Below are 57671 nucleotides of genomic sequence, written 5' to 3'. Positions count from 1 at the left end.
GTATTAGGATTTTTACCGCAATTGATCGTATTGTTTTTATGCTTGAGCTTTCTAGAAGACTGCGGATATATGGCGAGGATCGCTTTTGTCATGGATCGACTTTTCCGGAAATTCGGGCTTTCAGGAAAATCCTTTATTCCTATGCTGATTGCCACGGGATGTGGCGTACCAGGGGTCATGGCTACTCGCACGATTGAAAACGAGCAAGATCGTCGTTTGACGATCATGGTCACGACATTCATGCCTTGTTCTGCAAAGTTGCCGATTATTGCCTTAGTAGCAGGGGCCTTTTTTCCTCACCAATCTTGGGTAGCCCCTTCTGCCTATTTTCTTGGGATGACTGCAATTATTTTCTCTGGAATCAGCTTGAAAAAAACGCGTTTGTTTGCTGGAGAAACAGCTCCGTTTATCATGGAATTACCCACATATCATTTTCCTCAATGGTCAACGATCCTAAGACAAACCTATGACCGCAGCAAGTCTTTTGTTAAAAAAGCAGGAACGATTATCTTTGTTTCTAGTATCGTGATCTGGTTTAGCTCTTCTTATAATTTTTATGCTCAACCTGTTCCTGAAGACCAAAGTATCCTAGCCTTTTTCGGACGAATCCTGGCTGTTGTTTTTCAGCCGCTTGGTTGGGGGAATTGGCAAGGAACTGTCGCAGCGATTACAGGATTAGTTGCTAAAGAAAATATTATTGGCACATTTGGTATTTTGCTTGGACATGCGGAAGTATCCGAAAATGGTAGAGAAATCTGGCAAGTGCTACAACACACATATACTCCCGCAGCAGCTTATTCATTGTTAGCCTTCAATTTACTTTGTGCGCCTTGTTTTGCGGCAATTGGGGCTATCCATCGGGAAATGAATGCCAAGAAATGGACTTGGATCGCCATAGGCTATCAATGCGGTTTAGCTTATTTAGTTAGTTTTGTGATCTATCAGTTGGGACACTTATTGGAGGGTGGACAGGTAGCGTCAGGGACGTATCTTGCTATTTTACTGATGATAGGACTCGTTTATGTTTTGTTCCGCCAGCCAAAATCCAAGAACCAGTTTTATACTATATTGTCATTAGAAGGAGAGGAATAGGATGGCGACATTCTTATTAAGTGTATTAATCTTTGGAAGTGCAGGAGCGATTGTCTATACTCGTTTAAAATCCGGAAAGAATTGTGATGACTGTCAAACAGCCTGCCCAGTAAAAAAGGAACAGATCAAGCGATGATCAGTCGTTGCAAGAGGCTGTTCTCCCCTTTTTTGCTTATTTTGCTAGAGCATAGTAAGATGAGGGAAAGTAAAAAAAGAAAGAGGAAAGAAAATGTCTGGAAAGAAAAAAATCGTCCGCCCGCGCTATCAGCAGATTGCTGTTGATTTAGCCGAACGTATCGTTGAAAACCGATATAAAGTGGGTGAGAAGATCCATGCTCGCTCAACGCTTGCCAGTACGTACAATGCTTCTCCTGAGACCACCCGAAAGGCTATCAATGTGCTGGTAGATCTTGGGATCATGGAAGTACGGCATGGGAGTGGGGCATTTGTTGCCTCGAAAGAAAAAGCAAAAGATTTCCTATTGCAGTATCAAGATGTACAATCTATCCAAGATACAAAAGCAGAAATCATGGCGAGTGTGGAGAAGCAACAAGATGAGCTGAATCATTTTTCTCAATTATTGGATCAGCTGGTCAATCAAACGAAGCGAATACATAAGATGAACCCTTTACTTCCGTTTGAATTGTCTTTATCAGAAAAAGCAATGCATCTGGACCGTTCGATTAGCGAGTTGAATATCTGGCAGGCGACTGGTGCTACAGTTATCGCAATTTCTCATAACGAAGAACTACTTGTTTCACCTGGACCTTATGCTAAATTTACGGCAGGGGATATCGTTCATTTTATTGGAAATGAGTATACGCTACAGCGTATGACAAACTTTTTTTACCCGGAACATCAGCTTGCAGAATGATTGTGTGAAATATTATAAAAATATTAACTTGGCTAAACCTTTTATTTATAAAGATTTAACCAAGTTTTTTTCTGTTTAGACAAGCAAATTTCTTTCATTTTTGACAAAGTGACTACATGATGTTAACATAGTGTGGTCACTTTTTTCAGAAAGAAAAATGAATTTACATAAAAAAGGAGAATTTGTTTGGTAAAAGTAGAAGTAAAACATTTAACAAAGATATTTGGTAAAAAGACACAAGCCGCTTTAGATATGATGAATGATCACCAGCCGAAAACGGAGATTTTAAAGAAAACCGGTGCGACGGTTGGTGTGTATGACGTGAATTTTGACGTAAAAGAAGGAGAAATCTTCGTGATCATGGGGCTTTCCGGGAGTGGGAAATCCACATTGATCCGTCTATTGAATCGTCTGATCGAACCAACTTCGGGCAGTATCTATATTGATGGAGAAGATGTATCGAAGTTAAGTAAAGAAGAATTGCGAGAAGTCCGTCGTCATAAAATCAATATGGTTTTCCAAAACTTCGGTCTGTTTCCACACCGAACGATCTTGGAAAATACAGAATACGGGTTAGAAGTCCGTGGTATACCTAAAGAAGAACGACAAGAAAAAGCAGAAAAAGCATTAGAAAATTCTAGTCTGCTTTCATTTAAAGACCAATATCCTAATCAGTTATCTGGTGGGATGCAGCAACGGGTCGGCTTAGCCAGAGCTTTAGCGAACGATCCTGAGATCTTGCTGATGGACGAAGCGTTCTCGGCTCTTGATCCGCTGATCCGACGAGAAATGCAAGACGAATTACTGGACTTGCAAGCCAATGTTCAAAAAACGATTATTTTCATTACCCATGATTTGAATGAAGCTTTACGGATCGGGGACAGAATCGCGTTAATGAAAGACGGCGAAATCATGCAGATCGGAACAGGTGAAGAAATATTGACCAATCCAGCAAATGATTACGTACGTGAATTTGTGGAAGAAGTCGATCGTTCCAAAGTGCTTACTGCTCAAAACATCATGGTACCTGCATTGACGACGAATATCGAATCTGATGGACCAAATGTCGCATTGACAAGGATGCGTAATGAAGAAGTCAGCATGCTGATGGCTGTTGACCGAAAGAGACACCTGAAAGGAATCATTACTGCAGATCAGGCGTTAGAAGCTAGGAAGCAAAAACGTCCATTGATCGACTTCTTAGATGAAAATGTGACGGTGATCGGAAAAGACATGGTTGTAAGTGATATTTTCAATATTATTTATGATTCACCGACTCCGCTTGCAGTTGTAGAGGATGGAAAATTAAAAGGTGTCGTCATCCGAGGTAGTGTGATTGAAGCATTAGCAGAAACAAGCGAGGTGAGTGAACATGAATAATCTATTAAACTATCAATTACCAGTGGCAAACTGGGTAGAAAATATCACAGAATGGTTTACGACAACTTTTTCTGGCCTATTTTCATTTTTACAAACGATCGGACAGGCAGTGATGACGGGGATTACAAATTTACTGTTAGTGATTCCAGCGCCTTTGTTTATCTTGTTATTGACGATAGCAGCTTTCTTTATCTCTAAGAAACGTCCAGGACTTACGTTGTTCACGTTGATTGGTCTATGGTTTATTTATAACCAAGGTCTATGGAATGACTTGATGAATACTGTCACACTTGTTCTTTTATCTAGTGTGATCTCAATCATCATAGGTGTACCGTTAGGGATTTTGATGGCAAAAAGCAGTAAAGCTCAAAGCATCATCAAGCCGATCCTTGACTTTATGCAGACGATGCCAGGATTCGTTTATTTGATTCCAGCAGTTGCATTTTTCGGTATCGGGATGGTGCCAGGGGTATTTGCCTCAGTCATCTTTGCTTTGCCACCAACCGTTCGCTTTACGAATTTAGGGATTCGACAAGTACCGAAAGAGTTGGTAGAAGCTTCTGATTCATTCGGGAGCACAAGTCGTCAAAAACTATTCAAACTAGAATTGCCTTTAGCTAAAAGTACGATCATGGCAGGGATCAATCAAACAACGATGCTGTCACTTTCAATGGTCGTTATTGCCTCTATGATCGGTGCACCCGGCTTAGGACGGGGAGTATTGTCCGCTTTACAAAGAGCACAAGTCGGGAATGGATTTGTCAACGGGGTTGCATTAGTTATCTTAGCAATCATCATTGACCGTTTTACGCAGCATTTGAATCAGCCAAACAATAAGAAAGTTGCAGGAGCTGCAACACAAAAAAGTAAAAAACGTCAAGGATTGATCATTGGTGCTGTAGTAGTAGTGATCTTAGGTGCGATTGGTATAGGAAGTTTTTCTTCTGCCAAAGAAACAAAACGTATCAACTTGTCTTATGTCGAATGGGATACAGAAGTTGCTTCAACAAATGTAGTCGGTGAAGTATTGAAACAAATGGGCTATGATGTAACGATGACACCGCTAGATAATTCAATCATGTGGAAATCTGTTTCAAATGGCGAGTCAGATGCCATGGTTTCAGCTTGGCTACCTAAAACTCACGGTTCACAGTATGCACAATATAAAGATCAAGTCGAAGACCTAGGTGCCAATTTGACAGGAGCAAAAGTCGGTTTAGCAGTACCAGCCTACATGGATGTAAATTCGATCGATGAGTTAACCGATCAGGCAGGTAAGAAAATTATAGGAATTGAGCCAGGAGCTGGGGTAGTTACGGCTGCTGAAAACACAATCAAAAAATATGACAACTTGAAAGACTGGAAAGTCGAGACATCTTCTTCAGGAGCAATGACCGTTGCACTAGGACAAGCAATCAAAAAACACGAACCAATTGTAGTTACAGGATGGACACCTCATTGGATGTTTGCCAAATATGATCTGAAATACTTGGAAGATCCTGAAAACGGAATGGGAAGCGAAGAGCAGATCCATACGATGGTTCGAAAAGGATTGAAAGAAGACCAGCCAGAAGCTTATAAAGTATTAGACAATTTCCATTGGTCAGAAAAAGATATGGAAAAAGTCATGTTGGAAATCAACAATGGAAAAGATCCACAGCAAGCAGCAAAAGACTGGATCAAAGAGAACCAAGAATTAGTCGAAAGCTGGAAAAAATAAAAAAGGCGGAAACAAAATAAATGGAGCTTCCAAAATTGGATCAAAAATCCAGTTTTGGAAGCTCCATATTCGTCTGTCTCTTTTTTTGTCTATAAAAAAGAGAATGCGCAGTTCATCTTCGAAACGTCCGAAGACGCCGACAAACTACCATTCTCGTGGGTTTGGCACCCAATGGGCCGTGAGGGGCTCGAACCCGCGACCCGCTGATTAAGAGTCAGCTGCTCTACCAACTGAGCTAACGGCCCATACAAAAAGTACTTAATAATAGTAGCACTAAGAATTTTAAAATGCAAGACTACATTTAAAGAAAATCAGAAAAATCTTTACTTCCTTATAGGAAATCATTCATAGATTATTCACATTTGCTCGTTACTATATAAGCATACCAACAAACAAAGTTCTTGCAAGAGAACAAACCCTAACACTTTTTTCATTTTTTACTCCTTTCCCGCCGTCTCCCCGGCGGGTCTCCTGTTCTTAACGATAAAAGACAAGAAGGCTTGGCCTTCTTGTTTTTTTGCTTTTATAAAATTCCATTAATTAAATCATCTAGTTAAAACAACTAGATTGAATGTTTATGATAACTCTGGTATCATGTTAATGAAATGAAAAAGGAGCGGTTACGATGGAAAAAATGCGTCAGCAATTAATGGAGTGGGGAAAAGAACTGGAAACATTCCGTCTGCCTCACTGGGAAGAGCTCCCCGACCTAGAACTTTATATGGATCAAGTCAGAACGTTAGTTGATCGTTATCTTTCACCTGTGATACAAGGAGAAAAGCATCCATTGCTGACCTCCTCTATGGTAAACAACTACGTTAAACTGGGATTGATACCAGCACCAGTTAAAAAAAGATACAACAAAGAACATGTAGCATTTTTACTTGCAATCACTACATTGAAACAAGTATTGACTATTCCTGAAATCAAAGAAGGAATATTGTTCCAAGGAAAAACAGTGGGGATTCGTGAAGCTTATAATCTATTCTGTGATGAACAAGAAGCAGCTGTATGGATGGTCAGCCAATTAGCACAAGGCAAATCCCATCCCAAAAAATTCGACCAAGCGACCCCTGTAGAATATATTGCTGTAAGAGCAGCAACTTTATCGTTTGCAATGAAACTTCTTGCGGAAAAAACGATTGTTCTAGAATCCGAATACTTAAAAGAGGAGAAAACAAATGAAAAATGATAAAATCGCGATTTTAGTAGATTCTGGTACGGACGTGCCAGAAGAATTGATAAAAAAATATGAGATGTACATGATTCCTTTGAAAATTATATATAAAGATCAGGTATATACAGATAAAATAGATATTACACCTGAAGAAATCTATCAACGTTTGCCAGAGGAAATTCCAGGTACATCTTTGCCTGACGGCGAGTCGATCGCAGAAATCTTTGAGCAAATCAAAAAAGATGGTTATGAAAAAGTACTTGCGGTAACGATTTCCAGCGGATTGAGCGGGACGTATAACGTAGTTCGTTTGATTGCAGAACAGCAAGAAGAATTGGAAGCGTATGTACTAGATACGAAAAATATCGGTATTGGTGCGGGTTTTTCTGCAATACAAGCAGCGAAATGGTTAGAAGAAGGTGTCGAGTGGAATCAGCTGATCAGTAATTTGAATGAATTAGTCGAAAGAACAAAAGTTTTCTTTAATGTTGCGACATTGGAATATCTCCAAAAAGGTGGACGGATTGGTTTGGTTGCTTCTATTTTAGGAACCGCTTTAAAGCTTAACCCAATCATCTCCTGTAATGATGAAGGAATCTATTACACAGTAGGAAAAGCTAGAGGACGTAAAAAAAGTTTGGATAAGACGGTTGCTTACGTCAAAGAAAAAATCGGCAATGCCAAGGTTTTTAACTTAGCCGTTGCCCACGGTGATGCGAAAGAAGAAGCGATTGAAATGGAAGCGAGGCTCAAAAGAGAGTTCCCGCAAGCAAACCAAATCTACTTTGGTCAAATTTCTCCGGCATTAGTAGTCCATACTGGTCCGGGATTATTAGGTGTCGGCGTACAAGTTTTAGAAGGATAAATCAAAAAAGGAAAACAGTGAGGTGAAAATCAGTGTTTTCCTTTTTTTATTGAAGTTAGAACAAAAAAAGAAAGTATTTTGCACGCCCATGTTAATTTTCTCTTTTGTTTTATAGGCAAAGATGAAACAAAACCAGAAATACGGTATAATGAAAAGGTGTGACAATAATATATAAGAGGTGGCTCTTTATGAAAAAAGTTTTAGTTGTCGATGATGAGAAGCCGATTTCGGATATCGTCAAATTCAATTTAGCCAAAGAAGGCTATGATGTTTATACTGCATATGATGGGGAAGAAGCCTTGGAAAAAGTTGCTGAGGTAGAACCTGATTTGATTTTACTTGATTTGATGCTACCTAAAATGGACGGCTTAGAAGTGGCTCGTGAGGTACGCAAAACTTATGATATGCCGATCATTATGGTAACAGCCAAAGATTCTGAAATTGATAAAGTCCTAGGCTTAGAGTTAGGCGCCGATGATTACGTGACCAAGCCATTTTCCAACCGAGAATTAGTTGCACGTGTCAAAGCAAATCTTCGTCGTGGTGCCACGGCTGCGAAGGAACCAGAAGAGGCAGCACCTGCTGAATTGACGATTGGTGATTTGACGATCCATCCAGAAGCTTACATGGTGACGAAACGAGGAGAAACAATCGAGTTAACACATCGCGAATTCGAACTACTCTTTTACTTGGCGAAGCACCTTGGACAAGTGATGACAAGAGAACATTTATTACAAACGGTTTGGGGTTATGATTATTTTGGAGATGTACGAACAGTGGATGTAACTGTACGTCGTTTACGTGAAAAGATCGAAGATAATCCAAGCCATCCAAATTATTTAGTGACACGTCGTGGTGTCGGTTACTATTTGCGTAACCCAGAACAGGAGTAATTGGATGAAAAGAAAAGTCCGCTTTTTTCGATCAGTCAATTTTAAGATCGCTATTACCTTTATTCTGATTTTATTGATCTCGATCGAAATTATTGGTGCCTACTTTATACGTGGTTTAGAACGTTCCACGATCAATACATTTATTAAAGATATGAATCAAACGGTGGAATCATTAGCAACAACAATCAGTCCGGAATTGAATCGAAAAGATAATGCAGATGATGAAGAGGTAAATGCGAATATCAAGAGATTTATTGAAAACAGTGCGACTAGCGATATCATCGAAATACGGGTCGTTGACGAAAAAGGGATCATCCGAGGAACAACCGATGTCAATGAACAAAGCGCTGTGGGAAAGAAAAATGATTATGTCGATATCAATGATTTCACAACTAAACGGTATGTTGCTTTAGATAACGACGATAAACGGGTGAATATCAATGTTCAACCGATCCTGTCCCCGACCGGCGATGCCGTTATCGGGGCTCTTTACGTCAAAAGTAATATCGAACAAAAATATTCAGAAATCAATAATACAGCAGTCATTTTCTTTACTGCCTCACTGATTGCTGCGTTTATTTCAATGATCGTCTCCGTTTTAGTGGCTCGTTCGATTACTCAGCCAATCGGTGAAATGAGAGAACAAGCCATTCGAATCGCTAGAGGAGACTACAGCCGGAAAGTCAAAGTGCATGGACAAGATGAACTAGGGCAGTTGGCTGATACCTTCAATCAGTTAGCTGAACGTATCGAAGAAGCTCAAGATACAATGGAGGCTGAACGCAATCGGTTGGATAGTGTGCTGTCTCATATGACAGACGGCGTCATCGCGACAGATCGCAGGGGGAAAGTCATTACAATTAATGATATGGCTGTTTCCTTGCTAGATGTCAAAAATGAGGAAGCAATTGGACAATCGATTTTGACACTTTTGGATATCGAAGAAGAATATACCTTGCGTAAATTATTAGAAGATCCAAACGAAATGGTACTTGACCGTTCAACCAGTACATTGGAGAGCGATCAGATGATCTTACGAGTAGACTTTTCCATGATCCGTCGTGAATCAGGTTTTATCAGCGGATTAGTAGCTGTCTTGCATGATGTGACAGAACAAGAAAAAACAGAACGGGAACGCCGTGAATTCGTTTCTAATGTTTCCCATGAGCTTCGTACACCACTGACAAGCATGCGCAGTTATATCGAAGCATTGAGCGAAGGTGCATGGAAAGATGAAGAAGTAGCGCCAAATTTTTTGAAAGTAACATTGGATGAAACAGATCGGATGATTCGAATGATCAATGATCTCCTGAATCTATCTCGCATGGATACAGGAAATACCCAGCTTCAATTAGAGTATGTCAATTTTAACGAGTTAGTGAATTTTGTTCTTGACCGTTTTGATATGATGGTGGGAAACCAAGAAAAAAATTATAAGATCCGTCGTGAATTCACGCAAAGAGATCTTTGGGTCGAAGTAGATACAGATAAAATCATCCAAGTAGTCGATAATATCATGAATAACGCGATCAAGTATTCACCAGATGGGGGAACAATCACTTGTCGCTTATTAGAAACGCATAATAACGTGATTTTAAGTATTACCGACCAAGGATTGGGGATTCCTAAAAAAGATCTGAACCGTGTGTTCGAACGATTTTATCGAGTAGATAAAGCACGTGCAAGAGCACAAGGTGGGACAGGACTTGGATTAGCTATTTCTAGAGAAGTAATCAAGGCGCACCGAGGCGCTATTTGGGCAGAGAGCAAGGAAGGAAAAGGATCGACTTTTTATATCTCGCTGCCATACGAACCTTATGAGGAGGAATGGTGGGAATGAGAATTTCTGAAAAAGTCGTTCGCGTAGGACTTATTTTGATGGTTGCATTAAGTTTATATTTCTCTTATGCCATCTGGCTGAGTCCAGCAGGGAAAAGTTCGATCAGCGTCGATGAGACAAACACTCAAATGATCGAGTCTCAAAGCAATCGGAAAACTTCTGAAGTTTTTCTTCCGCTTCATGTCACATGGCACCATTCGGGAATGATTCAAGAAACCAACAGTGAAAATCTCGTGTACCGATTGCAATTGATCATCGATAAAGCAAGATTCGGGAAGCTTTCTGAAGTCGTTTCGGGAGATGAATCACAATTCGAACAAGTGAAAAATCTGTCATCTGGTTTCGAGTTGGCCTATAATGCGCCTTTTTTGCTAAGAGAATATAAGGAAGCATTTGATTTAGATGTAGACGTCTCGAATTTGGCAAAAGAAAGCGAAAATATGTATTTTACTAGAATACAATTCGATCAAGGAAACAAAAAAATCCGATTTTTGAATTATTCGAACCACCTTGTATATGAAGCGAATATTTCATTGAATTGGGAGGATATCAACAAAGAATTAACAGCAAACGACACGAAATGGACAGAAATGTCAACAGAACCGTCGACGATCGACACCCAATATGCTACGAAACATTCAATCAAGTTGAAAAAGTATAGCTATATCCTTTCGCAGCAACCCTATACACTTTTTAGAAATGCTTTTTTCCAGAAACCAGATAGCGTGAAGAATAATGATGAAAGCAATGAATTGATTTTTTACGGTGGGAATGAAACGATGTCTATCCATTCGGAAACGCAAGTAGTTGATTTTCGAGGAGAGCTGCCAGAGAAAAAAGAAAATGCTAGTGTATTTTCTGAAAGTTTTCCCTATATTAGCAAATTAGGCAGTTCTTTAGGGAATCTCAGATATTTTGACCGCAGTGACAATACCATCGATTACCGGATCTTCGTGGAAGGCTTCCCGGTTTTTGGGACGGACAGCAGAGGACAAATTGGTGTGGAAGTTGGCGGTGAAACGAACGGTTCGGTGCAAGTGAATATCCAAACCAGTTTGAATACGATTCAAGTACCGATACCTTCAGATGAAGAAGTAGAACTTGCAAGTACGAATGAAATCATCCAGCAGCTGGAAGCTAAGGGAGCAGATAGCAACAAGATTGGTTCAGTAATCGTTGGCTATACATGGCAAAATGTTAAAGAAACGAATCGCGTCGTTGATCTCTTACCTGAATGGTATGTGAAGTATAAAGATAACTGGTATTCAGCTAACGACCTTCTGGAAAAATTACCTGGATTGGAGGCGAATTAATTGGATTTTAAAAAAATCGAATGGATATTTTTCGTCGCTTTTTTAGGGTTGAATGTGTTTTTATTCAGCAGTTATCATGATGCGGTATACCAAGAAAACAATGTTATTCGTTCTGATCAGACTGAATCAATCCAAAAACGTCTGGCTAGTGACGATATCACTTATACGGGGAAGATTTCTTCTGAGAGCAAGCGAGGCTATTATCTTAGCGCGGAACAGACCAATCTTAGCACTTCATTAGCAAATTATCGCAAGGCTGGTAAAAGCGGATTGTTGGAAAGTGGCGTGTTTTTAGACGGCGATGTTTTGACAAAATCCTTATCCAGCTCAGAAGCTGAAAAGAACGTGATTGATCCAGATAAGATCCGCAGTTCTTTGGAAGATTTTTTAGCTAACAAAGACAATATTTTGTTCGGTAATGAGTATGTGTATACGAAAAACTTTTCTCATTTAGAAGAAGAACCACTAGAAATCCAAGCAAGCCAAGAGTATGAAGGTATTCCGTTCAATGATGATACAGCAAAAATCGTTCTTTCTTTAGAAAAAAACGATAACGATTATAGTATCACGAAATACATGCAGACGCATTTATCTGATATCGAACAGCTGCGTGAAAAGACGGAACTGTATACAGAAGAGGAAGCAATCAATACATTGTACATCAATAATAAAATACCAAGAGGATCAAAAATCTTATGGCGTCAACTAGCTTATTCCTGTATTCTGAAAGTCCGGGAAAAAAATGTGTATGTTCCTGTTTGGCATGTAGCGATTGAAACAAGTGATAAAGTGGTTCAAATCGAGAGCGTCAACGCTTTCAGCAATACGATAGTGACAAACAACACTGTACCAAAAGTGGAAGATCAATAAAAAAGCGAGTATAATGAAAAAAGTTTACAAAGTAAGAAGGGAAGTAGGAGTCAAATGGCTGAAGAAAAACCAGCTTTTAAAATCAGTATCCTAGCAAGTGGAAGTTCGGGTAATTCACTTTATATCGAAAGTGAAAAAAAACGGCTTTTGGTCGATGCAGGACTTAGCGGTAAAAAAATCACTTCCTTGATGGCTCAAATTGATCGGACACCGGACCAATTAGATGGAATACTTGTGACGCATGAACATCGAGACCATATACATGGTGTAGGTGTCTTAGCTCGTAAGTATCATTTGGATGTTTTTGCCAATCAGCAGACTTGGGAAGCGATGGAGCCACTGATTGGGAATGTACCAGTGGAACAAAAACATCTATTTGAGATGGGAAAAGTAAGAACATTCGGCGATATCGATATTGAGAGTTTCGGCGTCTCCCATGACGCAGCAGCTCCGCAATTTTATCGTTTCCATAAAGAAAACCATTCATTCGTCATGTTGACGGATACCGGATACTGCAGTGATTACATGCGAGGTGTCATTGAAAATGCCGATGGTTATTTGATGGAAAGTAACCATGATCTTGAGATGTTACGCATGGGACCTTATCCGTGGAATCTAAAACAGCGTATTTTAGGAGATAGAGGGCATCTTTCCAACGAAGATGGTGCACTTGTCATGACTGATGTGATCGGTAATCGGACCAAACGAATCTATCTTGGTCATCTTAGCAAGGAAAACAATATGAAAGAACTTGCTCATTTAACGATGGAAACTGTTTTGAAAGAAAAAGATTTTGGTGTTGGACATGATTTTGAAATCTATGATACAGATCCAGATGAAGCAACTGAGCTATTTTCGATTTAAACAGTGTAGTCAATAAAAAATAAAAACAGAAGATAAAATCAATCAGTGTTGGTTTTATCTTCTGTTTTTATTTTTTCAGATCATTGACAAAACAATCGTATTATCGGCTGACTACACTGATGTGCTGTTTTTCATGTTGTTTATCCAGTATCTCATCTACTAATGCAATCGCGTAATCTGCCATGCTGATCGTACTGTCGCCAGCAGCGTTTCTTTTTAAATAATCATCACTTAATAAATAAGTGCCTGTACGCTTGCCGTGTGGATCAAATAAAGAAGCTGGACTGATATAAGTCCACTGTAGATTTTTAGATTGTTTCAATTTTAACAATCCTTCGTACATATTGAAAGCTGTTGGATAGAAGGGTGCATTTTTAGGTACTTGGTCAATCATACGAGTCGTCTTTTCTGTATCTAAGAATAACGAAGAGGCACCCCCAACGACAATTAAGCGTGTATCGGTTCCTTCAAGTATCTCAATCAAATGGGACAAAGAAGTTTGATGCATTTCTTCTTTTCCTTTAGGAGCGTTGAAAGCATCAACGACAACATCAAAAGATGCAAGGTCAGTAGCTGTCAACTCAAATAAATCCTTTTGTATAAACGGAACATCTGATGGTAATTTTTCTGGATGACGCACAATTGCCGTCACATCTAAATCTCTGGATAATGCTTCGTCTAAAATAAATGAACCTGCATGACCAGTAGCGCCAATGATTGCGATTTTTATAAAAAAACCTCCTTTTTTATTCCTGTCCATTGTAAGAGGTTACTGGATATTCGTCAAAGCGTCCGTTTTTTGAAAAGCTTAGTGCGCATTCCTTTCATGGTTCGTGATCATTGGGTATAGTTAAATTAAGAAAACTAGTTGATCAAATAGAAGATGAAGGAGATAAGAAATGAAAGAGTGGTTAGATCGTGCCTTTTTACCAATGGTAACATCTGTTGTGAATCTTAGACCCTTAACTGCTTTACGTAATGGAATGACTTATACGATCCCGATAATTATAGTTGGCTCACTGTTTTTCTTATTTGCTCATTTTCCTGTAGATTACATCGCTCGGTGGATAGATAAAACAGGATTTTCTATGTATTTTACACAAGTATACCAGGCTACATTTGACGTGATAGCCTTTTGGATCGTTTTTGCTATTGCGTATGCTTATGCAAAAGAAGAAAACATCGATCGCTTGCCAGTCGGGATGACAGCCTTGTCTGCTTACCTACTACTTATTCAGCCACTTAATGTTCAGGTAGAGATAGATAATATTTGGACAGGCGGTGAAGGGATACTAGGAGCAGTTGCTACTGGGCTCCTCATTGGATGGGGCTATGCACGTTTAGCAAGATTTGCGAAAGGGTGGAGGCAAAATGGGAAGATTCCTGAAAATGTTTGGCAGTCTTTTACTTCATTGATTCCAATACTTGCTATAGTCACTTTTACGCTTATAGGTTCAGCGGTTTTTCAACAGTTGTTCGGGATGACTGTCATTCAAGGAATATGGACGTACGTCCAACTTCCGATCCAATCGTTGATAGACACGTTAGTCGGTGTGCTTTTATTAGGTTTTTTTGTCCCGTTTTTATGGCTATTTGGTCTTCATGGATCTGCGATGGTCAATGGGTTGGTTAGTCCGATCTTACAAGCAAACTCATTAGCAAATGCAGAAATCTTAGCCTCTGGAAAAGAATTGACTGTGGCAAATGGCGGGCATATCGTTACTCAGCAATTTCTTGATCAATTCATGACTGTTACCGGAGCAGGTTTGACGTTAGGGGCTGTATTTTTTATGACGTTTTTTGCGAAATCCAGGAAATACCGAGAATTAGGAAAACTTTCACTTTTACCAGCCTTTTTCAATATCAATGAATCGATTATTTTTTCCACACCGATCGTGATGAACCCGATGATGGCTGCTCCTTTTATTTTCGCGCCGATCCTCTCAGGATTGATTACCTATTCCGCTTTATATTTTGGATTCGTTCCTTTATTTACAGCGGTCCAAGTTCCTTGGACAACACCGCCGATCCTCTCGGGTTTTTTAGTAGGCGGAGTGCCTGCAGCGATTTTACAAGGTATCGTGCTGGCAATTAGTTTTTTCATTTATTTCCCATTTTTGAAAAAAATAGATTCTGCAAACTTCAAAAAGGAAAGACAGACAAAAAATGATGGAACAGCAGAAAAGATTATCGACTAAAAAAACAAAAATACTCCTGTCGCTTTAGATTGGAAAAATCACCAATCTAGGATGACAGGAGTATTTCTAATCATGTTTATACCAGTCCTTTTTGGACAGCTAATTGAACAAGAACAACTAATGTGTTCATTCCTACGTGTGTGATCATCGATGTCCAGATCCGACCAGTCGCTTTGTACTCTAGGCTGAAGAAGAAACCTAAGAAAAAGTAAATTAGCAAATGACCGTCATTATGAGCAAACGCAAACAGCAAAGAGCTGACCACTGCCCCAACCCAAAAATTTGAATACCGACTGATGATCCCTAGTATGCTGCGGCGGAATACGAATTCTTCCATGATTGGTCCGGCAACAGTTGTCGCCAAAATAAAAGTAGGTGCTTCCATGATCATCTGGATGATATTTTGTGTATTCTCAGAAGGGGTTGCTTCGCCAAACAATATAGATTCCAACATGACAGCGATGCTTTGCAGAATCAATGCGACAAAGATTCCAACTAATCCATAAATAACGATCTTTGGAACAGAAGCTTTTTTTACTGCTGATTCGATTGCTAACGGTTCACGTTGCTTAAAATAAAAAATAGCTAGGATAACTGCGCCCAGTATATACATGACTGCAGTTGCTGTGATCAATTCAGACGTAGATTTTACAAGTCCTATCGAAGCTAAGATCAAGGGTGAGATAAAAATTAGACCATAGCAAAAAATGCTGAGGAAACTATATTTTTTTAAAGACATGTAATTCCTCCTTTAAGGGATAACAAGCATGCAAGGCAAGCTTTTATCGGTTGATTTTAATTATATCATAATTTCAATAAACAACTGTCAGAATAAAATTTCTTTTCTTTGATTTAAAAGCTTGCAAAAAAGAGGGAGAATGAGTATTATTAAAAATGTAGGTTAGCACTCGAAGGTTAAGAGTGCTAACGGATTAAAAAAAGAGTTATCGGAGGGATTTATCGTGTTAAAACCATTAGGTGATCGCGTCATTATCGAAGTCGCAAAAGAAGAAGAAAAAACTGTCGGAGGAATCGTTTTAGCTTCTGCAGCTAAAGAGAAACCCCAAACTGGGACAGTTGTTGCAGTCGGTGAGGGCCGTTTGTTGGAAAACGGTGAAAAAGTTCCTGCCGCTGTGAAAGCAGGCGACCAAGTTATGTTCGAAAAATACGCCGGTACAGAAGTAAAATACGAAGGAAAAGAATATCTGATCGTCGCAGGAAAAGATATCATGGCGATTGTTGAGTAAATTTTGAAGATAGAAAAAATAATCAAAAATAATCGATGAGGTGAATCAATCATGGCAAAAGAATTAAAATTTGCAGAAGACGCACGCGCAGCTATGTTACGCGGTGTAGATAAATTAGCAGATACAGTGAAAGTAACATTAGGACCTAAAGGCCGAAATGTCGTACTAGAAAAATCTTACGGCTCTCCATTGATCACAAATGATGGTGTGACGATCGCAAAAGAAATCGAGTTAGAAGATCATTTTGAAAACATGGGTGCAAAACTTGTATCAGAAGTAGCATCAAAAACAAATGATATTGCCGGTGACGGAACAACGACAGCAACTGTTTTGACACAAGCAATCGTTCGCGAAGGTTTAAAAAATGTAACTGCAGGTGCTAATCCTCTAGGCATTCGCCGCGGGATCGAATTGGCAACAAAAGCCGCAGTGGAAGAGTTGCATAATATCTCAACTGTTGTTGATTCAAAAGAAGCCATTGCACAAGTAGCAGCTGTTTCTTCAGGTTCTGATAAAGTTGGACATTTGATTGCTGATGCAATGGAAAAAGTTGGAAACGACGGTGTCATCACAATTGAAGAATCAAAAGGAATCGAAACAGAACTAGATGTTGTAGAAGGTATGCAATTTGATCGTGGTTACTTATCACAATATATGGTAACAGATAACGACAAAATGGAAGCTGTTCTAGAAAACCCATATATCTTGATTACAGACAAAAAAATCTCTAACATCCAAGACATTCTGCCATTGTTAGAACAAATCTTGCAACAATCACGTCCATTATTGATCATTGCTGACGATGTAGATGGCGAAGCATTACCAACGCTTGTTTTGAACAAGATCCGCGGAACATTCAATGTAGTAGCTGTAAAAGCTCCTGGCTTCGGTGATCGTCGTAAAGCAATGCTTGAAGATATCGCTATTTTGACAGGTGGTACAGTAATTACTGACGATCTAGGTCTAGAATTAAAAGATGCAACAATCGAAAACTTAGGAAATGCGTCTAAAGTTGTTGTAGATAAAGACAATACAACGATCGTAGAAGGTTCAGGAGAAAAAGAAGCCATCGAAGCGCGTGTGCAATTAATCAAAAACCAAATTGCTGAAACAACTTCTGATTTTGATCGCGAAAAATTACAAGAACGCTTAGCTAAATTAGCAGGCGGTGTAGCTGTTGTTAAAGTCGGTGCAGCTACTGAAACAGAATTAAAAGAATTGAAATTACGTATTGAAGATGCATTGAATGCTACACGTGCCGCAGTAGAAGAAGGAATGGTCTCAGGCGGTGGTACAGCTCTAGTGAATGTTATCAGCAAAGTTTCTGCTGTAGAAGCAGAAGGAGACGTGGCAACAGGTATCAAGATTGTTGTTCGTGCCTTGGAAGAACCAATTCGTCAAATCGCTGAAAACGCTGGTTATGAAGGATCAGTGATTGTTGATAAATTGAAGAACGTAGAACTAGGTACTGGATTCAACGCTGCTACTGGAGAATGGGTAAACATGGTTGAAGCAGGTATCGTAGACCCAACTAAAGTAACACGTTCTGCCTTGCAAAATGCCGCTTCCGTTTCTGCCTTGTTATTAACAACAGAAGCAGTCGTTGCAGATAAACCAGAACCAGCAGCACCAGCAGCTCCTGCAATGGATCCATCAATGATGGGCGGTATGATGTAAGAAAAGCACCTTGCTTATCTAGCGTAGCCCATTATTTGAGGAAGATAGATAAAAAAGTAGAAAAGGAAGCAAAATATTTCCTTTTCTACTTTTTTTGTATATCCATTCATAATAATCGTTATTTAAAGGGTATCATTTGCTTTTGCGAGTAGTTGGAAACTATACTATTTATAAAGGATTATGCATATTTTTTGAATTTGCATAGTTATTTATTTTATCTGCTAAAAACAGATAGCCAGATAGGAATAACTATGCTATATTTATAATATCATTATAATGTATGCGTATTCAAAACGGGGCTTCGGTAACAATAAAAACAGGAGGAGAAAAAATGAATGGATTAATGAGTTGGATGGAGAAGTATATTTTGCCAGTTGCAACGAAAATCGGGTCGGAGAAACACTTGGTTGCATTGAGGGATGCTTTTATTGGTACGATGCCAGCTACGATGGCAGGAGCAATTGCTGTTTTACTGAACGCATTTATGCGGGATTTTCCGAATACGTATCTAGGTGAAGGGAATGCGATCACGACATTTTTTACCCCAGTCATTGGCGTAAATGGATTGATCTGGAATGGTACTTTAGCTATTATGGCAGTGGTCTTTGCCTTATCACTAGGAGCGAATCTAGCGAAAGCCTATGAGGTCGATCCTGTCTCAGGAAGTATTGTTTCTCTGGTTGCTTTTATTATTGGCTTACCCGATGCAGCAACAGCGGTGTTGACATTGCCCGAGAAGCTTTCGCAAGACGCAGCAGATTTGATTACTTCTGCAGGTGGTGTGATTGCTGGAACGCCAGACGGAGGACAAACGTTATCAGTAGGCGCATGGGGCTATTTTAATTTTGGTAAATATATGGGCGGGTCTGGTTTGTTCACTGCTATGATCTTTGGATTTATTTCTGTCATTATTTTTGCGATTCTGATCAAGAAAAAGATCATCATACGGATGCCGGATTCTGTGCCACCTGCTGTAGCAAGAGCTTTTGCGGCGATTATTCCTGCATTAGTTTCTTTATACGTCGTTGGTGTGATTAATTATATCTTTAGACAAACAGCTGGTGAGCCGCTGATTGACTGGATTTCTGAAGCCATACAATCTCCTTTGATGAACTTGTCACAAGGTTATGGAGCGGTCTTTATCATTGTTCTTCTTGTGCATGTTCTTTGGTTTTTTGGTCTTCACGGCACAAATATCATGTCACCTGTTTTGCAGACCTTATATGGTACCGCGATGGTCGAAAACACGAATGCCTTTCAAAATAATGAGCCCATCCCTTTCAAATGGGTGGCAGGTTCTTTTGAAGCTTTTGTCTGGCCGGGAGGAGCTGGAGTCACGCTGGTGTTGATAGTTATGATTTTATTTTTATCTAAACGGGCAGATTATAAAACGGTAGGAAAGTTAGGGATTGCACCAGGAATCTTCAATATCAATGAACCAGTGATGTTTGGTCTTCCTGTTGTGTTGAATCCGCTGTTGATGATTCCGTTCATCTTGGCACCTCTTGCGACTGCAACGATCGCCTATTTTGCCACGATGGCCGGGCTTGTTCGTCCGGTTGTAGTAAATGTGATTTGGGTCATGCCAACGATTATCAGTGGATTTTTAGCTACTGCGGGAGATTGGCGAGCCATCGTTTTAACAATCGTTAATTTAATAGTAGCTGCTTTAATCTGGGCGCCATTTATTTTAGCAGCAAACCGCTTAGATCCAAATTTAGGTGAACCAGAGGAATAGAATTTTTCTATTGCAAAACAAACTCCTTGATATGAGACGCGTTTCATACACTATACTCAAAGTATCAAAAGGAGGGCTTGCAATGAATACCTATGTAGAGATAACAGATGGCACAACGAACAAATATTTTTATGCGTTTGTCGAGTTTAAGGGATCCATATTAACGTTGTACAGTTTTCAAGGGCTGAATAAGAATATAGTAAAAGAAATACCGATGAATGAAATCGAAACGTTGACAAAAGATATATATTGGGGTGGACAGCGGATCAGTTTTTCTCATGATGGAAAAATGTATCAGTTTTTTGAATGCGGTCCAGCTGTGGTAGACTATTTACAAGAAAATCTTTTTGTATAGGTGGCGAAGCAGCAGTGGCAAATATTCGAGATATCGCAAAGCTCACAGGTTATTCAGTTTCTACTATTTCACGTGTGATCAATGGACATCCATATGTAGATGAGGAAAAAAGGAAAGAAATACTTGCGGTCATGAAAGAAGTCGATTATATCCCTAATGCAAAAGCCAGACAGTTGAGTTATGGAAAAACGAAAAGTATCGGAGTAATCTTGCCTTATACCAACCATCCGTACTTTGATCAGCTGATCAGTGGGATCATTGAAGAGGCGTTTGACTATGATTACAAAGTGACGCTTTTACCGACGGGTTATCAGAAAGAAAAAGAGCGAAGCTATCTTGAAGAATTTGCAGCTAAAGCGTTTGATGGATTGATCATCACATCTCGTGCCAATACACTAGAAGATTTGCTAGATTATCAAAAATATGGTCCTCTAGTTTTTTGTGAAGAAATCAAGGAAAAACAGGCAAGTTGCGTCTTTATTGATCGAGAACAATCGATTACAGAAGGTCTTTCTTATTTGAAGCAGCAAGGGGTAAAACGATTGGGCATCACATTGGGGCGAAGTGGCAGGCTGAGTTATAATTCAAAGATTACTTTGCAACTATGTCGTCGACTTTTTCCGTTTTTTGATGAGTCACTTGTTTTTTGGGATTGCATAGATGCAGAGAAAGGAAAACAAGCAGGTATCTTTTTTAAAGACCATAGAGTTGATGGGGTCTTTACAAATTCGGATATGGTCGCAGCAGGCATCTTGCAAAGCTATCTGCAAGATAAGGTACCAGTGGTGATTGGACGCGATAATTTGCTGATCAGCGAGCTTCTTGGCTTTCCAACGATTGATCACCATCTGGAAGCTTGCGGAGAAATGGCTTTTCAATTGTTTCTTACAGAAAAAAAGGATAAAGTGAAAATACCTTACACGTTTATTCAGCGCTGAATTTTGGCAAAACACTTGTAAAAAATGAATCAGACACCAAATGTTAGTATAAAAAATCTAACTTTGGTGTCTGATGTTTTGTTGTTCGGTCGTTTTTGTCGGATCATGTAAACTGTTATGCCTTTTTTTGGATGATTTCATTTAATGCTTTTGCTGCACCATGACCACTTCGTTCGTCATAATATGCAGTGAATCGTTCATCGGCTTCGTACATCATCCCTAATCCTTTATGCGCTTCCGGCTGATATTCAGACCAGCTGTAAGATAACCACTTCTTATGAGCTTGAAAGATGCGATCTGCTAAGTTTTCATCTGTAGGAGCTTGTAAATAAAGAGTGAGATCAGCTAACATCTGCTTTTCAACAGTTTGCATTTCTTCATACGTTTCTTTATCCATATTCATCCATTTTTCGTTGGATGCTGTAACCTTTTCTTCCCCGTATTTTTGTCGAATCTCTTGTCCATAAGTTTCTTCATTTTCTTTCAATTTTTGTTGTTTGAACCCTTCAAATTTTTCTTTATCACTCATTTTTCTTCCTCCTTCGTATCTATCAAGTGTTTGTTGGACAGTTGCCAAGAGGATGTCGATTTGTGCCCGTTTTTCTAGAAGCATCTGCTGATGTTCGATTAAAGCTTTCTGGTGGTCAAAATGCGGATTATCTAAGATTTCTTGAATATCCTCCAACTTGAATGCCAACATTCGATAAAATAAGATATGTTGCAGACGATCGACTTCTTTTTTGCCATAAATCCGATAACCTGAGGAATTGATCCTAGCTGGCTTTAGCAGTCCAATCTCATCATAAAAGCGCAAGGTTCTCGGACTGACTCCTGATATCTCTGACATTTTCTTTATCGTGTATTCCATTATTTTTCCTCCTGACAAATGTAAGCATAATCCTTTACGTAACGAGAAGGTCAAGAAAAAAGTGTATTTTTTTCTCATAAAATTATGTTATACTATTAAGTGATAAAAGGTAAATCCTTTTGTTTTTAAAGGTTCAATTGTAACCGATTCCTTAATGTTGGGAACAACGGGGAATATATGGGATTGAATCTAAATCGACTATATAGAAAAGAGGAATGAGATGAAGCTAATCGAAACACCTGTGAATAGTAATTTAAATATTAAGACATTTTATCCTAAAGTAGTAGAATTCTTTTTTGGGAATACGGCCATTAATTATTACAAATTATTTTCGTTAGATCGGACACAGTTGCTGCTAGTGGACACATATGACAAAAAGCAAGTTGTGATGATCAATACGAAGAAAAAAATCACAAGGCAAGAAATCGACTATGCGATTCATCACGTTTTAAAAATGACACGGGAAGATGTCAAAGTCCATATAGGAGTGAAACAGGAGCTGGAACGTGCCGGAATACAATTCAAACGTCCAAATAAAGATATTGTAGTTGTTGAACAAAAAAATACGATGGATTGATGTCCTAACGACTAATCATCTTTATGCTAAATCGCTCCATCTTTATGATGTATACAGTAAAAAAGAGGTTGCGAAAAAGCTGTTCTGCATCAAGTAATAAGAACAGCCAAACAAAAATAGTTCGTCATATTTTTTGTTTGGTTGGGCTTATTACCACAGATGCAAGCTTTTGAGCACCGTTTAAGGAAGAGGTTGTGAAAACAGCGTTTTGACCTGTGTATTAGAGAAACAAACGGAAAAATAGTTCCTCATATTGTGCCGTTTGTTGAGCTAATACCCAGGAGTTGGCAGGAGAACACCGTTTATTTGGGAAAAGGGACTGTGACAGACTTTTGTCGCAGCCCTTTTTTGCAATCCAATTATACGAACAATTGTGGTTTAATTGACGGCAGCTTTTTTCTTTCAGTTTTTTTTAAAAGCAAGTGAAACTTCTTATTTTCATGAGCTTTTTTCAATTCAAGGTACAACTTGACATAATCTGTCTTTCCCTCCAAAAAATTCACTACATAATAACTTCTATCCGTTTCTTTGGGCATAAGATGTACAGAAGAGACAATCAGAAAATCAATGGGTTGTATTTCTTCATAGGATAATTCCTTCAGTTCGATAAAGGACAAGTCTTTTAAAAAATTCTTGATATCTTGGGTAAAAAAATAATTCGTTTCCATCACTAAAGAAACTTGTAACTTAGTTGAATTTTCATTGTCCTCGCAACATTGCAAAGTCAGCCATGCAAATATTTCAGCTAAATCGTTGCAGCAAATAGAAAGCCATTGATAATTATGTCGCCGCCCCATCTTATTCAAGAAGAAGGTAAAATGCTCTTTTAAATAGTAATAACTTGATGACTTCTTTTTATGAAAATAATTCATTAGAAAGAAGAGTGTCGGAACACGCTTTGGAAAAAGATAATAACAAAAAAGAATATTAAATAAATGAAGGTGAACAATTTGATTGTGTTGAAAAACACGGTCATCAGGAAAAATCTCAGTTTGCCAATAATTGTCAAGTTCTTTCAATAATGAAGAAAGCAACTGTCCTTTTTTGTCGAATATGTCTAAAGCTTCATTAAGAGTAGGATTCTCATATTGAAAGGTCGGTGCATAAAACACCATAAATTGTGCAAAACGAAATTCACTATCTTGATGAGAGGAGGGAATAGAAAAATGTTCACCAAAAAGGCATTTTATTCGATGATCATTACTAAAAACTGCTTCGCTATAGCGAGGGTCATCCTCTACATAGTGACCTTGTGCAATCCGCTGAGTGGTAATCCCAGCAAAAAGACAAACTTCTTTTTTTCCTACGAAACTCCAATTTAAAGATGTATGCTTAGTAAGTTCAGCCAATTTTTTTAATAACTCAGATTTTGAGACGTAAAAAGCATAATCTTCATTTCCACGAGAAGCTGCCCAAAGAATATTGAATAATATCAAGCGAATCAAGCGTTCGTCTCCTTTGAAAGATAATTGACTGCGATTAAAAATGACATCGAATTCCTGTACATAATCGGCTAATGACTGCAGATGCCGCATAGCAGAAGCACGACTAATGAAATTTTCTTGGCAGAATTTCATCAGATTTTTCTCTGGATAGAAAAGAGAAGATTTGATTGCGCGATAAGGGAGGCTCTGCTGGATAAGATAGGAATAATAATAATCATAGTTTAAATCAGTTGGCAGGTTCTGGTTGATCTTGTTTTTTGACAATAATTTGAATCCAGAAAAGCAAAAGTCATCAAATTCATTCTCCATTTCATTCAATATATTTTTTACGACACTAGAAGATAAATCAAGTTTTTTACTGATTTCTTTGATAGTTAATTCATGTTGCTCCTCCAATAGATGAAAAATTGCTAACTTGCGGCGTTCTTTCTGGGTAAACACAATATTGAAAAACATAGGACCTCCTTTTTGATTGCTTATTTCTTTAATTAATTAAAAATACAAATATTTTATAAACTATTATTCAACTCCAGATCATTTCTAGATACCTCTTCATTTTTCTTTATATCCGCTTAAATTATATTTTTCTCATTTTTTTGGTTTTATTTCCTTTTTATTGTCTCAAATTTGAACGATAAATACAATTTATTTGAGAAAACACTTCCATTGTTTATAGATTAATGTTTTTTTATTAAGTTGATTGCTACCTTTTATTATGTATTTAATGGATGTTTACGGTATTTTTTTTGTTATTATATTTTTTAGCACCCTCTTTCTAATGTGTTTGCAATCTTATTTTAATTAAGTTAAATTTTAGTTATCGGATAAAAGATGAGAACGACTATATCGGAGCTTTTTGAAAAAATCTCACTAATATTCAAGAAGGGGAAGAGAGGAAATGAAAAAAACGAAAACTGTCTCGCATTATGGCAGTGTAGTTTTTATGGTTGCTGTCCTATTTTTATCGCAACTTGCGGGACTGTCGCAGATCACTTTTGCCAAGACTGAGTCTGAAAAAGTAGTAGCTGATGAACATGCGAATATTGTGATCGATTACGAAATGGATGAGGAACTGAAGCAGATACAATGGAGTATGACATATGAGAAGCATGCAAAAGATGAAGCTGAATATCAAATGCAATTTAAGCTGGAAATAGTTGAACACGAAGGATTATTACTTAGAGAAAGCATTCAGGAAATCGAACGTACCTTTGGAAAAGTAGGACCAGTTGATGAGGAATGGTACTACGCAGGTGATTTTTCTTCGGAGAATGAGAGAATTGAAATCATTTTTAAAAGCCACATAGTAGAAGAGTATAATCAATATCATCTAAAAATCACGCCAAGGCTAATGAAACAAACAGAGGATGAATTAGTAGAAGTCTTGATCGGAGACCAAGAAGAATATACTGTCGTGGTAACTTTACCAGAAAATATCACAGCATCTGAAACACAAGAAACAAGTGAGCCTTCTCCAGAGATTTCTAAAGAAGTAGAATCAGCAGAAATCCCAATAGACGATTCAATAGAAGAATCAAAAGCAGAAGCGGAAGAAGTCGGAGTCTATGCAGCTCCTAATATGTCAGATCCTACTCTAAATGGGGCCTACGATGATGCGATTCCGCTAAATAGTTTGTTTACGATCCCTGACTATTTAACGATTGTACGAAATGTTCCAAATTTTGTGGACAATAACAAAAGTATCCAGATGACGCCAAATCATATTTTAACTGCACTTTATAATCGAGGACATATGGTTTCAAAGAGTCAAAATACGATCAGATTTTCAAACTTGATAAGAGATATCCGGTTCACTAGCTATATGTATTTTGATACGGACACAGAAGGGATCTCCTTTTTCTTACATGATGGGAATCCTACGAGTTTGTTATACAGCCGACGAGGAATCCACAACAAATATGATCCCACTGTGGTTATGAACCATGACGCAAAAGCACTGGGTGCCTATAAACATAAAGATCCTATTGGTCTATTTGACATTGATCGGCACATGGCAAATGCAATGGTCCTTGAGTTCGATAATCAAGTATCTACAGGTCCATTAGGAAATCGAGATAAATTTGGAGATCAAGGTCTTTCTGGTGCACATATTGCAGTGGCTCCTTCCGATAGTCCTGCTACCAAAACTCTTATAAAAGATTTTGAAACAAATAATGCCTTTGTGACAGGTAGTTGGTGGCAATTGGATGTCAACATTACTCCAACAGGGATCCTTCGCTTTTTGATGACAGATTTACGAGACGGCGGATATGGAACAACAACAGGCGAGATCAATATCAATGACTATTTTTCCAATCTCCAATCAAAAAATCTTTATTGGGGATTTGCTGCGACGGCAACTTATACTAAAGATAATTACACGACATTGTTTATGACAGAGCCAAATTTTGATATTCAAGGTGAACTAGTCCATGAGATAACGATGCAAGGACAAGGGGGAGCAGAAAATGTGAGTGGTCAGACAGTTGCTGCGGATACAGAGTTGGAACATACGGTTACTTTTTACAACGAAGAGGGAGACGGTAGTATATTCCTTACTCCTAGTAATGATAATGGTCTCTCGATTTTAACTTCTGATCTGGAAGAAAGTAAATCGAACCCTTTCAAATTTACGGATATGGTCCCGATAAGTGAGTATCAGCCTTATTTTACTTATCAAACTATAAGTAATAATGACGAGATCATAGAGCATCGAGTAAATGCGATGTATGATGACTCTCTACAACGCTTTTATCCAATAGAAACTATCGAGATAGAAGTAGGTACAGTATTGAAGTTGAATTATAAAACAAAAGTAAAAGCAGAATTCCCTGGGTATGAGGATCATGATGTCTATGAACGAGTATCCTTCAGGGGAAGAAGTCTTTCTCCAACAGGCAGTTACTATGATACACAGGTGGAACAAGCCGTTCAATATGCGATCCAGCGTGAGCCCAATACCCCACCGGAATTAGCGAATCTAAGAACGGTAGATGGACAAATGGCTGAGAAAACTACGTTTACTGATTTCAAAGAGCGATTTCGTTTTGCTTTTGATTATGGTGACGGTGATTTGGACCGTTTGTATTATAGTGTGTGGATCAATGGAGAAGTTCTTACCGAAAATCAAATGCTCCTCAATGCACGAGAAGAACTTCAAACACTTAGATCAGCAGCATTCACGATCGACATAAAAGATCTAGAGGGGGTCTTTCAACGAGATGAAAATACGATTACTGTAACGCTCACTGATAATCGTATTGATGAACCGCTTATTTTGGAAGAGAGTTTTCAGGTGGAAGGTTATCTGGGATTTGAATTCGTGACAGAAGAATACAGCTGGAAGTATGCTCGATCACAATTGCCAATGAACAGACAAGCACAAGCACGTGAAGAAAGGATGCGTGTTGTTACTAGAAACACATTGAATACATCGGATTCATATAAAGTAACCGTATCTGCTGAAGAACTAAATCATGTGGATATGCAACATGCGATTAGTGAAGGGTATCTTGTGTTCAAAAATGAAATGGGAGAAATCGCACTTTCTGCTTTAACACTGGAAATTGATAAGGTTTATGAATTTTCACAAGAAGAAGGCTTGTTACTGCGCCTAAACAGTCAAGATAGAACAGGAGTATATTCTGGAACGATCACGTGGAAAATTGAAGATGTGTTATAGCAAGAAGCTAGCTTTGAAAGGGGGGGATCGTATGGCTGGCTAGATACTAGAAAAAAAGTGGAAAGGAGAAAACAATGAAATCAAAAAACCGATACTGGATGATTTCTGTTCTTCTTCTACTCCTGTTCTCGTTATCGATGCCAGTGGTGAATGCTGCTACCCAAGCTGGTGAAACGCATGCAGTCATAGAAATCAATGAACGGGAGATAGGAAAGCAGACTGAAAAGGGAGAAGAAAAACAGAAAAGCAGTTTTCCAGAGGCAAATGAAGCAAAGGCAGGATTGATTTCATTTGTTGGGACGCTGTTGATTATCGGCGTTATTTTAGTCTATCGTCATCAAATACGTGGAGGCGAAAAACATGAAAAATAGATTTTCGCTAGCGTTATGGAGTGCATTATTCATAGGAATGTTTAGCTGTTCTTCTGCTGTTCACGGACAGACCGAGGGTGCGACTTCTCTGAAAATCGTTCCTTTGAATGAACAATTTCCACGGATGTTATACATTGATGATTTACTGTTCGTATCGCGCTATACAGATGAACACAATCAAATCCATCGAGAGAGCAACGATTTATCGATTACCTTTCTTGATTCTCGAAAAGAGAGCACAGAATGGCAACTACAACTGAAAACAGAAGACTTCCGTTGTAAAAAAGATGGCCATCTTTTGACTGCCGATTATCAATTAGGCAGAGGAATGTTCAGCGGAAAGAACGAAGAAGCTGTCAAAGGATTGGAAGCTTTCGAATATGATCACCAAGATGCAGGAAAAGAGTATCGTACGATCATCCAGTCAACAGGAAACAAAGAACGTGGAATCGTTACATATACGATTCCTGGCGAGCAGTCAACACTCACTTTTCCTGAGGGGACATCTAGTGGTCATTACTACTCGAAACATTATTGGCGATTTGTGAATGCAGAATTTTGATGAGAAAAAAAGGAGGACAAAAAATGAAAAAATTAGTAGGGGTTTTAAGTACAAGTGCGATGTTATTTACATGTTTTGCACCAACAGTCATGGCAGCAGAATTTGGTGAACCAATGGATGGAACGACTAGAGTGGAGATTACTGACTTTTTAGTAGTGGATGATCTTCCAACTTACCCAGGGATTTTTACACTCGATGATGTTCCTGATATCGATTTTGGTGAACATACGGTGGCGCAAATCAGCGCAAATACAACTGTCAATGGTACTTTTGATGGCGCATTGCAAGCTTCCGATTTTCGTCCGCTAGAAGCCAGCAAAACAGAAGCTTTAGAATTGATCAGCGAATACACTGGTGTTGAAGATACAACAGAGCTGACAGCAGCTTGGGAGAATGCTGTAGTTGCGGGAGACTGGGTATTGACAGTCAGTGCAACAAACTTAACAGATGATATTGCTTCTGCTCTTACGATCAATGGAGAAAATGTATTAGAATCTGCAACAACTCTTCCGATATCTTATGTTTCCGGTACATTTGATCATATAAATGAGCTCACATCAGAAGCGCCAACACTAACAGTCAAAGCGAATACACCGGTTGGAGAGTATACTGGTACAGTTACTTACACAGCAGTGGATTCGATCTAACAGCAGTATTTCAAGTAAAATAATTTGTTTTACTTGTAAACAACCGCAAAAGGATGGAGCGGATAAGCTAACTCCATCCTTTTTACATAAAATGGAGGGATGAAAAGTGAGACGACATTTAGTATTGGTTTTGATAACTTTATTAATACAGCTAGTTTTTCCTGGAATCGTCGTTTTTGCTGATGAAAATCATGGAGCAGACTATAGTGTCCATCCTATTTTACCGGACAATCAGCGAGAAGGACGTTCATTCTTTGATTTACGAGTAGAACCTGGAACAAAACAGACATTACAGATCCAGATCAATAATTTTTCTGATCAGGAGCAAACGTATTTTATCAATGTCAATACAGCTCAGACAAACGGAAACATAGTGATTGACTACGGACAAAATGAATTACCAGAGGAGTCAATCGTTCAGCAACCCATCTGCACATTGGTCGATTATCCAAAAGAAGCAGTGATCCCAGGGAATAAAGCAGGAGTCGTTACTTTAGAAGTACAAGCACCTGATACTTCCTTTGATGGAATCTTATTAGGCGGGATCCAAGTGAAAAAAGATTTTTCAGCTGAAAAAGAAGAAAGTAATCAGCCTTTTTTTAGCGAATACGCTTATGTGGTTGGGTTGATGATGAGCGCAAATGACAAGGAAGTTGTGCCGGATCTGAAGTTGAATGAGGTACGTTCCGAAGTGATCACCAACAATGCTGGTGTGGTTGCTGTGCTAGAAAATCCTCAACCAATCAATATCAAGGGAGTGACCGTTGAAGCAACTGTTCATTCAAAAGGACAGGAAGAACCGATAATGACACGAAAAATCGAAAATGGTGGTATTGCTCCTGAATCAGTTTTTGCTATGCCTATTTATCATGGGGAAGCTGGAAATACGAAACCTTTAGAATCGGGGGATTATCAACTTTTAGTCGAAGCACAAGATGAGACAGGGCAAAAGTGGTTGCTGACAAAAGACTTTACGATTACGAAAGAACAAGCAAACTCAGTCAATCATGAGGTTTTTACTGTAGAAAATAATACAAATTCTTTGTTGTATATCATTATCGGGGCCCTAGCAGCGGTTCTTTTAGTCGGTGGTTTCTATGTATATCGCAGAGGAAAGAAATTCCGCAGAAGGTGATTCATATCGAATATTAAGTGAAATCTGGTTTATAAGAAGTAGCAAAATTAAGAGTAGGGGCTGTGACAAAAGTCTTGTCGCAGCCCTTTTTTCCGGATAAACGGTGCTCAAAAGCTTGCATCTGCGGTAATAAGCCCAACCAAACGAAAAATAGGAGGAGCTATTTTTGTTTGGCTGTTCTTATTACTTGATGCAGGACAGCTTTTTCACAACCTCTTTTTCAGAAAATAATGAAGATTTCTTTTCCTATCAATTTTTTTTGTTATAATGGGTAGGAAATGAAAACTTGCCAAGAGGAGTAATACAACATGAATAATACTTACCCAGACGACAGTTTGACGCTGCATACGGATCTATATCAAATCAATATGATGCAGACATACTGGGAATTAGGTCGAGCTGATTTACATGCTGTTTTTGAATGTTATTTTCGAGAAATGCCTTTTAGCCACGGGTACGCGGTTTTTGCAGGATTGGAACGGTTAGTCAATTATTTAGAGAATCTGACGTTTAGTGATTCCGATATTGCTTACTTACGTGGCTTAGAAGTCTATCCTGAGGGTTTTTTGGAGTATTTACAAAATTTTGAATTTAAAGCAACGGTTCGTTCTGCTCGTGAAGGTGAATTAGTTTTTGCAAATGAACCATTGATCCAAGTGGAAGGTCCTTTGGCACATTGTCAGTTAGTAGAAACAGCACTGTTGAATATGGTCAATTTCCAAACGTTGATCGCGACAAAAGCAGCTCGCATCAAATCTGTGATCGGAGAAGATCCGCTCTTGGAATTTGGGACTAGACGAGCGCAAGAATTGGATGCGGCAGTTTGGGGAACTAGAGCGGCATATATCGGCGGAGCAGATGCAACAAGCAATGTACGTGCTGGAAAGATATTTGGGATACCAGCTAGTGGGACTCATGCGCATTCGTTAGTCCAATCTTATGGAAATGATTATGAAGCATTTATGGCGTATGCTAAAACCCATAAAGACTGTGTGTTCTTAGTCGATACTTATGATACGTTGAAATCAGGTGTGCCAAGTGCAATCCGCGTAGCAAAAGAATTAGGTGATAAAATCAACTTCCAAGGCGTACGTATCGACAGTGGAGATATGGCCTATATATCTAAGCGTGTTCGGGAACAATTAGATGCAGCTGGATTTACGGAAGCAAAAATTTATGCTTCGAATGACTTAGATGAAGCAACGATTTTGAATTTAAAGATGCAAAAAGCTAAAATTGATGTATGGGGTGTCGGAACAAAACTGATCACCGCTTATGATCAGCCAGCCCTTGGTGCAGTATTCAAACTAGTATCAATCGAAGATAGCGAAGGAAATATGGTGGATACGATCAAGTTATCAAGCAATGCGGAAAAAGTGACAACTCCAGGAAAAAAACAAGTATGGCGTATTACTCGAAACTCTGATGGGAAATCTGAAGGAGACTATGTCACATTATGGGATGAGGATCCTCGAGAAGAAGAAGCTATCTTTATGTTTCATCCAGTGCATACGTTTATCAATAAAACTGTTCGGGATTTTACCGCTCGCCCCGTTTTACAAGATATCTTTATCGAAGGAAAAAGAGTATACGAACTACCCGTGCTAAACGAAATCAAAGAATATACAAAAGAAAATCTAGATTCACTGTGGGAAGAGTACAAACGAGACTTGAATCCGCAAAAATATCCGGTCGATCTATCTACTGAATGCTGGAACCATAAAATGGCTACGATGGAACGAATGAAAAAAAGTGTAGCAGAACTTCATACAGAAGCATAGGAGGAGAATAAATGAGCCTGCAAACAGAAATCATCCATGAATTAGGTGTCAAACCAACAATTGATCCAACAGAAGAAATTCGTAAAAGTATTGATTTTATGAAAGCTTATTTGAAAAAATATCCGTTTCTTAAAACCTTTGTATTAGGTATTAGCGGTGGTCAAGATTCTACTTTAGCAGGTCGTTTGGCGCAACTAACGATGGAAGAAATGCGTGAAGAAACGAAAGATGAAAGCTATCAATTTATCGCTGTTCGTCTTCCTTATGGTGAACAAGCAGATGAAGAAGATGCAAAAGCTGCTCTTGACTTTATCCAGCCCGATGTTAGTCTGCGAGTAAATATCAAACCTGCTGTTGATGCACAAGTACAAGTATTAAGTGAAGCAGGTGTGGAAATCAGCGATTTTAACAAAGGAAATATCAAAGCACGACAACGAATGATTACACAATATGCCGTAGCCGGAGAAAGAGCAGGAGCTGTATTAGGGACAGATCATGCTGCAGAAAACATCACTGGCTTTTTCACGAAATTTGGTGATGGAGGAGCCGATATCTTACCATTGTTCCGTTTGAACAAACGGCAAGGGAAACAATTGCTTCAAGCATTGAATGCACCGGAAAAGCTATACACAAAAATTCCGACTGCAGATCTTGAAGATGGAAAACCAATGATTGCGGATGAAGTCGCACTAGGTGTTACGTATAACGAAATCGATGATTATCTAGAAGGAAAAGAAGTTCCCGCTCAAGCACAAGAAAAAATCGAAGCGTGGTGGAACAAGACGCAGCATAAACGTCATTTGCCAATTTCTGTTTTGGATGATTTTTGGAAATAACAATAAAATAAAAAAACAGCCGTCCCTTCATAGGGATTGGCTGTTTTTGCTTTATAAAATAGAAAAGAAAACTATCAGCTGTAGTAAACTTTTAATTTGATATCTTGGTCGTAATTACCGAATCCTTTACCAAATAAAGTACAGCCACCTACATGTTCGGCATCTTCTTTCACTTCGATTCGCAAATGCCAAGTATCTTGATCTTTAGGGATGTCATTGATCGTGATGTCTGACAAAGGTTCCCCATTCATATTTGTCAAATGTTTGGTGATTCGGATCGTCTTCAGCAAGCCGTATTGATTAAGATTATCTGGATACCAATCAGGCGTATATTTCCCGCGGATATCAGCAAAATCTCCAGGGCTCGTCCATGTTCCTAGCTCTACGCCATTTAGGCTGAAAGTGATATCGGAAGGCCAATTGTCATTTGAAAAAGGAAATTCAGAAGAAATTTCCACAGAAACTTCCAACATTTCTAATGTATCCTCTGCATTCAAAAAATTAGGTGACTGATACTCGACAAACCCGCTGGTAAACCAGAGGATACGAGCATCCATCCTTCGAGGATCCACAAAATAGCGTGGTTCATCCACTTTTCCGATAAAGTCATGGATCGTCGCTAAACCACATGTCGGTTCAATTGCATAATTCGTATAGTGACCAATAGGTATCGATGTTTCTTTCGTGTCAAAAGCATTGAATATTTTTTCTGGGAAACTGATATCTATTTTATCGACACGAAGGCTCGAAATTTTTTGTTGTCCTATTTTCTCTGTTTTGATGATGTTCGCTTCTTCTAACTTTTTCACGTGCATCGTCGTGATCGCGCTGCTTACTCCAAGTTCTTTTGCCAAATCTTTGACATTCATCTTCTTTTTGGAAAGCAACTGAATGATCCTGATTCTTGTCTTGCTAGCTAATGCTTCATATACCGGTAAGGATTCCTCGTTTATTTGTAGTTGCATATATATCACCGCTTAAAAGGTTTTTCTTCTATATTAACATATTTATTAATGAAAGCTATATTGAATTATTTGATTTAATCATGATTAATATTTACATTAATTATAATGGATAAAAATAAATAGATTTAACATTTTTATTATTGACAACGCTTTCAATGGGGTGTATTATTCATGTATAAATTAAAGGAGGTCAGTTATGGAAGCCACAATGTTGATTAGTAGTGTCAAGCGTGTAGGCAAAGTTGATCCGCGGTTGTATAGTTCATTTATTGAACATATGGGACGAGCGGTATATGAAGGGATTTATCAGCCAGATCATCCATCAGCTAATGAAAGTGGATTTCGCCAAGACGTCATTCACTTAGTAAAAGAATTGAACATTCCCATGATTAGATATCCTGGTGGAAATTTTGTGTCAGGATTTCGTTGGGAAGACAGTATTGGTCCCATAGCAAGTAGACCCAAAAGGTTGGATTTAGCTTGGCGGACAATTGAAACGAATGAAGTTGGGATTCATGAATTTTATAACTGGTGTCAGCATGTAGGGGCCGAAATCAATATGGCTGTCAATCTGGGTACTCGTGGGGTAGATGCAGCTCGTAATTTAGTCGAATATTGTAATTTTCCTAAAGGAACTTATTGGAGTGATTTAAGGTGTTCGAATGGTCAAGAGAGCCCTTTTGGAATTAAGACATGGTGTTTAGGGAATGAAATGGACGGTCCTTGGCAGATTGGTCATAAAACAGCAGAAGAATATGGACGGTTAGCAGCGGAAACGGCTAAGGCGATGAAACTCGTAGATGATTCAATTGAGGTGGTTTTATGCGGAAGTTCTAATCGGCAAATGCCTACATTTGGTGATTGGGAGTTAACAGTCCTTGATCAAGCATATGATCAAATAGATTATTTGTCTCTTCATCAATATTATGGCAACCAAAAAAATGATCTTTCTCATTATCTTGCACGTTCCTTGGACATGGATCGGTTCATTTCTGAAGTGACAGCGATGTGCGATACAATCAAGGCGAAGAAACATAGTAAGAAGCAGATCAACCTGTCCTTTGATGAATGGAATATTTGGTATCATTCAGCGGAACAAGATGAGCAAGCAGCGCCTTGGCAGATTGCTCCTCCTTTACTAGAAGATAACTATAATTTTGAAGATGCATTACTATTAGGCTGTCTATTAATCACTTTATTGAAACATGCAGACAGAGTAAAGATAGCTTGTCTTGCTCAATTGGTAAATGTTATTGCACCAATCAGGACAGAAACAAACGGAGAAGCTTGGAGACAGACGATTTATTATCCATTTATGCAAGCTGCTATGTATGGACAAGGAGAGGTGTTAAGCCCACAAATTCATTCAGCAAACTATGCGACGGAAGATTTTGAAGAAGTGCCGTATTTAGAAAGTGTAGCAGTAATAAATGACAAAGAACTTGTCATATTTGCAGTTAACCGTGGAGAAGAAGAAATGAATCTAACTGTTCGCTTGTCTGAATTATCAGTAGCAGGAGTGATTGATTTTTCTGAAATGAGTGGGTTTGATACGAAAGCAACCAATCTTCCTAAAAGTGAACAAGTAAAACCAAGTCATTCAACGAATGTAAAAGCTGAAGATGGGAAAATCAATTGTTTGTTGAAACCGCTATCTTGGAATGTAGTCAGATGTTATTTATCAGATGAAGGAGGAACAAAAAATGAAAGGTAAAAAATGGTTAATTGGCTCTTTATTGGTAGTTGCAACAGGTATTTTAGGTGCTTGTGGTGGCGGAAGTTCAGCAGAATCTGATTCTGATAAAGAAGTGACTTTGACTTTTTGGAATGGGTTTACTGCATCTGATGGGGAAATATTGCAAGAAATCGTTAATGAATTTAATAAAACAAATGATAAAAACATCAAAATTGAAATGGATATCATGACTTGGGCCAATTTGAATGAAAAACTTCCTACAGCGATTTCTTCTAAAAAGGCACCTGACTTTATTGCATTAAATTATCCAGATTTTGCACAGTATGTAGAAAACGGAGCGGTACAACCATTAGACGATTTCTGGGAATATGATGGAGTAGATAAATCTGATTTTAAAGAAACGGCTGTTGAATTAGGTCAAGTAGAAGGTGAACAGTATTTTGTCCCCATGCAGGTACAAGGAATGTATATGTATTGGAATAATGATTTGTTTAAACAAGCTGGTTTAGACACTGAACAACCACCTACTACTTGGGAAGAATTGACAGAAATGGCACCACAATTAACTGATAGTAGTAAAAATGTATCAGGTTTTGTCTTCAATAAGGATGGAACTGCACCATTATATAACTGGATGTTAGCAAATGGCGGTAAATTAGTGAACGATGATTATACTAAGTCTGAATTTGCCTCTCCTGAGAACCTTAAAACGTTAAAAGCGATCCAAAAAATGATTCATGTAGACAAGACTGGCCCAGAATCGATTTCTGGCGCCGAAATGGACAATTTAATGAATGCTGGTCAACTAGCCATTGAAATCAATGGGCCATGGTTAAATAACGGATTGAAAGCAAACGAGATTGATTATAATGTGACTACCTTACCACAAGGGAGTGACTCGGACAAAAAAACAGCTATTTTAGATGGCGTAGGATATGCCATTCCGGCAAGTACAGATAATAATAAAAAAGAAGCTATCTATGAGTTTTTGAAATATTGGAATACAACTGAAATTGGTAAAAAATGGAGTATCGAAAATGGGTTTCCTGCCTACTTGGATTCAGTAGCAAAAGATGAAGAAGTCAAAAATGATCCTATTGTTTCTGAATTATCGAAACAAATGGACTATGCAGAGCCATATTTACCAGGTTTTACCCAAATCTCTGCGATTAATAACGATATCATCAACCCATTGATTGAAAAATTATTAGCGGGAGAAGACCCTGAGAAACTCATGAACGATGCAGATGATGCCATCAATCAATTATTGCAAAAATAGTACAGACCTTTATATAGGATAGACTGTTAACAAGATACAGATATCTGAATGATCGACGTAGTGTTTGCAGATAGGTGTTATTGCAGAAATCACAGCGATCGTTCGGATATCTTATTCAGATTCGATTAAACCAAGCTCGTATATTTTATCAAAATGAAAGATGAGGTGGACTATATGAACGGATTCACCAAATATTGGAATCGCCCTGAACGTGCTGCGTATTTGTTTTTGACTCCATCTTTTTTAGTTTTATTATTATTTACTGTCATACCGCTTTTAGGAACATTTGCTATTAGTTTTACAGATTTGAATATTTTCTTTACATCAAGAAATTTTGTAAGTTTTGAAAATTTCACACGTATATTTAGTGATGAACGAGCAGTTAATTCGTTGATTCATTCTTTATATTTTACCGTACTTGAAACGCCAACACAAATTATTGTTGGTTTATTAGCAGCAGTAGCATTATCTAAAAATACCAGATTCAATCGGTTTTGTCGTTCAACGTTTTACATTCCAGTTATTTGTTCATTGACGTCAATTGCGATTATTTTTTCTATGTTACTTGATCCGAATGTAGGGGCGATTCCTTACTTGTTTTCACAAGTCGGCTTGCCGATTCCTCAATTTTTTCGCGATCCAACTCTTGCCATGCCAACTGTAGCCATCATGACTGTTTGGAAGAATTTTGGTGTTACTATGACGATTCTCTTGACTGCTATTCAGGGAATCTCTCCCTCTTTGTATGAATCTGCTCAAATGGATGGTGCAACAAATCGGCAGCAGTTTTTTAACATTACACTACCTCAGATCGTTCCCTCCTTAGGTTTTTGTGTTTTAACGAATCTGATTGGTTCGATGCAAGTGTTTGACCAAGTATATGTTGCAACCGCTGGTGGCCCACAATTTAAGACAGAAACAGCTGTTCAATATATTTACAGTCGAGGATTTACAGCACCTTATGAATTGGGCTATGCATCAGCATTGTCTTCGGTTTTGTTTATCATTGTTGCAACTATAGCTATCTCCACTAATGTGTACATGTCACGGAAAGAAAAACAAATGAAATAGGAGGGAACTCTGTATGGCACCAGAAAGCTCGATTACAGTTACTGTGAATAAGAGGAAAGCAGTTAGTGGTAAAAAAATCATTCGAACGATTAGTATGCTAATTATATTGTTTGTTATTGCTTTTCCTTTTTTGTGGCTGATTATTTCTTCTTTTAAACACGAAAAAGACATTATCTCATTTCCGCCTAGAATATTTGCAGACAGCTATACCCTAGATAACTATATTAAGGTTTGGACAACGATCCCTTTATTAGATTACATCAAAAATACAGTAATTTTTGCTGGAGGGACAGTGATTACTTCTGTATTCTTTGATTCTCTTGCGGGGTACGCATTTGCTCGTATGCGTTTCAAAGGGAAATCAGTTTTGTTCTATTTCGTTTTACTGACAATGATGATCCCATTCCAAGTCTTCATGATTCCTCTATTTATTGAAGTCAATTTGCTTGGCATGCTTGATACTTATGCAGGTTTAATCATTCCTCGTATGACAACTGCATTTGGTATCTTCATGATGCGCTCCTTTTTTATCACTTTACCAGATTCTTTGGAAGAGGCAGCACGCATTGATGGACTAAGTGAGTTTAATATTTTTTTGAAAATCATGTTGCCATTGAGCAAACCTACTCTTTTATCATTAGGGATTTTCACGCTGATGAATAGTTGGAATGACTTGCTTTATCCATTGATATTGACAAGTAGTTCAAAAATGAGAACTTTACCAGCAGGGCTAGCTTTATTTACGGGGCAGAACATTTCTTTCTATGGACCTGTAATGGCTGGAACGGTTATTTCAATGTTGCCATTACTAGTGGTTTATATTTTTGCACAGAAATATTTTGTTCAAGGAACAGCTATGTCTGGAATGAAAGAGTGAGGAAGATGAAAATAGTTGAGACAAAATTTTATGGACAGTTGATTGTGGTTTCTGATTACATCTTATTAGGAATTCTCTGGGTAATCGTGTGTTTGCCGGTTATTACTATCGTGCCTGCTACATGTGCTGTTTTTTATGTAATGGCGCAATGGAAAGGTAAGGAATCAGGACACATCATTTATTTTTTCTTTCAAGGAATGAAGCAACATTTTGGTAAGAACTTGTTCCTTAGTATGTTAACGACCGTTATTTATTTTCTTGTTAATCAATTATTAGAAGAACAGACAATCGGACTTTCAATTAGTGGATATGTAGTTTCACTTATTTATTCCATGTTTCTTTTATCCTGGGTATATGTGATTTCTGAAAATAAAGATACTTCGTTTCTACAAATTTTTGAACAAAGTACATGGAAAGTATTTTTTGATTTTTTGAGAAATATTCTTTGTTGCGCTTTGTTATTAGGTTTTGTACTACTCATATTTCTTTTTCCTCCGTTTATTTTTATCTTTGCTGGTGGCGTTTGGAAACTTGTATCTATTATCTTGACTATAGGAAATGAAAGGTAGGGAAAGCTGTTGGACGAAGAAATAAAAGTAAAAATCAGAGAGGATTTTACAGTAGGAGAGATCAGTTCTCGGCTGTTTGGCTCATTTGTTGAACATATGGGAAGTGTCGTCTATACAGGGATTTATGAACCGAGCCATGAAACAGCTGATGGTGACGGGTTTAGACAAGATGTCCTCTCTTATGTAAAGGAATTGGAATTAGGTGTCATTCGCTATCCTGGAGGGAACTTTACATCTGGTTATGATTGGTTGGATACTATAGGTAGGAAAGAACGGCGACCAAAAAAGATTGATTTAGCATGGCGAGGTATAGAACCAAATTCTTTTGGAATCCACGAATTTTTTAAATGGATCAGTCATGTACAAGCGGAACCGATATTCACAGTGAATTTAGGAACAAAAGGAATCGATGAAGCAAAAAATTTAGTAGAATATTGTAATTTTCCAAAAGGAACCTACTGGAGTGATTTGAGAATAAAAAACGGGCAAAAAAAACCTTTTGGCGTTAAATTATGGTGTTTAGGGAATGAGCTAGATGGGCCATGGCAAGTGGGTGCTAAGAGTGCTTATGAATATGGTAGGTTAGCAAATGAAGCCTCGAAAGTCATGAAGTTAGTAGATGATTCAATTGAAACAATCTTAGTTGGAAGCTCTACGCCACGTTTACCATCGTACCCTGAATGGGATCGTATCGCATTAGAAGAAGCATATGAGAACGTAGATTATTTAGCTTTGCATAACTATATTGACAAGTATGATGAAGAAGACTTGACTAAACCTCCTAAAAATGAGCGTGATGATACAGCGACATACCTGGCAAAAGCTTATCGATTCGATCGTCAAATTGAAGAGATCGTTGCTACTTGTGATTATGTAAAAGGATATTTGAGAAGTGAGAAAACAATGTATCTAGCGTTCGATGAATGGAACGTACATGCCCAACCGGAAAAAAGACACAGGGATTTTGAAATCGGTAGTCCCATTGATTGGTGTTACTTTACTATGGAGGATACATTATTATTTGGTTCATTAGGATTGGCTATTTTACGACATGCAGATCGCGTAAAGATTAGTTGTCAATCATTGTTAGTAAACACAATACCTTTAATACTAACAGATGCTAAAGGCCAAGCATGGAAGAATCCAACTTACTATGTGATGCAACACTTATCGAAATATGCTAAAGGTCAAGTATTGGAACAACAAATCATTTGCCCTGTTTATGATTGTGAAAAGATAAAAAAAGTTCCTTATGTAGACAGTGTGGTCGTAGATAACGGCAATCAACTGACTATTTTCTTGATTAATCGCACTAATGAACAACAAAATGTAACGATTGAACATGATTTTAATTTGCTAGATCAAGGAGAGCACTACACATTGACCAGTAGTGATCTATTGGACAAAAATACACGTGAAGAACCAGAAAAGATAAAACCTGAAATAAACTATTTTTCAATAGAAAAACATGACGAGTTAAATGTAGGGATAGAAAAATACTCTTGGAATGTAATTAGAATAAAGAAAATGTGAGGAAATTTGTTATGATGAAGACACTTTATAATAATCCTATCGTTCAGCAACGGGCAGATCCTTGGGTATATAAACATACAGATGGTTATTATTATTTTACAGGATCGGTTCCCGGCTACCAAGTGATTGAATTAAGAAGGGCAAAGTCACTGAATGAATTAGAACATGCTGAAAGCCTGATTGTATGGCAGGCTCATGAAGAAGGACCGATGAGTGAATTGATCTGGGCACCTGAAGTCCATTATATCAATGGAAAATGGTACATTTACTTTGCTGCAAGCAATCATAAAACCATACGTGATGAATCCCATCATCACCGCATGTTCGTACTTGAAAATCAGCATATGGATCCAATGAATACAGATTGGATAGAAAAGGGACAAATAAAAACGAAAAGGGAAACTTTCAGTTTAGATGGAACAACTTTCTCTTCTCAGGGAAAGCTATATTACGTGTGGGCTCAACAAGATCCTGAAATTGCTGGGAATTCTAATCTTTATCTATCCGAAATGGCTAATCCTTGGACGTTAAAGGGAGAGCAACTCCTCCTTTCTATACCTGAGTATGAATGGGAAAAACGGGGTTTTTCAGTAAATGAAGGTCCAGCAGTCCTTACTCGTAATGGGAAAATATTCATTACGTATTCTGGTAGTGCAACGGATGAAAACTATGCCATGGGTCTGCTGTGGGCTGATGAGCACAAGAATCTTTTATTAAATGAATCATGGCATAAATTATCGGAGCCAGTATTCGTTTCTTCTGAAAAAAATAAGCAATTTGGGCCTGGTCACAACTCGTTTACGCTTTCAGAAGATGGATGCTTTGATATTTTGATTTATCATGCTCGACCAGAGAAGAACCAAAAAGGGGATCCATTAGACAATCCCAATCGGCACGCGAACGCGCAATGCTTTACGTGGAATGAGCAAGGATTTCCAGAATTTGGTGAACCTGTACCGTATGACTTATGAGAACAAGAAACCTTGATTTTTGCTTGAATAAACCTTGCAGACTCGTTATGATATATGTACGTACAAATAAAAAGGGGCAAGGTAAATGGCAAAATATCAAGACATTGCAGATGAGATAAAACAAAAGATCCTTCATGAGGAATACGAAGTAAATACAACCATTCCTTCAGAATTCAAGCTGCAAGAAATATATGCCGTCAGCAGACATACGATTCGGCAAGCAATCGCTGTGTTGGTAAATGAGGGCTATCTGCGTAAAGAAAAAGGATCGGGCACATATGTAGATGACAGCTATAAGAAAGAAAAAACACCATTGAACAGAACAAAAACGATCGGTGTCATCACCACATATCTCTCTGATTATATTTTTCCGTCGATTATCCGAGGAATCGAAAACGAATTACGAGAATCTGGGTATTCATTGCTTTTAGCCAGTACGAATAACGATCACGAATTGGAGAAAGAGTGTTTGAAGAAAATGATTGCTTATGGAGTAGATGGTTTAATCGTTGAGCCTACGAAAAGTAATCAGTATAACCCAAACTTAGCACTTTATGTTGCTTTGAGAGAAAAAGGCATTCCGATGGTGATGATCAATGCTGCTTATGAAGAGTTAAATGCCTCTTATATTTGTTTAGATGATGTGAAAGTCGGTTTTATGGCAGCAGAATATTTGATAAAAAAAGGACATCAACGTCTGTTGTTCATCACAAAAATCGACGATCTTCAAGGAAAATACAGGATGAAAGGTTTTATCAGCGCGTGTGAACAGTATAATGTGCGATTTTTGACAAAAGATATCATTACTTTCACCACGGAAACACGAGAAACAATTGCTGAAAAAACAGTACAACGGTTGAAAGAAGAACAAGCTTTAGATGGCATCATTTGCTATAACGATCAAATAGCTAGTTTATTGCTAGATAAGTTGACAGAAAATGGCTATCATATTCCAGATGACCTATCGATCGTAGGAACAGACGATTCTTCTTTAAGCCATTTAGGAAATAAAAAATTGACAACATTGACTCATCCAAAAGAAAAGTTGGGACAAGATGCCGCACGGTGGATCGTCACAACGATTGAAAAAGGACAGGTACAGCCGAATATTCTTTATGAGCCTGTACTAGTTGAACGGGAAACAGTAAAAGAAAACGAAAAATAAGAGACGGGTTTTTACCGCCTCTTATTTTTTATATCAATTTGGGGCTGTGACAAAAATCATCAAACATGAGAAACTATTTTTTGAACTTGGTCCTTGTGACTCGAAACTAAGCGGTTCCTTCTTATTTCTTGAAGCTGACCACTTCTGTCACGACCACTTTAAGAATGATGGATAGAAATACGTTTAGGATAAGTTTTTTTAGATGCACTTTGTTCGATTTCCTCTAAAGATTTCCCACGAGTCTCCGGTACGATCTCTTGAATAAATAAAACTCCTAAAAAGCAGATGATCCCAAAAATACCGAAAACGATTTCTTGAGACATAGAAGCAGTCATCACAGGAAAAAGCAAGCTGACTAGGAAAGAACCAATCCAATTAAAAGAAGAGGCTAGGCCAGATGCTCGCCCGCGGACAGCTAATGGGAATATTTCGCCTACGATTACCCATGTCAGTGGAGCCCATGTGCAAGAATAAAATGCGACATAAATACATAAAAACAAGAGAATTAACAACGAATTTGTATGAGCATCCAGTACAGTTCCTAAAACAGCTGGTAGGATGAAAGAAAGTCCCATCACGCTACCGCCTATTTTCAATAAAGTTCGCCGATTGAACTTGTCTGCAATAACCAAAAAGAGCAAAGAACCAGCAACTAAAATGATTCCTTGGATGATCGGCCACATCAATGCATCGCTCGCTGCATGCCCAGTCGCTTTTTCTACGATCAGCGGAATATAGTAAAAAATAGCATTAGCTCCTTGAAATTGCTGGAATACTGCTACACCAATACCGGCAATAACTAACGAACGATACTTTTCTAAAAACAAAGTATGCCAAGAAGTTACGGTTGTCTTTTCTTGTTTGACATTCAGCTGGATTTGTTCGAATTCCTGTTCAGCTTCGTATTCTCTCCTTCTAGAATTTCGAGAAGGCGGCTGATCAGATTTTGTAAGCAATCTCATTCTATAACTTATGTACGTACAAAACAAGCGTTTTTTATTATATTCTTGAAAATAACCACTTGACATGTACGTACAAAAGTATACAATAATCATTGTAAGCGCTACTAAAAAAGACGGTTTGATCAGGTTTGACGAGAAGGAGGGAGTTAAATCATTATGAAGGAAGTAAATGCGCAAAGTATGTTAGATGTCATAGATGGTCGTACATCTTTAGGAATTGAGTTTGGATCAACTAGAATCAAAGCTGTATTGATTGATTCATCTTTTACTCCTATTGCCGCTGGTAGTTATGAGTGGGAAAACAAACTAGAAAATGGTATCTGGACCTATTCATTAGAAGATATTTGGAAAGGACTGCGCGTCAGTTACCGAAAAATGGCAGCAGAAGTATTCGAAATCTATGGCGAGAATCTTACAACGATCGGGTCGATTGGGTTCAGTGCAATGATGCACGGTTATCTAGCTTTTGATAGCAAGGAACAGTTACTAGTACCATTTCGTACTTGGCGGAATACAATCACTGAAGAAGCAGAACGAATATTAACGGAAAAATTCCAATACAATATTCCGCAGAGATGGAGTATCGCTCATTTGTATCAAGCTATCTTGAATAAAGAAGAACATGTGAGAGAAATTAATTTTTTGACAACGCTTGCAGGATATGTTCATTGGCAGCTTACTGGTGAGAAAGTACTAGGCGTAGGAGATGCATCAGGCACGTTTCCTATCGATCCTTCAACGAAAACCTATCATCAAGAAATGAAAAATATTTTTGGTCAGTTAGTCGAAAAAGAGCATGTAGCGATTGATTTGGATCACATTTTGCCTAAAGTTCTAGTAGCAGGAAAAGAAGCTGGCAAGTTAAGCGAATCAGGGGCTTATCTGATTGACCCTACGGGAAACCTGAAGCCAGGAATCCCGATTTGTCCGCCAGAAGGAGATGCAGGAACCGGTATGGTCGCTACGAATAGTGTAGCCAAACGCACAGGGAACATTTCGGCTGGTACTTCCGCCTTCGCTATGATCGTATTAGAAAAAGAACTAGAAAATGTCCATCCGGAAATCGACATGGTCACTACACCTTCAGGAGAACTAGTAGGCATGGTTCATACGAATAACTGCTCTTCGGATATCAATGCTTGGGTCAGTATTTTTGAAGAATTTACCAATTCTTTGGGTATGGAGATAAGCAGAGATAAATTATTCACGGTATTATTCAATAAAGCGCTAGAAGGCGATACGGATTGCGGGGGATTACTTTCTTATGGTTATTTTTCCGGTGAAAACATTACAGGAGTAAATGAAGGAAGGCCATTATTTGTACGTACACCAGGTAGCCGTTTTGATTTAGCGAATTTCATGCGAATCCATTTAGCCAGTGCTTTTGGCGCAATGAGAATCGGAATGGATATATTGAAATCTGAGGATGTCCAAATTGATCGTTTAGTGGGGCATGGGGGGGTTTTTAAAACACCAGAAGCTGGACAGCGGATTCTAGCATCTGCTATGGAGGCACCAGTTACAGTGATGGACACAGCCGGAGAAGGTGGAGCGTGGGGGATCGCGTTATTAGCAGCCTATATGATAGATCAGCATGGGAAATCTTTAGAAAACTTCTTGGCAGAAGACGTGTTTGGACAAGACCAAGGAATCACCATCACACCTTCAGCAGAAGAAATAGCAGGCTATCAGATATTTATGAGTCGTTACCGTGAGGGGATCGACATTGAAAAAACAGCGATTCATCAATTGCAAGAAAAAGGAGTGATAGAAAATGCTGGAACAACTGAAAGAAGAAGTATACCAAGCAAATCTTGACTTGCCTAAACACGGACTTGTCAAATATACATGGGGAAATGTGAGCGCTTTTGATCCTGAAACACGATATTTCGTTATCAAACCTAGCGGGGTCAGTTATGAAGAGATGACAGCAGACGACATGGTCGTTGTGGACTTGGACAATCATATCATTGAAGGTAAACTCAATCCCTCTTCGGATACGCCTACTCATGCTGTTTTATATCGTTCATTTCCTCAAATTGGAGGAATCGTCCATACTCACTCGACATGGGCGACGATCTGGGCACAAGCAGGATTGGATGTTCCTGCGATGGGGACGACGCATGCAGATACTTTTTATGGATCGGTACCTTGTGCTCGATTTTTGACACAACAGGAAATCGACAGCGGGTACGAATATGAAACAGGAAAAGTTATCATAGAAACATTCAAAGAACGCAAAATTGATCCCTTAGCAATTCCAGGGGTACTTTTACACGGACACGGTCCATTTACTTGGGGGAAAGATGCGCAAAGTGCAGTAATGAACGCAGTCGTACTAGATGAAGTATGCAAGATGAATTTATTTACCAGACAGCTTAATTCATTTTCAGAAGAGCTGCCTCAACGGATTTTAGATAAACATTATTTACGAAAACACGGAAAAAATGCGTATTACGGACAACACAAATAAAAGGAGTGGCTAATTATGTTGAATATTGGAGAAAAAGAATTTTGGTTTGTTGTAGGATCACAGCATTTATATGGGGAAGAAGCACTGCGAGAAGTAAAGAAACATGCACAAGAAATGGTTGATGAATTGAATGAAAACGGCCAATTGCCTTATCCTATCCGCCTTCAAGAATTAGCAGTTACCGCTGACACGATCACAAAAATCATGAAAGAGGTCAATTATCGAGAAGAAGTAGCAGGTGTGATCACTTGGATGCATACTTTCTCACCAGCAAAAATGTGGATCCGTGGGACAAAGCTTCTACAAAAACCATTGCTTCATTTAGCTACGCAATATAACGAAAGCATTCCTTGGAAAACGATCGATATGGATTTCATGAATTTAAATCAATCCGCTCATGGTGACCGCGAATATGGGTTCATCAATGCTCGATTAAATAAACAAAATAAAATCGTCGTTGGCTACTGGAAACGACCTGAGATTCAAAAAGAGATTGCTGATTGGATGGATGTTGCAGTAGCCTATAATGAAAGTTTTGGAATAAAAGTGGCTCGTTTTGGTGACAACATGAGAAACGTGGGTGTCACAGAAGGAGACAAAGTGGAAGCACAGATTCAATTTGGTTGGACTGTTGATTATTTTGGTATCGGAGATCTTGTACAAGTAATCGATCGCGTATCAGACGAAGAAGTCGAACAATTATTTGAAGAGTACAAGGAATTGTATACCTTCGACTATGGTGATTATGAAGAAAAGACATGGGAAGAACATGTAAAAGTACAAGCTCAGCAGGAAATCGGTATTCGCCGTTTCTTAGAAGAAGGAGGCTATAACGCTTTTACGACTAATTTTGAAGACCTTTATGGAATGAAACAACTGCCTGGACTAGCTGTACAACGTTTGATGGCAGAAGGATACGGTTTTGCTGGGGAAGGCGACTGGAAAACTGCAGCGATTGATCGGTTGCTGAAAATCATGGCTCGAGGAAAAGATACAGGATTCATGGAAGATTATACTTACGAGCTAGCTAGTGGCCAAGAAGCAATCTTGGAATCCCATATGATGGAAGTAGATCCGACGCTTGCTGCGACGAAACCAAGAATCGTTGTTTCTCCTTTATCAATGGGAGATAGAGAAGATCCGGCGCGTCTTGTATTTGATGGGAAAGCAGGAGAAGGGGTAGTCGTATCGATGGCAGACTTCGGTACGCATTATAAACTGCTGATCAATGAAGTAGAAGCCTTTGAACCCACAACTGAAGCACCTAATTTGCCTGTTGCACGTGTGCTATGGAAAACTAAACCGAATTTCCATGAAGGTGTCCATTCATGGATTCAGGCAGGTGGCGGTCATCATACCGTTGTCTCGCTAAATCTAACAACAGATCAAATTGAAACATGGGCAAAATTAGTTGAGTTGGAAACCGTTGTTATTAGATAAAAAGAGGTTGTGAAAAAGCCGCTTAGTTTTAAGAAAAAAGAAGAGATTGACGAAATTTGCTTTTCAACTTTTTTGAAATTTTGTCTTATTATCAATGTTAGCTAACTGAACACCATTTATCAAGAAATCTCACCCACAATATTTTGCTCTCAAAAATAAGGCTTATGGCAGTAACTTGCCATGGCCTTATTTTTATCGCTAAGCCTACTCTGCTCTAGCTGCTATTTTCGCTTCTAGGAAGTCAAATGGTAAACAGTTGTCTAATTGCAGTAATTTCGAGATACTTGTTAGTAAGGAGGGGGTTTTATGTATCACGTTCATTTGATTGATGCTATTCCAGAACAAGAGATAGAAAAGTTACAAGGGGAATATTTCAAAATAATAGATGATTTGCCAGCCGAAGGAATAGTCATTCGTAGTACGAAAGTGAAAGATGAATGGCTTACACCAGATTTGCTAGCAATTTCAAGAGCTGGTGTTGGGGTGAACACGATCAACGTTGAAAAAGCTTCTGAAAACGGGACGATCGTCATGAATACACCAGGCGTAAATGCTAATGCAGTAAAAGAGCTTGTTTTGTGCTGTTTGCTCTTATCTTCCCGTCCGATAATCGAAGCAAGTCGTATGGTACAAACACTAACAGGTCCTAATATTTTAGAACAGGCAGAAAACAAAAGAAGTACTTATGTGGGACGAGAATTGCAAGGCAAAACCATCGGTCTTCTTGGTCTTGGCGCGATAGGCACAAAAGTAGCGCTAAGTTGCTATGGCTTAGGGATGGATGTCTTGGGTTATTCTATCCGCGATGCCCAGTTGGATTATGTTCGGCAAGCAGATTTAGAAACAGTTCTTTCTACCTCGGATTACATCGTAGTCATGCTGCCGTTGACAGAAGATACAAAAGGATTGATCAATCAGGCGAATATAGAAAAAATGAAAAAAGATGCTGTACTTATCAATGTAGGAAGAAGTGAAATCGTTGATAAATATGCTGTTATGCAAGCATTGGAAAAACAACATCTGGCCAAATACGTGACTGATTTCCCAGAAGAAGAGTTCTTAGAAAATGACCGTATACTTATGTTGCCTCATCTAGGGGGATCGACTCAGGAAGCTTTGGCAGACAGCGGACGTTTGGCAGTTGAAGCCTTAAAAGATTATCTTTTGTTCGGTACGGTTAGAGAAGCGGTCAATTATCCATCCGCACGAATGTTTTTCCAAGCGCCGTTTCGATTCACTATATTTTATCAAAAGAAAACCAATATATTAGCAGAGATATTTTCTCTGCTGAATAAGAACGAGCTAGTGATCGCAGATATATCGCGTAATCATAAGAATGAGCATGTCTACATATTGATTGACATAGACAGTACTGATTTTGAACAGCTCAATCAAGTGAAACAACAGCTAGAAAAAATTTCTGGAGTACGAAAAGTCCGCTTATTAAAGAAACCAGAAAGGTCATAAAGAAAGAGAATATTTGGATTTCATTAATTCTTCTTTTCGTTCTTTACTTTCGAATTTCGTACAACTAAAATAAGAGAAACAACATTCTTTTGTTGATAGAAATGAAGGAGCAAGCATTTGAAAAGATATATAAGCAGACTTTCAACCAAACAGAAAAAGATTTTAAAAGGAACAGTAGCGATCATCAGTATCTTTTTTCTTGTTGTTTTTAGTAATTTATTTTTGCAGTGGTGTCAAAATGATCTATCCGTAGACCTTGCGTTGAAATTTGCTTTTTCTTGGCATACGGAAAAATTCTTCTTAGCCTGTTTCGTCTTGCTGATTATTCTTATTTTTCTGATTGCACTAGCAGGATCTGTCCCTTTAGGTTCCCTTACGTATGTCGTAGCCATCGGTGTATTAGGTTTTGCAAATTATATGAAAATGAGTTATCGGCAAGAACCGATTTATCCAGACGATTTGAAGATGATCACTGAAATCGGATTGCTGAAAGATATGACCGGCACTATGCTGTTTACAGTGATCTTAGCTGCCGCAGGAACCGTGCTAGGATTGTTCTGCTGGTACATGTTTCGAAGCCTGAAAAAAGGAAGGCGATTCCAATTGATCCGATTAACGACACTGCTTGTGGCAATTGGACTGCTAGGGTATATCAGTAATTTCAACAATCCCGATAATTTGTTGCGAAAAGCATATAATAAAACGGCACTATGGATACCTTACAGCCAGAAAATGAACTACTATAACACTGGTTTTATCGGTGGGTTTTTGTACAATCTGAAGGTAGAACCAATGGATGAACCTGAAGGATATTCGAAAGCAAAGATCAAAGAAATCACTGAAAAATACCAGAAGATAGCCGATGAAAAAAATAAAGCTGTAGAGGAAGAGTCGCCGAACATCGTGTTCGTAATGAGTGAAAGTTTCTCAGATCCTAGTCGATTAAACGGCATAGAAGTATCTGGTGAGCCATTGGCAGATTATTATGAAGTAGCTGATCAAACATATAGTGGCAATATGCTTTCTCAAAACTATGGCGGTGGAACAGCAAATATCGAATTCGAAGCATTGACTGGTTTTTCTATGGCGTTGTTTAATGCGCAACTCACCACTCCTTACACGATGCTAGTGCCAAAAATGGATCAGCTTCCTTCTATCGTTTCAGCGTTAAACGCACAATCATACCAGACGACAGCGATCCATCCATACAATACTTCGATGTATAAAAGAGAGGATGTTTATCAGACATTAGGATTTGACCAGTTCATCAGCGAGCGTACGATGACCTACACGGATACGATAGAGAATAATCCATATATTTCTGATGAGTCAGCTTACAAAGAAGTAATGACACTTCTCAAGGAAGAAAAAACACCTCAGTTCATTCATTTAGTCACGATGCAGACACATATGCCTTACAATGGAAAGTATGATAGACTGGGCTATTCTGCAGAGATTTCAGATGGAAGTGGGACGCTTGACTTAGAGAATTATCTGCAAGATATTTCCTATAGCAGCACGGCTCTGAAGCAATTCACGGAAGAACTGAAGAATCTTTCTAGAAGGACTCTAGTTGTTTTTTGGGGGGATCATCTGCCAGGGATCTATTCAGATACCATCCAAGCCAAAAATGATAAACAAACGTTGCATGAAACACAATTCTTGATGTTTGACAGTAAAGGAAAATTAGAAAAGAAAACGACTCAAGATGCAATAACCAGTCCTTTTTATTTTGCAGCGAATCTAATGGAACAGACGAATCAGACAACGAATGGTTTTTATCAGCTGCTTTTATCATTAGAACAAGAACTTCCGGCGTTTGAACGAGAACTATACTATCAAAACGGACAGTGGTATAAAGAAGCGCAATTCAATCGCTTGCAACAAGAGATTTACGACGAATATCAATTGATCCAATATGACATTGTCGCAGGGAAACAATATAGTTTAGCAGATGGTTTCTTTGAGCACGAATAAGAATGGCGAGCTGTATAGAAACCATTAAATTTTTTCAAGTACTTGTCATTTGAGGATAAAAACAAGTAGAATAAATAATAACAACAATGGAGAAAGTAGGAAAACAAATATGTTACCGAATATTGGCTATTATGTGCAGTCCATCGATCAAATCGTCAAGGAAACCGAAGCAATCGGAGAAGGAATGCATCCGAAATATGAAGTGATCAGAAACGCAATCGATGAAGGAAAAACAAGTGAACTGGACAGATCGACTCTTGAAGAGACCGTCCAGTTATTTGAAGAAGGAACAAAAAAATATCGGGCAATGCTTAAGAAAGTCAGTACATTGCGCCCACCAGCAAAAGCAATGGGCATTCATAAAAATTTTGAAAAAGCTTATCTTTCATATGTAGCAGGCTGTGAAGAGATGATTCAAAGTATTGATCTTGAGTCAGGGGTAGATAAAGATTTATTCAATACATCTGAAGCAAAACAAGACCAAGCGACTGACCAATTGACAGCTGCCATCCAAAAAATGACTAATTTGTTATTGAAAAAATAAAAGAAAAATTTGATGACAATAAAAACTAGAGTTATCTAATATAAATGTAATATTGTCTTTATGATAGAGTGAACAAAATCCTTTATGATAAGAACATACCTATAACCAACAACCTTGTACTTACTCAAAATTGAGTAAATACTCCTTTTCCGCAGAGTCTAACCAACTCGGCGGTTTTTTTATTTATAGAAAAGGACATCAGAACAGACGAAAAAGTCTTGCGCTGATGTCCTTTTCAGATAGTATGGAAGGTTGATTAGTTTTCTACATTCCGTACATATTGTTCAAAGTAGTTCTGTAAATCGGCTTTGAGTTTCTGATATTCCTCTTCGCTATACTCTTTATCTTCGATTTTCCCATCAAAGAAAGGAATATTCAGTTCTTCCCGCAACCTGTCTAATACGTCTTGCTGATTCATTTTATTCTCCTTTTCTTGCTAACGATCAAAATAAACACAGACACATTCTGGTGCATAGACATCTTTTTGCAATAATTCCAGTAATCCTGTTTCAGGATGACGGCGGTATAATGTCAGATTATCGGTATTCTGATTAGCACATACGACAAAACCATTGCTTGGATCTAGTGCGAAATCGCGAGGGAAATCGCCTTCTGTTGAGATGATTTGTTTATTTTGGATGTGAGAACCATCTTCGGAAACTGCGAATACGGCAATCGAGTTGTGTCCCCGATTAGAAGCGTAAAGGAACTTGCCATCATTGGAAATGCGAATAGCAGCCCCTCCATTTTCACCGTCGAATTCTTCTGGCAAGGTCGATATTTTCTGTAATTCTTCAAAATCACCTGTTTCTTTATCATAAGAAAGCACTCGGACTGTGCTGTCTAATTCACCAAATAAATAGGCGAATTGTCCATTCGGATGAAAGACGAGATGGCGAGGGCCTGTTCCTGGTTCTGCAGTGAAGGTAGTTACAAGATTCAATTTGCCGTTTTCGGACACATCATAAGTATACACACGATCTGTACCAAGATCACACACGACTAATCGTTGGTCAGGAGTCAGATCCGTATAATGGACATGCGCATGATCTTGGTTTTTATGAGGGCCTGTCGCTTCTTGATGGAATACTGAATCCGCTGCTTTCAGCTCGCCATCTCCTAATAGGTGATAGACATTTACTTCGCCTTTATGGTAGTTGGCCCCATAGAGCAATTGCCGTGTTTCATCAACCGCTACATAACATAAAGGAGCCCCAGACTCTGTTACCGCATTCAAAAAATGAAAATCCTTGTCGTACGCACCGGCACCACCTAATCCGTCTACACTGGTAACCGTGTAAAGATTGCCAGCTTTGCTTTTTGCTAGGTAAGTAGGGCTGTTCTCTTCAACAGCCAATGAAAGACTGGATAATTCTTCTTTTTCTGTATCAAGATCGATCGTATAGATTCCTTTGCTTTCGCGGCGTGTATAGGTTCCTAAAATTATCTTTTCGATCATATGAGCTGATTCCTCCTAATGGTAATGAAATAGTTTTCGTTTTTATTCTATCACATAATTATTCCCCACGGCTAAAGAATGAGAATGTGTTATACTGTTTTTGAAAGCAAGTAAAGGAGAGAGTGCGATGATTCAGGCAACGATTACAGAAATTGGAACAGAAGCAATAAACAAGGAAGAACCGATGCTGATTTTGTTCGATAAAACAGCAACAGCTGCCTTGCGAAAATATTCGGTGATTCAAGAGGTGTCGAAAGACGAACCTTTTTCTTTGAAAGCAGGCGGAACGATTACTTTTGATGATCAGTCGTATACGATCGATTATGTCGGTCCGATGGCCAATGGAAATTTAGAGACGGTAGCTCACGTATCATTGATTTTTGATACCTGTCCAGAAGAAGGACAAATTGCAAACGGAATCTATCTCCATCCGCATGAACTGCCTGCTATTGGTTTGGGAAGCCAAATTATTTATAACTAACAGGAGGACTTATGGAAGGGAAAAATAAGAAGAACAGACCGGTGTCTTGGTTTTGGCGCTGGTTTTTAAATAATCAAGTGGTCACAGCTTTACTTGTTGTATTGTTAATATTGCTGATCGTCTTTTTATTTACAAAAGTTTCTTATTTGTTTGCACCGATCTGGCAATTTTTAGCAATCGTAGGACTACCTATTATTCTGGCAGGCATCTTGTATTACTTGATGAATCCGGTAGTTGATTACTTTGAGAAGCGAAAAGTACCAAGGCTCTATAGTATCATTGGGCTGTTTGTTTTGGTCGTTGCATTAATCGTATGGGGAAGCGTAGTGATCATACCTAAGATCCAGGAACAAACAGTCAGCTTTATCAGTAACTTTCCTCAATACGTTGATACGATCGATAACAAATTGACCGAGATCTTGAGAGACCCGCTGTTCAACCAATTTCGTGAACAGTTAGAAACAGCAGGTGATAAGTTCATGAATTCAGCAGGTGATATGATCCAAGACATATCTAAGAGTACAGTTCAGAGTCTTGGGAGTTTTGTTGGTGCGGTAGCGACTATTTTAGTAGCTTTGCTGACGATGCCGTTTATCTTATTTTATTTATTGAAAGATGGTAAGCGATTAGCCCCTTATTTCGTCAAGTTTTTACCAACGCGCATGCAAAAACCGACGTTGAATGTGCTGAGTGAAATGAATAGTCAAGTTTCTTCATATATAAGAGGGCAACTAACTGTGGCTTTTGCTGTGGCAATCATGTTTATGATTGGTTTTGCAATCATTGGTCTAGAATATGCTGTCACGTTGGGGATCATTGCAGGGTTCTTAAATCTGATCCCATACTTAGGTTCATTTTTAGCAATGATTCCAGCCATCTTTTTAGCTATTGTGGCAGGTCCATTCATGATCATCAAGGTACTAATCGTTTTTGCAGTAGAACAGACAATAGAAGGACGCTTGATCTCTCCGTTAGTATTGGGAAATCAGTTAGCAATCCATCCAGTAACGATCTTATTAGTTCTGCTGACGTCAGGGAAATTGTTTGGGATCGTTGGTGTGATCTTAGGGATTCCTGTTTATGCAGCAGCTAAAGTAGTGATTACTCATGTTTTTGAATGGTACACAACGATTTCTTCTCTTTATGAAGAAAATCCGTTGAAAAAGCAGAAAGAATAACAAAAAGAGACAGAGGAAAATTTCCAAAGCACAAATGTTGCTTTGAAGATTTTTCCCTCTGTCTCTTTTATATACATTTACCTCAATTTTAAAATGATTTACCTAAAGCAGCAGCTTTATCTAATGCATTTTGCATCAACTCATCTGCACGGTCAGGGTCATAATCGATTCCTTCGATGAATAGTTGATCTACTTGATTGATGCCTACAAAGTTCAAAATACCTTTTACATATTGAGAGGCAAAGTCTTGTCCGTTGTATACACCGCCGTTAGATTGGATGTGCAGCGCTTTTTTACCTGTCACTAATCCTTCTGGCCCGTTTTCTGTATAGCGGAACGTTTTTCCAGCTACATTGACAGTATCGAACCAAGCTTTTAATTTTGTTGGGATATTTAGATTCCATAAGGCGTTTGCGATAACGATTTTATCAGCAGCAAGGAACTGCTCTGTCAATTCATTGAAACGAGCGATTTTTTGTTGTTGACTTTCTGATAAGGAAGTGAATTCTGCACCAGCACGTAATGCTTCCCAACCTGATAATAATTCTTCATCGATTTCTGGAATATCATCGCGATAAAGTTCCAAAACAGTCACTTCATCATCTGGATGAGTTTCTTTATAACTTGTTAAAAAAGACGTCAACGCCTTAACTGTACGTGATTCTTCTGCAGTTAGGGGATGACCTTTGACTACTAAAACAGATGCCATATGCTTACCTTCTCCTTTTATTGCTATGATTGTTATAACTATGACTAACAAAATCAGTTTACTCGAAAAAGAAAAGGCTATCAAGTCATATTGATAAGGTTGAAGAATAAATAACTAAAAAAGACAGGATATAAAAGAGGTTGTGACACGATTTTTGTCACAGCCTCTTTTGAATCTAACAAGCAATGTTCAAGCAACGCTTGACTGAAGAGCTTCCATCCCACCAATGATATAAACAGCACGAAATCCGCTAGCAGTAAGTTGATCGGCTAATGCTTCTGATCGTCTGCCTGTATAGCTTAGAATATAATAAAGTTTTTTTGGATCTAGATTTTTTAATTGTCTTGGCAAGATAGCAGCGGGGATAGAAAGCGAGTGGCTTAAGTGTTTTTTTGTGTAATCTAAAGTATTTCTTGTATCTAAAACGATGCTGTCAGCATCGAGCGGCAATTTATTGAAGTCTTGGACACTAATTGATTGGGCCATTTATCTCATCCTTTGTTTAGTATGTGGCTATTTTAATGGGCAGCTCTCATTAATTCAAATGGAAGGATTCCTCTTATCACTTTTTTAATGTATCGGATAATAATGAAAAAAAACTATGCAAATGTCTTGCGAAACAGGTGGGAGGTGTTATAATGACATAGCGTCATATGACAATGTGTCATCTTAGAAGAAAGGAGGATCCATATGCCGACACAGACATTTTTCCATTTGCCGAAAGAAAAACAAAAAAGGTTAATTGAAGCGGCGAGAATCGAGTTTTCTAGAGTACCTTTGAAAGAAGCCTCGATTGCTAATATCGTCAAATTAGCGGATATCCCTAGAGGCAGTTTCTATCAGTATTTTGAAGATAAAGAGGATCTTTATTTTTATTACTTTGAGACAATGAGACGTGACAGCTCTAAAGATATGTTGCAACTAATGAAAGAATCCGATGGTGATCTATTCAAAGGATTCGAATCCTATTTTTCTAAAATGATTTATGAGATTTTGGAAGGTGAGAATGCTTCTTTTTATCGTAACTTGTTTATGAACATGGATTACCGTGCCTCAAGAAAAGTCGCTCCTCATACGAGTCGCCAAAAATCGCCTCACGATCCACATAAAGAACACAAACAAGATGCAAAAGAGTTGCTTGAATTGATTGATCGGACGAAGCTGAAAGTAAAAAATGATCATGAATTGGAATTACTGATCCAATTAGTGATGAATACTGTATTTACAACAATTGCGCATTCGTATCGCTTATTTTCAACATCTGAAGATTACTCAGTAGAGCAAGCAATCAGTGAATTCAATTTGAAACTTTCTTGGCTGAAAAACGGAGTATATAAATAGAAAGAAGGGAACTAGATGCTAAAAATCGTAAAACGGATCTCCTTGACTTCAGCAATTGCAGCTGCAGTTTTCATGGTGATCCAAGTACTGGCAGATTTATATTTGCCGACACTTACCTCCAATATCATTGATAAAGGGGTAGCGCAAGGAGATGTCGATTATATTTGGCATACAGGTTTTGTGATGATCGGTTTTTCTTTGATCAGTATCTTAGCTGCTATTGCAAATACATTTTTTGCTACTCGAGAATCACAGAAACTGGGTAAGCAATTGCGTACGGATGTCTATAAAAAATCAGAGAGCCTGACAAAAGATGCGTTTGACAAATATGGAACGGCCTCTTTGATCACAAGAACAACCAATGATGTGACTCAAATCCAAATGGTCACACAAATGTTTTTACGTATGATGATCAATGCACCAATCACGCTGATTGGCGCAAGCATACTTGCTTATCAAAAAGATCATCAGTTGACAAAAATCTTCTTAGTCGTCATCCCAGTAATGATTATTTTGATTGGTGGAATCATGTATTTTGCTGTTCCATTATTCAAAAGCATGCAAAAGAA

The 57671-nt window shown here is 38.4% G+C and carries 54 protein-coding genes, 1 tRNA gene and 1 pseudogene (2 of these 56 running past the window's edge); 44 read left to right on the top strand and 12 right to left on the bottom strand.

The window, feature by feature from the left end; all coding sequences use genetic code 11:
* The 5 genes from feoB to OZZ83_RS05800 form a co-directional block, all read left to right on the top strand.
* On the top strand, positions 1-1092 hold the 3' portion of the coding sequence (gene feoB, locus OZZ83_RS05820; RefSeq protein ID WP_278023442.1) for a ferrous iron transport protein B. 1041 nt of this gene lie to the left of the window's left edge; the window shows 1092 of its 2133 coding nt (coding positions 1042-2133); its start codon lies beyond the left edge, outside the window; the stop codon is at positions 1090-1092.
* Position 1093: 1 nt separating this feature from the next.
* Positions 1094-1228: a hypothetical protein gene (locus OZZ83_RS05815; protein ID WP_002290587.1), complete on the top strand. Its 135-nt coding sequence runs from the start codon at positions 1094-1096 to the stop codon at positions 1226-1228.
* 93 nt (positions 1229-1321) lie between these two features.
* The gene (locus OZZ83_RS05810) at positions 1322-1966 is read left to right on the top strand and encodes a GntR family transcriptional regulator (RefSeq protein ID WP_002287801.1); all 645 of its coding nucleotides are present in this window, start codon (positions 1322-1324) and stop codon (positions 1964-1966) included.
* 186 nt (positions 1967-2152) lie between these two features.
* A complete protein-coding gene (locus OZZ83_RS05805; protein ID WP_002310029.1) occupies positions 2153-3346 on the top strand; it encodes a quaternary amine ABC transporter ATP-binding protein in 1194 nt (397 codons plus the stop codon).
* The gene (locus OZZ83_RS05800; RefSeq protein WP_002310030.1) at positions 3339-5066 is read left to right on the top strand and encodes an ABC transporter permease/substrate binding protein; all 1728 of its coding nucleotides are present in this window, start codon (positions 3339-3341) and stop codon (positions 5064-5066) included. The genes OZZ83_RS05805 and OZZ83_RS05800 overlap by 8 nt, the downstream gene beginning before the upstream one ends.
* Positions 5067-5238: 172 nt before the next feature.
* Here the strand turns inward: OZZ83_RS05800 and OZZ83_RS05795 are convergent.
* A tRNA-Lys gene (locus OZZ83_RS05795) sits at positions 5239-5311 on the bottom strand.
* Between the two features lie 380 nt (positions 5312-5691).
* Here OZZ83_RS05795 and OZZ83_RS05790 point away from each other — a divergent pair.
* The 7 genes from OZZ83_RS05790 (at position 5692) to OZZ83_RS05760 (ending at position 12888) form a co-directional block, all read left to right on the top strand.
* Entirely contained in the window at positions 5692-6258 is a 567-nt protein-coding gene (locus OZZ83_RS05790; RefSeq protein WP_002310031.1) for a DUF1836 domain-containing protein, read from the top strand.
* Positions 6248-7108, top strand: a complete 861-nt coding sequence (locus tag OZZ83_RS05785; RefSeq protein WP_002310032.1) for a DegV family protein — start codon at positions 6248-6250, stop codon at positions 7106-7108. Before OZZ83_RS05790 ends, OZZ83_RS05785 begins: the two co-directional genes overlap by 11 nt.
* Positions 7109-7296: 188 nt before the next feature.
* Positions 7297-8001 carry a response regulator YycF gene (yycF, locus tag OZZ83_RS05780; protein WP_002288850.1) on the top strand — a complete coding sequence of 235 codons (705 nt, stop codon included), beginning with the start codon at positions 7297-7299 and terminating at the stop codon, positions 7999-8001.
* Positions 8002-8005: 4 nt separating this feature from the next.
* The gene (gene walK, locus OZZ83_RS05775; RefSeq protein WP_002310033.1) at positions 8006-9841 is read left to right on the top strand and encodes a cell wall metabolism sensor histidine kinase WalK; all 1836 of its coding nucleotides are present in this window, start codon (positions 8006-8008) and stop codon (positions 9839-9841) included.
* A complete protein-coding gene (locus tag OZZ83_RS05770) occupies positions 9838-11154 on the top strand; it encodes a YycH family regulatory protein (RefSeq protein WP_002310035.1) in 1317 nt (438 codons plus the stop codon). Before walK ends, OZZ83_RS05770 begins: the two co-directional genes overlap by 4 nt.
* A complete protein-coding gene (locus OZZ83_RS05765; protein ID WP_325066022.1) occupies positions 11155-12024 on the top strand; it encodes a two-component system regulatory protein YycI in 870 nt (289 codons plus the stop codon).
* A gap of 54 nt (positions 12025-12078) precedes the next feature.
* Entirely contained in the window at positions 12079-12888 is an 810-nt protein-coding gene (locus OZZ83_RS05760; protein ID WP_002310037.1) for an MBL fold metallo-hydrolase, read from the top strand.
* A 100-nt stretch (positions 12889-12988) separates the two neighbouring features.
* Here OZZ83_RS05760 and OZZ83_RS05755 read toward each other — a convergent pair whose 3' ends face one another.
* Positions 12989-13618 carry an NAD(P)-dependent oxidoreductase gene (locus OZZ83_RS05755; protein ID WP_002310039.1) on the bottom strand — a complete coding sequence of 210 codons (630 nt, stop codon included), beginning with the start codon at positions 13616-13618 and terminating at the stop codon, positions 12989-12991.
* A gap of 169 nt (positions 13619-13787) precedes the next feature.
* Here OZZ83_RS05755 and OZZ83_RS05750 point away from each other — a divergent pair, with 169 nt between their 5' ends.
* On the top strand, positions 13788-15086 hold the full coding sequence (locus OZZ83_RS05750) for a PTS sugar transporter subunit IIC (RefSeq protein ID WP_002314120.1): 1299 nt from the start codon (positions 13788-13790) through the stop codon (positions 15084-15086).
* Positions 15087-15162: 76 nt separating this feature from the next.
* Here OZZ83_RS05750 and OZZ83_RS05745 read toward each other — a convergent pair whose 3' ends face one another.
* Positions 15163-15825 carry a CPBP family intramembrane glutamic endopeptidase gene (locus OZZ83_RS05745; RefSeq protein WP_104835611.1) on the bottom strand — a complete coding sequence of 221 codons (663 nt, stop codon included), beginning with the start codon at positions 15823-15825 and terminating at the stop codon, positions 15163-15165.
* A gap of 223 nt (positions 15826-16048) precedes the next feature.
* Between OZZ83_RS05745 and groES the strand changes: the two genes are divergently transcribed.
* From groES to OZZ83_RS05720, 5 genes are all read left to right on the top strand, one after another.
* Positions 16049-16333 carry a co-chaperone GroES gene (gene groES, locus OZZ83_RS05740; RefSeq protein WP_002288862.1) on the top strand — a complete coding sequence of 95 codons (285 nt, stop codon included), beginning with the start codon at positions 16049-16051 and terminating at the stop codon, positions 16331-16333.
* 51 nt (positions 16334-16384) lie between these two features.
* Entirely contained in the window at positions 16385-18010 is a 1626-nt protein-coding gene (gene groL, locus OZZ83_RS05735) for a chaperonin GroEL (protein ID WP_002290607.1), read from the top strand.
* 331 nt (positions 18011-18341) lie between these two features.
* Positions 18342-19748, top strand: a complete 1407-nt coding sequence (locus tag OZZ83_RS05730) for a PTS sugar transporter subunit IIC (RefSeq protein WP_002310042.1) — start codon at positions 18342-18344, stop codon at positions 19746-19748.
* A gap of 82 nt (positions 19749-19830) precedes the next feature.
* Positions 19831-20103, top strand: coding sequence for a hypothetical protein (locus OZZ83_RS05725; protein ID WP_002310043.1), 273 nt, complete (start codon positions 19831-19833; stop codon positions 20101-20103).
* A gap of 14 nt (positions 20104-20117) precedes the next feature.
* The gene (locus OZZ83_RS05720) at positions 20118-21041 is read left to right on the top strand and encodes a LacI family DNA-binding transcriptional regulator (RefSeq protein ID WP_002316811.1); all 924 of its coding nucleotides are present in this window, start codon (positions 20118-20120) and stop codon (positions 21039-21041) included.
* A gap of 115 nt (positions 21042-21156) precedes the next feature.
* Here the strand turns inward: OZZ83_RS05720 and OZZ83_RS05715 are convergent, their stop codons facing one another.
* Positions 21157-21909: a MerR family transcriptional regulator gene (locus OZZ83_RS05715; RefSeq protein ID WP_002310046.1), complete on the bottom strand. Its 753-nt coding sequence runs from the start codon at positions 21907-21909 to the stop codon at positions 21157-21159.
* 220 nt (positions 21910-22129) lie between these two features.
* On the opposite strand from OZZ83_RS05715, the gene OZZ83_RS05710 reads away from it, so the two are divergent.
* Positions 22130-22486 carry a DUF1827 family protein gene (locus OZZ83_RS05710; RefSeq protein ID WP_002310047.1) on the top strand — a complete coding sequence of 119 codons (357 nt, stop codon included), beginning with the start codon at positions 22130-22132 and terminating at the stop codon, positions 22484-22486.
* 359 nt (positions 22487-22845) lie between these two features.
* On the opposite strand, the gene OZZ83_RS05705 is transcribed toward OZZ83_RS05710, so the two are convergent.
* The gene (locus tag OZZ83_RS05705; protein ID WP_002348292.1) at positions 22846-24387 is read right to left on the bottom strand and encodes a helix-turn-helix domain-containing protein; all 1542 of its coding nucleotides are present in this window, start codon (positions 24385-24387) and stop codon (positions 22846-22848) included.
* 442 nt (positions 24388-24829) lie between these two features.
* Between OZZ83_RS05705 and OZZ83_RS05700 the strand changes: the two genes are divergently transcribed.
* The 7 genes from OZZ83_RS05700 (at position 24830) to nadE (ending at position 32945) form a co-directional block, all read left to right on the top strand.
* Entirely contained in the window at positions 24830-27613 is a 2784-nt protein-coding gene (locus OZZ83_RS05700; protein ID WP_278023431.1) for a hypothetical protein, read from the top strand.
* Positions 27614-27687: 74 nt separating this feature from the next.
* A complete protein-coding gene (locus OZZ83_RS05695; protein WP_002310050.1) occupies positions 27688-27984 on the top strand; it encodes a hypothetical protein in 297 nt (98 codons plus the stop codon).
* The gene (locus tag OZZ83_RS05690) at positions 27974-28546 is read left to right on the top strand and encodes a hypothetical protein (protein WP_002316807.1); all 573 of its coding nucleotides are present in this window, start codon (positions 27974-27976) and stop codon (positions 28544-28546) included. The genes OZZ83_RS05695 and OZZ83_RS05690 overlap by 11 nt, the downstream gene beginning before the upstream one ends.
* Before the next feature lie 23 nt (positions 28547-28569).
* Positions 28570-29193, top strand: a complete 624-nt coding sequence (locus OZZ83_RS05685; RefSeq protein WP_002320369.1) for a hypothetical protein — start codon at positions 28570-28572, stop codon at positions 29191-29193.
* A 106-nt stretch (positions 29194-29299) separates the two neighbouring features.
* Entirely contained in the window at positions 29300-30328 is a 1029-nt protein-coding gene (locus OZZ83_RS05680; RefSeq protein WP_002310054.1) for a DUF916 and DUF3324 domain-containing protein, read from the top strand.
* A 308-nt stretch (positions 30329-30636) separates the two neighbouring features.
* A complete protein-coding gene (locus tag OZZ83_RS05675; RefSeq protein ID WP_002314112.1) occupies positions 30637-32109 on the top strand; it encodes a nicotinate phosphoribosyltransferase in 1473 nt (490 codons plus the stop codon).
* 11 nt (positions 32110-32120) lie between these two features.
* Positions 32121-32945, top strand: a complete 825-nt coding sequence (gene nadE / locus OZZ83_RS05670; protein ID WP_002310056.1) for an ammonia-dependent NAD(+) synthetase — start codon at positions 32121-32123, stop codon at positions 32943-32945.
* 74 nt (positions 32946-33019) lie between these two features.
* Here nadE and OZZ83_RS05665 read toward each other — a convergent pair whose 3' ends face one another.
* Positions 33020-33910 (bottom strand): ArsR/SmtB family transcription factor, encoded by an 891-nt coding sequence (locus OZZ83_RS05665; protein WP_002310057.1) that lies wholly within the window; start codon positions 33908-33910, stop codon positions 33020-33022.
* Positions 33911-34106: 196 nt separating this feature from the next.
* Here OZZ83_RS05665 and arfA point away from each other — a divergent pair, with 196 nt between their 5' ends.
* The 8 genes from arfA to OZZ83_RS05625 all read left to right on the top strand — a co-directional run bounded on the left by arfA (position 34107) and on the right by OZZ83_RS05625 (position 43071).
* Entirely contained in the window at positions 34107-35624 is a 1518-nt protein-coding gene (gene arfA, locus OZZ83_RS05660; protein WP_002310058.1) for an arabinosylfuranosidase ArfA, read from the top strand.
* On the top strand, positions 35596-36885 hold the full coding sequence (locus tag OZZ83_RS05655; protein WP_278023430.1) for an ABC transporter substrate-binding protein: 1290 nt from the start codon (positions 35596-35598) through the stop codon (positions 36883-36885). Before arfA ends, OZZ83_RS05655 begins: the two co-directional genes overlap by 29 nt.
* A 174-nt stretch (positions 36886-37059) precedes the next feature.
* The gene (locus OZZ83_RS05650; RefSeq protein WP_002335207.1) at positions 37060-37956 is read left to right on the top strand and encodes a carbohydrate ABC transporter permease; all 897 of its coding nucleotides are present in this window, start codon (positions 37060-37062) and stop codon (positions 37954-37956) included.
* Between the two features lie 13 nt (positions 37957-37969).
* Positions 37970-38833 (top strand): carbohydrate ABC transporter permease, encoded by an 864-nt coding sequence (locus OZZ83_RS05645; protein ID WP_002310062.1) that lies wholly within the window; start codon positions 37970-37972, stop codon positions 38831-38833.
* Between the two features lie 5 nt (positions 38834-38838).
* Positions 38839-39402 (top strand): YesL family protein, encoded by a 564-nt coding sequence (locus OZZ83_RS05640; protein WP_002316806.1) that lies wholly within the window; start codon positions 38839-38841, stop codon positions 39400-39402.
* A 21-nt stretch (positions 39403-39423) separates the two neighbouring features.
* The gene (locus OZZ83_RS05635) at positions 39424-40935 is read left to right on the top strand and encodes an alpha-N-arabinofuranosidase (RefSeq protein WP_171025442.1); all 1512 of its coding nucleotides are present in this window, start codon (positions 39424-39426) and stop codon (positions 40933-40935) included.
* 11 nt (positions 40936-40946) lie between these two features.
* Positions 40947-41906, top strand: a complete 960-nt coding sequence (locus tag OZZ83_RS05630) for a glycoside hydrolase family 43 protein (RefSeq protein ID WP_025478093.1) — start codon at positions 40947-40949, stop codon at positions 41904-41906.
* An 85-nt stretch (positions 41907-41991) separates the two neighbouring features.
* Positions 41992-43071 carry a GntR family transcriptional regulator gene (locus OZZ83_RS05625; RefSeq protein WP_002310067.1) on the top strand — a complete coding sequence of 360 codons (1080 nt, stop codon included), beginning with the start codon at positions 41992-41994 and terminating at the stop codon, positions 43069-43071.
* A gap of 158 nt (positions 43072-43229) precedes the next feature.
* Here the strand turns inward: OZZ83_RS05625 and OZZ83_RS05620 are convergent.
* A pseudogene (locus OZZ83_RS05620) lies at positions 43230-43979 on the bottom strand (MFS transporter); the annotation flags it as partial.
* A 210-nt stretch (positions 43980-44189) separates the two neighbouring features.
* On the opposite strand from OZZ83_RS05620, the gene OZZ83_RS05615 reads away from it, so the two are divergent.
* From OZZ83_RS05615 to OZZ83_RS05600, 4 genes are all read left to right on the top strand, one after another.
* The gene (locus tag OZZ83_RS05615) at positions 44190-45851 is read left to right on the top strand and encodes a xylulokinase (RefSeq protein ID WP_325066021.1); all 1662 of its coding nucleotides are present in this window, start codon (positions 44190-44192) and stop codon (positions 45849-45851) included.
* The gene (locus tag OZZ83_RS05610) at positions 45808-46506 is read left to right on the top strand and encodes an L-ribulose-5-phosphate 4-epimerase (protein ID WP_002320379.1); all 699 of its coding nucleotides are present in this window, start codon (positions 45808-45810) and stop codon (positions 46504-46506) included. The genes OZZ83_RS05615 and OZZ83_RS05610 overlap by 44 nt, the downstream gene beginning before the upstream one ends.
* A gap of 15 nt (positions 46507-46521) precedes the next feature.
* Entirely contained in the window at positions 46522-47946 is a 1425-nt protein-coding gene (gene araA / locus OZZ83_RS05605) for an L-arabinose isomerase (RefSeq protein ID WP_002291462.1), read from the top strand.
* A 306-nt stretch (positions 47947-48252) separates the two neighbouring features.
* Positions 48253-49413, top strand: coding sequence for an NAD(P)-dependent oxidoreductase (locus OZZ83_RS05600; RefSeq protein WP_002310075.1), 1161 nt, complete (start codon positions 48253-48255; stop codon positions 49411-49413).
* Here the strand turns inward: OZZ83_RS05600 and OZZ83_RS05595 are convergent.
* A complete protein-coding gene (locus tag OZZ83_RS05595; RefSeq protein WP_002316803.1) occupies positions 49408-49530 on the bottom strand; it encodes a hypothetical protein in 123 nt (40 codons plus the stop codon). The two genes, OZZ83_RS05600 and OZZ83_RS05595, sit on opposite strands and share 6 nt — an antisense overlap.
* On the opposite strand from OZZ83_RS05595, the gene OZZ83_RS05590 reads away from it, so the two are divergent.
* Together OZZ83_RS05590 and OZZ83_RS05585 are read left to right on the top strand one after the other, a co-directional pair.
* Entirely contained in the window at positions 49531-51390 is a 1860-nt protein-coding gene (locus OZZ83_RS05590; RefSeq protein ID WP_278023428.1) for an LTA synthase family protein, read from the top strand. It abuts the gene before it with no gap.
* Positions 51391-51499: 109 nt separating this feature from the next.
* Positions 51500-51934, top strand: coding sequence for a hypothetical protein (locus tag OZZ83_RS05585; RefSeq protein ID WP_002310078.1), 435 nt, complete (start codon positions 51500-51502; stop codon positions 51932-51934).
* A 256-nt stretch (positions 51935-52190) separates the two neighbouring features.
* Here the strand turns inward: OZZ83_RS05585 and OZZ83_RS05580 are convergent, their stop codons facing one another.
* Both OZZ83_RS05580 and OZZ83_RS05575 read right to left on the bottom strand, forming a co-directional pair.
* A complete protein-coding gene (locus OZZ83_RS05580) occupies positions 52191-52352 on the bottom strand; it encodes a hypothetical protein (RefSeq protein ID WP_002310079.1) in 162 nt (53 codons plus the stop codon).
* Between the two features lie 18 nt (positions 52353-52370).
* Positions 52371-53393, bottom strand: a complete 1023-nt coding sequence (locus tag OZZ83_RS05575; RefSeq protein ID WP_002310080.1) for a lactonase family protein — start codon at positions 53391-53393, stop codon at positions 52371-52373.
* Positions 53394-53520: 127 nt separating this feature from the next.
* Between OZZ83_RS05575 and OZZ83_RS05570 the strand changes: the two genes are divergently transcribed.
* Both OZZ83_RS05570 and OZZ83_RS05565 read left to right on the top strand, forming a co-directional pair.
* Positions 53521-53874 carry a PTS glucitol/sorbitol transporter subunit IIA gene (locus tag OZZ83_RS05570; protein WP_002291472.1) on the top strand — a complete coding sequence of 118 codons (354 nt, stop codon included), beginning with the start codon at positions 53521-53523 and terminating at the stop codon, positions 53872-53874.
* A gap of 11 nt (positions 53875-53885) precedes the next feature.
* Complete coding sequence (locus OZZ83_RS05565) at positions 53886-55052, top strand: AI-2E family transporter (protein WP_002291475.1); 1167 nt, start codon at positions 53886-53888, stop codon at positions 55050-55052.
* An 88-nt stretch (positions 55053-55140) separates the two neighbouring features.
* On the opposite strand, the gene OZZ83_RS05560 is transcribed toward OZZ83_RS05565, so the two are convergent.
* Complete coding sequence (locus OZZ83_RS05560; protein ID WP_002310081.1) at positions 55141-55761, bottom strand: NAD(P)H-dependent oxidoreductase; 621 nt, start codon at positions 55759-55761, stop codon at positions 55141-55143.
* Positions 55762-55950: 189 nt separating this feature from the next.
* Complete coding sequence (locus tag OZZ83_RS05555; RefSeq protein WP_002291478.1) at positions 55951-56247, bottom strand: rhodanese-like domain-containing protein; 297 nt, start codon at positions 56245-56247, stop codon at positions 55951-55953.
* 204 nt (positions 56248-56451) lie between these two features.
* Between OZZ83_RS05555 and OZZ83_RS05550 the strand changes: the two genes are divergently transcribed.
* Both OZZ83_RS05550 and OZZ83_RS05545 read left to right on the top strand, forming a co-directional pair.
* Complete coding sequence (locus OZZ83_RS05550) at positions 56452-57102, top strand: TetR/AcrR family transcriptional regulator (RefSeq protein ID WP_002310082.1); 651 nt, start codon at positions 56452-56454, stop codon at positions 57100-57102.
* A gap of 15 nt (positions 57103-57117) precedes the next feature.
* A protein-coding gene (locus OZZ83_RS05545) for an ABC transporter ATP-binding protein (RefSeq protein WP_002314103.1) crosses the window boundary here: on the top strand, positions 57118-57671 show its 5' portion. It continues 1174 nt past the right edge of the window; only the first 554 of its 1728 coding nucleotides appear in the window; the start codon lies at positions 57118-57120; its stop codon lies off the right edge, out of view.

The organism is Enterococcus sp. E5-162 (assembly GCF_035725965.1).
GTDB lineage: Bacteria > Bacillota > Bacilli > Lactobacillales > Enterococcaceae > Enterococcus_B > Enterococcus_B lactis.
This window is presented reverse-complemented; position numbering and strand designations above follow the sequence as displayed.

Excerpts from the sequence above, each read along its gene's own strand:
- OZZ83_RS05710 (WP_002310047.1), top strand. The coding sequence starts at position 22,130 with ATGAAGCTAATCGAAACACCTGTGAATAGTAATTTAAATATTAAGACA.
- OZZ83_RS05630 (WP_025478093.1), top strand. The coding sequence starts at position 40,947 with ATGATGAAGACACTTTATAATAATCCTATCGTTCAGCAACGGGCAGAT.
- OZZ83_RS05600 (WP_002310075.1), top strand. The coding sequence starts at position 48,253 with ATGTATCACGTTCATTTGATTGATGCTATTCCAGAACAAGAGATAGAA.
- OZZ83_RS05800 (WP_002310030.1), top strand. The coding sequence starts at position 3,339 with ATGAATAATCTATTAAACTATCAATTACCAGTGGCAAACTGGGTAGAA.
- OZZ83_RS05610 (WP_002320379.1), top strand. The coding sequence starts at position 45,808 with ATGCTGGAACAACTGAAAGAAGAAGTATACCAAGCAAATCTTGACTTG.
- OZZ83_RS05695 (WP_002310050.1), top strand. The coding sequence starts at position 27,688 with ATGAAATCAAAAAACCGATACTGGATGATTTCTGTTCTTCTTCTACTC.
- OZZ83_RS05650 (WP_002335207.1), top strand. The coding sequence starts at position 37,060 with ATGAACGGATTCACCAAATATTGGAATCGCCCTGAACGTGCTGCGTAT.
- OZZ83_RS05700 (WP_278023431.1), top strand. The coding sequence starts at position 24,830 with ATGAAAAAAACGAAAACTGTCTCGCATTATGGCAGTGTAGTTTTTATG.
- OZZ83_RS05770 (WP_002310035.1), top strand. The coding sequence starts at position 9,838 with ATGAGAATTTCTGAAAAAGTCGTTCGCGTAGGACTTATTTTGATGGTT.
- OZZ83_RS05685 (WP_002320369.1), top strand. The coding sequence starts at position 28,570 with ATGAAAAAATTAGTAGGGGTTTTAAGTACAAGTGCGATGTTATTTACA.
- OZZ83_RS05815 (WP_002290587.1), top strand. The coding sequence starts at position 1,094 with ATGGCGACATTCTTATTAAGTGTATTAATCTTTGGAAGTGCAGGAGCG.
- OZZ83_RS05715 (WP_002310046.1), bottom strand. The coding sequence starts at position 21,909 with ATGGAATACACGATAAAGAAAATGTCAGAGATATCAGGAGTCAGTCCG.
- OZZ83_RS05595 (WP_002316803.1), bottom strand. The coding sequence starts at position 49,530 with ATGCTTGCTCCTTCATTTCTATCAACAAAAGAATGTTGTTTCTCTTAT.
- OZZ83_RS05555 (WP_002291478.1), bottom strand. The coding sequence starts at position 56,247 with ATGGCCCAATCAATTAGTGTCCAAGACTTCAATAAATTGCCGCTCGAT.
- arfA (WP_002310058.1), top strand. The coding sequence starts at position 34,107 with ATGGAAGCCACAATGTTGATTAGTAGTGTCAAGCGTGTAGGCAAAGTT.
- OZZ83_RS05575 (WP_002310080.1), bottom strand. The coding sequence starts at position 53,393 with ATGATCGAAAAGATAATTTTAGGAACCTATACACGCCGCGAAAGCAAA.
- OZZ83_RS05690 (WP_002316807.1), top strand. The coding sequence starts at position 27,974 with ATGAAAAATAGATTTTCGCTAGCGTTATGGAGTGCATTATTCATAGGA.
- yycF (WP_002288850.1), top strand. The coding sequence starts at position 7,297 with ATGAAAAAAGTTTTAGTTGTCGATGATGAGAAGCCGATTTCGGATATC.
- OZZ83_RS05745 (WP_104835611.1), bottom strand. The coding sequence starts at position 15,825 with ATGTCTTTAAAAAAATATAGTTTCCTCAGCATTTTTTGCTATGGTCTA.
- OZZ83_RS05665 (WP_002310057.1), bottom strand. The coding sequence starts at position 33,910 with ATGCAACTACAAATAAACGAGGAATCCTTACCGGTATATGAAGCATTA.
- OZZ83_RS05550 (WP_002310082.1), top strand. The coding sequence starts at position 56,452 with ATGCCGACACAGACATTTTTCCATTTGCCGAAAGAAAAACAAAAAAGG.
- OZZ83_RS05580 (WP_002310079.1), bottom strand. The coding sequence starts at position 52,352 with ATGAATCAGCAAGACGTATTAGACAGGTTGCGGGAAGAACTGAATATT.
- OZZ83_RS05750 (WP_002314120.1), top strand. The coding sequence starts at position 13,788 with ATGAAAGAGTGGTTAGATCGTGCCTTTTTACCAATGGTAACATCTGTT.
- OZZ83_RS05725 (WP_002310043.1), top strand. The coding sequence starts at position 19,831 with ATGAATACCTATGTAGAGATAACAGATGGCACAACGAACAAATATTTT.
- OZZ83_RS05565 (WP_002291475.1), top strand. The coding sequence starts at position 53,886 with ATGGAAGGGAAAAATAAGAAGAACAGACCGGTGTCTTGGTTTTGGCGC.
- OZZ83_RS05705 (WP_002348292.1), bottom strand. The coding sequence starts at position 24,387 with ATGTTTTTCAATATTGTGTTTACCCAGAAAGAACGCCGCAAGTTAGCA.
- OZZ83_RS05625 (WP_002310067.1), top strand. The coding sequence starts at position 41,992 with ATGGCAAAATATCAAGACATTGCAGATGAGATAAAACAAAAGATCCTT.
- OZZ83_RS05585 (WP_002310078.1), top strand. The coding sequence starts at position 51,500 with ATGTTACCGAATATTGGCTATTATGTGCAGTCCATCGATCAAATCGTC.
- OZZ83_RS05655 (WP_278023430.1), top strand. The coding sequence starts at position 35,596 with ATGAAGGAGGAACAAAAAATGAAAGGTAAAAAATGGTTAATTGGCTCT.
- OZZ83_RS05760 (WP_002310037.1), top strand. The coding sequence starts at position 12,079 with ATGGCTGAAGAAAAACCAGCTTTTAAAATCAGTATCCTAGCAAGTGGA.
- OZZ83_RS05790 (WP_002310031.1), top strand. The coding sequence starts at position 5,692 with ATGGAAAAAATGCGTCAGCAATTAATGGAGTGGGGAAAAGAACTGGAA.
- OZZ83_RS05730 (WP_002310042.1), top strand. The coding sequence starts at position 18,342 with ATGAATGGATTAATGAGTTGGATGGAGAAGTATATTTTGCCAGTTGCA.
- OZZ83_RS05675 (WP_002314112.1), top strand. The coding sequence starts at position 30,637 with ATGAATAATACTTACCCAGACGACAGTTTGACGCTGCATACGGATCTA.
- OZZ83_RS05785 (WP_002310032.1), top strand. The coding sequence starts at position 6,248 with ATGAAAAATGATAAAATCGCGATTTTAGTAGATTCTGGTACGGACGTG.
- walK (WP_002310033.1), top strand. The coding sequence starts at position 8,006 with ATGAAAAGAAAAGTCCGCTTTTTTCGATCAGTCAATTTTAAGATCGCT.
- OZZ83_RS05615 (WP_325066021.1), top strand. The coding sequence starts at position 44,190 with ATGAAGGAAGTAAATGCGCAAAGTATGTTAGATGTCATAGATGGTCGT.
- nadE (WP_002310056.1), top strand. The coding sequence starts at position 32,121 with ATGAGCCTGCAAACAGAAATCATCCATGAATTAGGTGTCAAACCAACA.
- OZZ83_RS05810 (WP_002287801.1), top strand. The coding sequence starts at position 1,322 with ATGTCTGGAAAGAAAAAAATCGTCCGCCCGCGCTATCAGCAGATTGCT.
- araA (WP_002291462.1), top strand. The coding sequence starts at position 46,522 with ATGTTGAATATTGGAGAAAAAGAATTTTGGTTTGTTGTAGGATCACAG.
- OZZ83_RS05570 (WP_002291472.1), top strand. The coding sequence starts at position 53,521 with ATGATTCAGGCAACGATTACAGAAATTGGAACAGAAGCAATAAACAAG.
- OZZ83_RS05560 (WP_002310081.1), bottom strand. The coding sequence starts at position 55,761 with ATGGCATCTGTTTTAGTAGTCAAAGGTCATCCCCTAACTGCAGAAGAA.
- OZZ83_RS05645 (WP_002310062.1), top strand. The coding sequence starts at position 37,970 with ATGGCACCAGAAAGCTCGATTACAGTTACTGTGAATAAGAGGAAAGCA.
- OZZ83_RS05640 (WP_002316806.1), top strand. The coding sequence starts at position 38,839 with ATGAAAATAGTTGAGACAAAATTTTATGGACAGTTGATTGTGGTTTCT.
- groL (WP_002290607.1), top strand. The coding sequence starts at position 16,385 with ATGGCAAAAGAATTAAAATTTGCAGAAGACGCACGCGCAGCTATGTTA.